General features: G+C 35.1%; 47 protein-coding genes and 3 tRNA genes (1 of these 50 running past the window's edge). 17 read left to right on the forward strand and 33 right to left on the reverse strand.

What is annotated here, in order from left to right:
* From GTR01_RS22715 to GTR01_RS22745, 7 genes are all read right to left on the reverse strand, one after another.
* Positions 1–524, reverse strand: a 524-nt coding sequence (locus tag GTR01_RS22715) for a DUF6443 domain-containing protein (RefSeq protein ID WP_228452327.1), incomplete at its 3' end; no start/stop codon positions are given.
* Between the two features lie 142 nt (positions 525–666).
* The gene (locus GTR01_RS22720; RefSeq protein WP_160140009.1) at positions 667–4,218 is read right to left on the reverse strand and encodes a DUF5977 domain-containing protein; all 3,552 of its coding nucleotides are present in this window, start codon (positions 4,216–4,218) and stop codon (positions 667–669) included.
* Between the two features lie 13 nt (positions 4,219–4,231).
* Complete coding sequence (locus GTR01_RS22725) at positions 4,232–5,899, reverse strand: T9SS type A sorting domain-containing protein (RefSeq protein WP_160140010.1); 1,668 nt, start codon at positions 5,897–5,899, stop codon at positions 4,232–4,234.
* A 281-nt stretch (positions 5,900–6,180) separates the two neighbouring features.
* Entirely contained in the window at positions 6,181–7,638 is a 1,458-nt protein-coding gene (locus tag GTR01_RS22730; RefSeq protein ID WP_160140011.1) for a TolC family protein, read from the reverse strand.
* Positions 7,610–10,801: an efflux RND transporter permease subunit gene (locus GTR01_RS22735; protein ID WP_160140012.1), complete on the reverse strand. Its 3,192-nt coding sequence runs from the start codon at positions 10,799–10,801 to the stop codon at positions 7,610–7,612. The genes GTR01_RS22730 and GTR01_RS22735 overlap by 29 nt, the downstream gene beginning before the upstream one ends.
* Positions 10,802–10,822: 21 nt before the next feature.
* Complete coding sequence (locus GTR01_RS22740; RefSeq protein WP_160140064.1) at positions 10,823–11,905, reverse strand: efflux RND transporter periplasmic adaptor subunit; 1,083 nt, start codon at positions 11,903–11,905, stop codon at positions 10,823–10,825.
* 149 nt (positions 11,906–12,054) lie between these two features.
* The gene (locus GTR01_RS22745) at positions 12,055–12,447 is read right to left on the reverse strand and encodes a hypothetical protein (protein ID WP_160140013.1); all 393 of its coding nucleotides are present in this window, start codon (positions 12,445–12,447) and stop codon (positions 12,055–12,057) included.
* A gap of 614 nt (positions 12,448–13,061) precedes the next feature.
* On the opposite strand from GTR01_RS22745, the gene GTR01_RS22750 reads away from it, so the two are divergent.
* Together GTR01_RS22750 and GTR01_RS22755 are read left to right on the forward strand one after the other, a co-directional pair.
* Complete coding sequence (locus tag GTR01_RS22750; RefSeq protein ID WP_160140014.1) at positions 13,062–13,454, forward strand: hypothetical protein; 393 nt, start codon at positions 13,062–13,064, stop codon at positions 13,452–13,454.
* 36 nt (positions 13,455–13,490) lie between these two features.
* Positions 13,491–13,922: an META domain-containing protein gene (locus tag GTR01_RS22755; protein WP_160140015.1), complete on the forward strand. Its 432-nt coding sequence runs from the start codon at positions 13,491–13,493 to the stop codon at positions 13,920–13,922.
* Between the two features lie 55 nt (positions 13,923–13,977).
* Here GTR01_RS22755 and GTR01_RS22760 read toward each other — a convergent pair whose 3' ends face one another.
* The 9 genes from GTR01_RS22760 to GTR01_RS22800 form a co-directional block, all read right to left on the reverse strand.
* Positions 13,978–14,235: a SemiSWEET transporter gene (locus tag GTR01_RS22760; RefSeq protein WP_160140016.1), complete on the reverse strand. Its 258-nt coding sequence runs from the start codon at positions 14,233–14,235 to the stop codon at positions 13,978–13,980.
* Positions 14,236–14,271: 36 nt separating this feature from the next.
* The gene (locus tag GTR01_RS22765; protein ID WP_160140017.1) at positions 14,272–15,306 is read right to left on the reverse strand and encodes an NAD(P)/FAD-dependent oxidoreductase; all 1,035 of its coding nucleotides are present in this window, start codon (positions 15,304–15,306) and stop codon (positions 14,272–14,274) included.
* 138 nt (positions 15,307–15,444) lie between these two features.
* Complete coding sequence (gldN, locus tag GTR01_RS22770; RefSeq protein ID WP_160140018.1) at positions 15,445–16,383, reverse strand: gliding motility protein GldN; 939 nt, start codon at positions 16,381–16,383, stop codon at positions 15,445–15,447.
* A 20-nt stretch (positions 16,384–16,403) separates the two neighbouring features.
* Positions 16,404–17,996: a GldM family protein gene (locus GTR01_RS22775; protein WP_160140019.1), complete on the reverse strand. Its 1,593-nt coding sequence runs from the start codon at positions 17,994–17,996 to the stop codon at positions 16,404–16,406.
* Between the two features lie 55 nt (positions 17,997–18,051).
* Complete coding sequence (gene gldL / locus GTR01_RS22780) at positions 18,052–18,744, reverse strand: gliding motility protein GldL (RefSeq protein WP_065396532.1); 693 nt, start codon at positions 18,742–18,744, stop codon at positions 18,052–18,054.
* A gap of 59 nt (positions 18,745–18,803) precedes the next feature.
* Entirely contained in the window at positions 18,804–20,225 is a 1,422-nt protein-coding gene (gene gldK, locus GTR01_RS22785; protein ID WP_160140020.1) for a gliding motility lipoprotein GldK, read from the reverse strand.
* A 108-nt stretch (positions 20,226–20,333) separates the two neighbouring features.
* Positions 20,334–22,187, reverse strand: coding sequence for a glutamine--fructose-6-phosphate transaminase (isomerizing) (glmS, locus tag GTR01_RS22790; RefSeq protein ID WP_160140021.1), 1,854 nt, complete (start codon positions 22,185–22,187; stop codon positions 20,334–20,336).
* A 28-nt stretch (positions 22,188–22,215) separates the two neighbouring features.
* Positions 22,216–23,853 (reverse strand): DUF4270 family protein, encoded by a 1,638-nt coding sequence (locus tag GTR01_RS22795; protein WP_160140022.1) that lies wholly within the window; start codon positions 23,851–23,853, stop codon positions 22,216–22,218.
* 14 nt (positions 23,854–23,867) lie between these two features.
* Complete coding sequence (locus tag GTR01_RS22800; protein WP_068939743.1) at positions 23,868–24,638, reverse strand: glycogen/starch synthase; 771 nt, start codon at positions 24,636–24,638, stop codon at positions 23,868–23,870.
* A gap of 171 nt (positions 24,639–24,809) precedes the next feature.
* Here GTR01_RS22800 and panC point away from each other — a divergent pair, with 171 nt between their 5' ends.
* Complete coding sequence (gene panC / locus GTR01_RS22805) at positions 24,810–25,658, forward strand: pantoate--beta-alanine ligase (RefSeq protein ID WP_160140023.1); 849 nt, start codon at positions 24,810–24,812, stop codon at positions 25,656–25,658.
* A 193-nt stretch (positions 25,659–25,851) separates the two neighbouring features.
* On the opposite strand, the gene GTR01_RS22810 is transcribed toward panC, so the two are convergent.
* The 3 genes from GTR01_RS22810 to GTR01_RS22820 form a co-directional block, all read right to left on the reverse strand.
* Positions 25,852–25,924, reverse strand: a tRNA-Lys gene (locus GTR01_RS22810).
* 58 nt (positions 25,925–25,982) lie between these two features.
* A tRNA-Leu gene (locus GTR01_RS22815) sits at positions 25,983–26,065 on the reverse strand.
* Between the two features lie 35 nt (positions 26,066–26,100).
* Positions 26,101–26,173, reverse strand: a tRNA-Lys gene (locus GTR01_RS22820).
* A gap of 116 nt (positions 26,174–26,289) precedes the next feature.
* On the opposite strand from GTR01_RS22820, the gene GTR01_RS22825 reads away from it, so the two are divergent.
* Positions 26,290–26,805, forward strand: a complete 516-nt coding sequence (locus GTR01_RS22825) for a shikimate kinase (RefSeq protein ID WP_160140024.1) — start codon at positions 26,290–26,292, stop codon at positions 26,803–26,805.
* 12 nt (positions 26,806–26,817) lie between these two features.
* Here GTR01_RS22825 and GTR01_RS22830 read toward each other — a convergent pair whose 3' ends face one another.
* Positions 26,818–27,255, reverse strand: coding sequence for an RNA-binding S4 domain-containing protein (locus GTR01_RS22830; protein WP_160140025.1), 438 nt, complete (start codon positions 27,253–27,255; stop codon positions 26,818–26,820).
* Positions 27,256–27,310: 55 nt separating this feature from the next.
* Between GTR01_RS22830 and GTR01_RS22835 the strand changes: the two genes are divergently transcribed.
* Positions 27,311–28,048: a hypothetical protein gene (locus tag GTR01_RS22835; protein ID WP_160140026.1), complete on the forward strand. Its 738-nt coding sequence runs from the start codon at positions 27,311–27,313 to the stop codon at positions 28,046–28,048.
* A 202-nt stretch (positions 28,049–28,250) separates the two neighbouring features.
* Here GTR01_RS22835 and GTR01_RS22840 read toward each other — a convergent pair whose 3' ends face one another.
* From GTR01_RS22840 to GTR01_RS22860, 5 genes are all read right to left on the reverse strand, one after another.
* Positions 28,251–29,768: an FMN-binding glutamate synthase family protein gene (locus tag GTR01_RS22840; RefSeq protein WP_160140027.1), complete on the reverse strand. Its 1,518-nt coding sequence runs from the start codon at positions 29,766–29,768 to the stop codon at positions 28,251–28,253.
* A gap of 54 nt (positions 29,769–29,822) precedes the next feature.
* On the reverse strand, positions 29,823–31,169 hold the full coding sequence (gene mtaB / locus GTR01_RS22845; RefSeq protein WP_160140028.1) for a tRNA (N(6)-L-threonylcarbamoyladenosine(37)-C(2))-methylthiotransferase MtaB: 1,347 nt from the start codon (positions 31,167–31,169) through the stop codon (positions 29,823–29,825).
* A 66-nt stretch (positions 31,170–31,235) separates the two neighbouring features.
* Positions 31,236–31,826 carry a DUF1572 family protein gene (locus GTR01_RS22850; RefSeq protein WP_160140029.1) on the reverse strand — a complete coding sequence of 197 codons (591 nt, stop codon included), beginning with the start codon at positions 31,824–31,826 and terminating at the stop codon, positions 31,236–31,238.
* Positions 31,827–31,921: 95 nt separating this feature from the next.
* Positions 31,922–34,021 (reverse strand): T9SS type B sorting domain-containing protein, encoded by a 2,100-nt coding sequence (locus GTR01_RS22855; protein WP_160140030.1) that lies wholly within the window; start codon positions 34,019–34,021, stop codon positions 31,922–31,924.
* Between the two features lie 160 nt (positions 34,022–34,181).
* Positions 34,182–34,979 (reverse strand): hypothetical protein, encoded by a 798-nt coding sequence (locus GTR01_RS22860; RefSeq protein ID WP_160140031.1) that lies wholly within the window; start codon positions 34,977–34,979, stop codon positions 34,182–34,184.
* Positions 34,980–35,180: 201 nt separating this feature from the next.
* On the opposite strand from GTR01_RS22860, the gene glgP reads away from it, so the two are divergent.
* On the forward strand, positions 35,181–36,848 hold the full coding sequence (gene glgP / locus GTR01_RS22865; RefSeq protein WP_160140032.1) for an alpha-glucan family phosphorylase: 1,668 nt from the start codon (positions 35,181–35,183) through the stop codon (positions 36,846–36,848).
* A gap of 55 nt (positions 36,849–36,903) precedes the next feature.
* On the opposite strand, the gene GTR01_RS22870 is transcribed toward glgP, so the two are convergent.
* Both GTR01_RS22870 and GTR01_RS22875 read right to left on the reverse strand, forming a co-directional pair.
* Complete coding sequence (locus GTR01_RS22870; RefSeq protein ID WP_160140033.1) at positions 36,904–37,092, reverse strand: DUF6496 domain-containing protein; 189 nt, start codon at positions 37,090–37,092, stop codon at positions 36,904–36,906.
* 12 nt (positions 37,093–37,104) lie between these two features.
* Positions 37,105–37,578, reverse strand: coding sequence for a hypothetical protein (locus GTR01_RS22875; RefSeq protein ID WP_160140034.1), 474 nt, complete (start codon positions 37,576–37,578; stop codon positions 37,105–37,107).
* 149 nt (positions 37,579–37,727) lie between these two features.
* On the opposite strand from GTR01_RS22875, the gene GTR01_RS22880 reads away from it, so the two are divergent.
* Positions 37,728–39,857: a S9 family peptidase gene (locus tag GTR01_RS22880; protein WP_160140035.1), complete on the forward strand. Its 2,130-nt coding sequence runs from the start codon at positions 37,728–37,730 to the stop codon at positions 39,855–39,857.
* 133 nt (positions 39,858–39,990) lie between these two features.
* On the opposite strand, the gene GTR01_RS22885 is transcribed toward GTR01_RS22880, so the two are convergent.
* Both GTR01_RS22885 and GTR01_RS22890 read right to left on the reverse strand, forming a co-directional pair.
* On the reverse strand, positions 39,991–40,824 hold the full coding sequence (locus tag GTR01_RS22885) for a GLPGLI family protein (RefSeq protein WP_160140036.1): 834 nt from the start codon (positions 40,822–40,824) through the stop codon (positions 39,991–39,993).
* A 43-nt stretch (positions 40,825–40,867) separates the two neighbouring features.
* Positions 40,868–41,089 carry a hypothetical protein gene (locus tag GTR01_RS22890; protein ID WP_160140037.1) on the reverse strand — a complete coding sequence of 74 codons (222 nt, stop codon included), beginning with the start codon at positions 41,087–41,089 and terminating at the stop codon, positions 40,868–40,870.
* A gap of 148 nt (positions 41,090–41,237) precedes the next feature.
* Between GTR01_RS22890 and GTR01_RS22895 the strand changes: the two genes are divergently transcribed.
* From GTR01_RS22895 to recG, 7 genes are all read left to right on the forward strand, one after another.
* Positions 41,238–41,603, forward strand: coding sequence for a helix-turn-helix transcriptional regulator (locus tag GTR01_RS22895; protein WP_317167607.1), 366 nt, complete (start codon positions 41,238–41,240; stop codon positions 41,601–41,603).
* A 151-nt stretch (positions 41,604–41,754) separates the two neighbouring features.
* Positions 41,755–43,410, forward strand: a complete 1,656-nt coding sequence (locus GTR01_RS22900) for a peptide MFS transporter (protein ID WP_160140038.1) — start codon at positions 41,755–41,757, stop codon at positions 43,408–43,410.
* A 137-nt stretch (positions 43,411–43,547) separates the two neighbouring features.
* A complete protein-coding gene (locus tag GTR01_RS22905; RefSeq protein ID WP_160140039.1) occupies positions 43,548–45,302 on the forward strand; it encodes a peptide MFS transporter in 1,755 nt (584 codons plus the stop codon).
* 62 nt (positions 45,303–45,364) lie between these two features.
* Positions 45,365–46,354 carry a YhcG family protein gene (locus tag GTR01_RS22910; RefSeq protein ID WP_317167608.1) on the forward strand — a complete coding sequence of 330 codons (990 nt, stop codon included), beginning with the start codon at positions 45,365–45,367 and terminating at the stop codon, positions 46,352–46,354.
* Between the two features lie 21 nt (positions 46,355–46,375).
* Complete coding sequence (locus tag GTR01_RS22915; RefSeq protein ID WP_160140041.1) at positions 46,376–47,851, forward strand: peptide MFS transporter; 1,476 nt, start codon at positions 46,376–46,378, stop codon at positions 47,849–47,851.
* Between the two features lie 42 nt (positions 47,852–47,893).
* Positions 47,894–48,427, forward strand: coding sequence for a thioredoxin family protein (locus GTR01_RS22920; protein ID WP_160140042.1), 534 nt, complete (start codon positions 47,894–47,896; stop codon positions 48,425–48,427).
* A gap of 25 nt (positions 48,428–48,452) precedes the next feature.
* Positions 48,453–50,654 (forward strand): ATP-dependent DNA helicase RecG, encoded by a 2,202-nt coding sequence (recG, locus tag GTR01_RS22925; RefSeq protein ID WP_262885762.1) that lies wholly within the window; start codon positions 48,453–48,455, stop codon positions 50,652–50,654.
* 595 nt (positions 50,655–51,249) lie between these two features.
* Here recG and GTR01_RS22930 read toward each other — a convergent pair.
* From GTR01_RS22930 to dapA, 4 genes are all read right to left on the reverse strand, one after another.
* On the reverse strand, positions 51,250–51,696 hold the full coding sequence (locus GTR01_RS22930) for a response regulator (protein ID WP_160140044.1): 447 nt from the start codon (positions 51,694–51,696) through the stop codon (positions 51,250–51,252).
* Positions 51,689–52,270: a helix-turn-helix domain-containing protein gene (locus tag GTR01_RS22935; RefSeq protein WP_160140045.1), complete on the reverse strand. Its 582-nt coding sequence runs from the start codon at positions 52,268–52,270 to the stop codon at positions 51,689–51,691. The genes GTR01_RS22930 and GTR01_RS22935 overlap by 8 nt, the downstream gene beginning before the upstream one ends.
* 295 nt (positions 52,271–52,565) lie before the next feature.
* The gene (locus tag GTR01_RS22940; protein ID WP_160140046.1) at positions 52,566–53,069 is read right to left on the reverse strand and encodes a GNAT family N-acetyltransferase; all 504 of its coding nucleotides are present in this window, start codon (positions 53,067–53,069) and stop codon (positions 52,566–52,568) included.
* A 122-nt stretch (positions 53,070–53,191) separates the two neighbouring features.
* Positions 53,192–54,064 carry a 4-hydroxy-tetrahydrodipicolinate synthase gene (gene dapA / locus GTR01_RS22945; RefSeq protein ID WP_160140047.1) on the reverse strand — a complete coding sequence of 291 codons (873 nt, stop codon included), beginning with the start codon at positions 54,062–54,064 and terminating at the stop codon, positions 53,192–53,194.
* Between the two features lie 195 nt (positions 54,065–54,259).
* Here dapA and GTR01_RS22950 point away from each other — a divergent pair, with 195 nt between their 5' ends.
* The 3 genes in view from GTR01_RS22950 to GTR01_RS22960 are tightly spaced (at most 1 nt apart) and all read left to right on the forward strand, a layout consistent with a single transcriptional unit that may run on beyond the window.
* Positions 54,260–55,018, forward strand: a complete 759-nt coding sequence (locus GTR01_RS22950; RefSeq protein ID WP_160140048.1) for a 5'-nucleotidase C-terminal domain-containing protein — start codon at positions 54,260–54,262, stop codon at positions 55,016–55,018.
* Positions 55,018–55,968 carry a bifunctional metallophosphatase/5'-nucleotidase gene (locus GTR01_RS22955; protein WP_160140049.1) on the forward strand — a complete coding sequence of 317 codons (951 nt, stop codon included), beginning with the start codon at positions 55,018–55,020 and terminating at the stop codon, positions 55,966–55,968. Before GTR01_RS22950 ends, GTR01_RS22955 begins: the two co-directional genes overlap by 1 nt.
* Position 55,969: 1 nt before the next feature.
* Positions 55,970–57,671, forward strand: the 5' portion of a protein-coding gene (locus GTR01_RS22960; RefSeq protein ID WP_185155158.1) for a T9SS type A sorting domain-containing protein. 554 nt of this gene lie beyond the right edge of the window; 1,702 of the gene's 2,256 nt are visible here — the first part of the coding sequence; it begins with the start codon at positions 55,970–55,972; its stop codon lies beyond the right edge, outside the window.

Genomic DNA, 57,671 nt, shown 5'->3' on the forward strand with positions numbered 1-57,671 from the left:
TTGGTGGTATATTGGTATACTTCATTAGCCAGATTGACTTCATATCCAAAGCCTACAGGTTTATTGGCCCAGTCGTTACCGGGCTGAACTTGTTGTAAGATTCTGTCCAAGGGAGATTTTTCCAATACTTTCTCAGAATAGATCTTTTCGGAGCCATAAGAGTTTGTAGCACTGGATAACGGATCTGGAATGATCGCTCCATTCAGAGTTCCTGACTGAGGAATGGGTAAATAGTCTTTGACCTGTCTACCAAACGGATCGTATTCAATAGGGATAACCACATCTTTTCCTTGGGGAGAGGCTTTTACATTCACCAACTGCTTGGGTCTTCCCAGACCATCAAAATACTGAACAGTTTGGGCTTGTTTAGCCGCAGGATCACTTTGAGATTTTTCTTCTAGATAGGTTCTGGTATAAACATAATTTTCAGTGGAGGATCCGGCTAAACCATTAGGCAGCTGAACCTGGGCTTTTATAGTACCCATCAAAAGGATGGCACTTATGGGGATTATTATTTTTTTCATCGATTTTAGTTTTTATAATTTTTGATTCCTTTTTCACCTTGATCACAGGTATATTGTAACGCAGTTATTACCATTACCCATTTACTTTTTAACGATTTCATTTTCATGATAGAAAATCTTTTGAGATTAAACATAGAGCTCATTATTCTGCATAAAAAATAAACGACAACTGGTAATGCGGGATTAGTTGTTCATTTGAAGTATATTTTACAAAAACTTGCCCCATAGTATCTACATACACCGTCCAGATGGCATTGGGGTTATCTACTCCTATATCATATCTAAACATTTTGTAAATAGGAGAACATGACAATTGGATATCGGCAATCTTTACTCCTTTCTTCCAGTCATAATAAGATAAATTATTAAAATAAAGATCAATATTGACTTTCACTTTTCTATAGCCTATTTTCTCAATGCTCAATCCGTTCCAGAAATTACTAAACTCTATACATTGGGTCACCTCACAGCTTTCATATAAATTAGCTTCTGCCTGTCCTTGGGTCATCATATCCTGGTGCGCTTTACTATCTGCCTCCTGCTGGCTTGTAAAGGAAACATACCTTCCGAACGGAACGATATATTCATAATCTCCTCCTTCGGCTCCATTGGGACAATCATTTTTGGTAACATTCCTTTTCTTTTCATTACTATAGTAAATATCTTTTACAGGATCTATACTTGAATAATTATACGTAAACTCTTTGATGATCTTTTGATTGGAATCTTTAATATTCTGTAATCGATACAAATTATCATAACTATAATATTCTGTAACTCCTGTGGAAGGAGAAATAGTTTCTACACCGATGTTGGGCAAATAAGTATAAGCAGTTACCTGATGTTCAGGCAGCAACATTCTGATTTCTTTTTGAGCATTGATGATAGAACTATTGATCGTCGCATTATTTTCGCAAAGGCTGATCAGGTTCTCTATCTTAGAGTCTAATGCAGTATTACTTATGACACCGCCTTCTATTTTTAGAATAGGATATTTCCCATTGTACCCATAATAGTAATAATGATAGGTTCCGCCTTTGGTATGCCCCATCAGGATATTCCCATATTTGTCATATTTATCAATTGTCAGTTCATTTTCAACAGGGCTTCCATTCGTTGATTTATTATACATAGTAGGGAAAATATTCTGCGTATTGGTAGCTATTCCTTTATTGTTAAATACCGGAACCTTAGCATATTCAATTTCAGAGGTAATAATAGGTATTGCATCCAATTTATTTTCTTTTGAAATAATAGAATACTCCCTCTTACCAGAAAGCTCATTATATAAAGGTGTCGTTTTATCAAACGTATAGGTATAAAGTTCTTCTTCTTTCCTATTGTCAGGATAAGTAATCCATTTTCTTCTTAAAAACTGGTCTCCAAAATTGTCTTTTGGGTCATACGTATAAGATTCTTTGCTTTCAAGAACCTGTGCCCCTTCGTATGTCTTGGTAATTTTTTCCTTTAACGTAAAATCTGAATAATGGACTTCATAAGCATTGCCAGTTATAATATTACCGGTTTGACAAGCAGCCTGAACGCCATATTTAAATGCTTTGGCTTTTTGCGCCTGATTAAATGAATAAGTATACTTCTCTTCTTTCAGTAAAGCATTGTTTTCATTATAATAAGACCTTAATTGCAGTTTTCCTCGTTTGTATCCCATTTCATTTTGGGGATCCATAATGCTATATTCCTCAGCCAGTGTAGCTCCTTTTGTATTAGGATAATCTAAAGAACTGGTGAATTGATTAATCGTATATCCTTTGCCCGTTTCTTTTTCAATCACACTGCTATATTCAATAAAAGAACCCGAAAAATTAGATAAAGGAATGATAGAGTTGATACTAAAAGTCTTCCCGGTATACATTTGTCCAGAAGTACTTTTTACGCGCCAATCACTAAAGGAATACAAATTCTTTCTGGCTAATATTCCCGACGACAGGCCTGCATTAACGCCGGTGGTATATTGATAATCAACACTTTTCATTTCCTTAAAGTTGATATCATAATCTTTTTTTCTTTTGATCCTTAGCCCCCCAATATATCCATTCTCCGGAACAATCTGAAAACCTGTGCTTAACGCTTGTGCATACCGATGCGGTTCATATTCAAAAAAAGTTGATCCTTTTGTGGGGTAAATAATCCTGTTTAGGGCACCGTACTGAACTGCTGATGCATTTGTTTGCCTCATTCTGTAATGTATATTAGGGTCAAGAGAAAAGTCTTTCGCATTATAATACCCGAAATGATCGACCTGTGTAGATAAATACTTTGGCAATACATTTTCTTTTATATAAGAAAATTTGTACGATTCCTTATCGTTCAGATCCACTCTTTGCAGCATAAGCCTTGTAGTGGGGGAATCATCATAGTTAAAGCGGATCTGCTTTGAAAACCCTTTTCCGGCAATTGAAATATTGTCGAGTTTTCGCCACTTTAGCTTTTTAAGAATAACGTTTAGATTGAACCCATTATTAAAACCTTCAGCAGGATAATCAGGGGTTACCCCATCCATTTCATAGAAAATATAGAAAAGCTTCGATAAAACTTTATCACGGTTATAGGCTGTTGGCTGAAGCTGTTGCTCATAGGTAGTTTGTAAAGTAGGTTCAGAAGCCAAGTAATGAAGGGAATTGCTTTCTGATGAACTAAAGTCAAACGTGAGATCAGATTGTAGTGCCTTTATTTTTTTTAAATAAGAAGGAACAATAAGGCTTCCTGCCGCATACATCTGTCCCAGATAAGTAGTAGCGTTACACCCTGGGCTCAGCCCTCCTCCTCCGGGAACACGATAGTCAGCAATGGAGTAACTATTATAAAACGAGGCCTGATAACCGCCTCTTTCATACTCCAATGTGTACACTTCATTATTATATTTATCCAGAACCTTAGTCAGGTACCAGGCTGAAGAGAACATAATATTATTGGATTGGTTGAAAAAGTCAACAACATTAAACTCAATGGAATTCATATTACCTCCGAAAAAATACTGGTTACCCGCACCATCAGTAAGTTTAATCTTACCAATACTTTTGACCTGTGCCCGGCTTGGAGCAGCATAAGGATAGCCAACATAATCCAATCCCAAAGGCTTTATATTATCGGCAAGATCAATTTCTACTTTAAGATTACTATCCGAGGCTACTTTCCACTCACCATCTTCCCCCAGGAAAAATTTTCCACTCATTCCCAGAAAATTAAAAGTAAAAATATCCGGCTCAAGATCAGGGTCTCCGTTGTTAACCGAATTATTAGCAATATTTCTCAAATAGCTGTCATCTTTCCAGTATGGTACATTTAAAAGGGAGCGATTAAACAGATACCCTTGATAAACATATTTATCAGCTGATTCATTCTCAAATTCATCAAATTGTCTTCCCTTCATGTTTCGGGTGATCACGCCACCGGCATTTAATGACCAGTTCTGCCCTACCCAACCCGGATGGTCATTGACACGAACACCACCGGTATCATAATTCAGATTAATATCTAAAGGTATATTACCATCGTTTAAAGAATAAACCGGCACATTAATATCTGCTCTTCCTGTTGATAAATTCATAGGAATATCTCCATATTTCCCTAATGATGCAGCATTGGGAGACTGAATATTTTTAGGCAATTCCAGTGTTTGCCCCCACATCATTATCGCTGGCAATATTGCTGCCAGAGCTATTATTTTTTTCATGATTAATGTTTTTTTATTTCTTAATCAGCTTTGCATTCGCTGTTTTGTTATTATCCGTTTTTATCGTCACCAAATAAGCTCCCTGCACCAAAGCCTGGGTATTCATCTTAGTCACTCTGTTCTTTGTTTTAAAGCTCTGAAGCTGTCTTCCGCTCATATCATACAACATAATATCAGCATCCTTGAAGTCAAAGCCGATTTCTACATACGCATAATCGGATACCGGATTTGGATAGATCTTAATGTCATACTTCTCTATCAGCTCATTGACCTGCTTATCACCCAGTTTTACAATCTTCCAGTTTTCTTTACCCAATTCCTTGGCACTTGTTCCTGCTAAAACGATAGAGCCATCTCTGTTCAGTTTTAGATCAGAAAGTCTTTCTTCTTTTTGTCTGGACTCTCCACTCACATGTTTTCGCCATTGCTCGTTTCCATTTCCATCCAGGTAAAGCATCCAGAAGGTTTCGTCATTTTCTTGTATTCTTCCTTCTGCCTGGGTATAACCGCCTAATAGAATTCCCTTCGTGATATCTTGATTCTTGGTTCTTGGATCTTGGCTCTGTATCACACTCATTCCCATCAGGATATCACGGTTTTTGAAGTTGTAGGATTTTTGCCACTGTTCTTCGCCTCTTTCATTAAGAGCAATCAGCCATAGGTCTGTTCCTTCTTCAATCCCTACAGTTTTGTTCCCTGATCTTTCGGAACGAGATTCGCCGCCGATGATGTAACCATTTGAAGTTAAAGCCAACGTTCTGATATGATCGTCTCCTTTACCACCATAGTTCTTTTCCCATTCTACTTTTCCGTTTTTATCCAATTTAACGATCCAATAGTCGCCTTCACCGAAGTTTTCGCTTTGTTTCGAGGTGCGGGATACGGGGGTTGTGGTGTGGGGTTCGGGATTCGAGTTTTGAACGGTTGACACAGAACCCACATCTCGCATCCCGGAACCTTTCTCAGATCCCGAAGCACGAACCTCGGAACTCCTTGAATAAATTCCCAATAATGCTCCGCCGTCTTTCGTCGGAATTATTTTCTCTACTTCATCTAAGCCTTTTCCGCCTAATACAAGCTGGGAGAGTTCTTTGCCTTCTTTGTCCAGCCTGATGATCCAGACATCTTTAGAACCATAGCCTTTGGAAGAGTTTTGTACGTTTCCGGCAACGAAAAAGCCTAAATCTGTACTCTGAATTACTGCTTTGGCTTCTTCATCGGAAGCGCTTCCTAATGTTTTCTGCCAGATTTCATCGCCAAATTCATTGATTCGGATCAGCCAGATATCTGAACCGCCTTTGGAATCATCCTTCTTATCCAATCCTTTTCCAGAATACGATGTTCCAGCCAGAAGAAACCCTCCATCCTGAGTAGAGACTGTTGCAGATAAGTAATCATGATTATTTCCTGAGAAATGTTTTTCCCAGGCTTCTTCTCCTTGTTGGTTTAATTTAACCAAATGGAAATCGTAGCCGTTGTTTTGCTTACTGCCAGCCTCAAGCTTCCCGCTTCCTGACTGTATTGAACTTCCTGTAATAAGATATTGCTGATCGATTGTAGTGGTCACCTGGCTTAGAAAATCCTGAGTAGAGGATTGGATATCTTTTTGCCAGAGAACTTCCTGAGCTGAAAGCCCAAGAATGGTGCATACAGTACATGCACTGAGATAAATCTTTTTCATTCCCGTGTTATTTTGAGTTTAATGATTAGCTTTTCAAATTTGTGCAAATTTAACCCTTTTTATGCCTTAAAAATCACATTTATGCGATTTAATATGGAATATTTCCAAGTATAAGGATTTTTTGTTATGCTTCTACATCCTTCATTGATCCTACAAATCTACTACCGTATTGCGACAAAACACGTCGTAATAATTACCTTATTTCAATAAAAAAAGGGCCAGCTCCGAAGAGCCGACCCTCAAAACATTAACTGTTTATTGATTGAATTATGATGTTTTTTTTATTTCCATCCACCGCCAAGACTTTTATAGATGTCTACGACTGTACTCAGCTGTTTTTGTTTTGCCTCTATCAGTTCCATTTTAGCATCCAGTGCATCTCTTTGGTTCAAAAGAACTTCAAGATAATCCGCTCTTGAATTTCTAAATAACTGATTAGCGATATCAATAGACTGATCCAGAGCTTTCGTTTCCTGGGATTTCAATTGATAATACTGGTCTATATTTTTAACTTTTGACATCAGATTAGCAACATCCAGATAAGCATTTAAGATGGTTTTATCATATTCATATAATGCTTGGATCTGCTTGGCATCTGCAGTCTGAAAGTTAGCTTTAATGGCACTTTTATTAATTAACGGCCCGGCTAATTCTCCTACTAGATTATAAGCAATAGACTCAGGCATTTTAACCAGATAAGAAGGCTTAAATGCTTCTAATCCTAATGTCGCAGAAATTTCCAATGAAGGATAGAATTCTTTTCTTGCAGCTTCTACATCTAATTTTGAGGCTTTTAGTTCTAATTCTGCCTGTTTGATATCAGGACGGTTAGCCAGCAATTGTGATGGAATTCCGGTATACACTGTTGGTGGAATCGTAGACATAAAGTTTTCCTTTGTTCTGACAATCGGTTGTGGATACCTTCCCAACAGAGCATTGATCTCATTTTCTTTTTCAGTAATTTGCTGACGAATGGTGTATTCTGAAGCTTTGGACTTAGCCAATTCTGCCTCAAATTTCTTCACCGCCAGTTCAGTTGCTGCTGCCGCTTCTTTCTGAATTTTGGAAATTTCCAACGCTCTTTGCTGAAGTTTGATATACTGCTGTATAATATCCAATTGATTATCTAAAGCCAATAGTTCATAATAACTATCAGCGACTTCTTCAATAAGGTTAGACAGAACAAAATTTTTCCCTTCTACCGTAGAAAGATAATGAGCCACCGCTGATTCTTTTTCTGTTCTCAGCTTTTTCCAGATATCAACTTCCCAGCTTGCATTTAAACCTGCTTCAAAATTCCCTAATGGATCAGGTATAGGTTTCCCAGGTTCCATTTCTGTACTTGCATCTCCGGCTCCTTCACTTGTATAACGGCCTGCTTTTTTCAATCCGGCTCCTATTCCGGCAGAAACAGTAGGTGTCAACCTTCCTTTTTTAGCTAAAACGCCACTTTTAGCAATTTCAATTTCCTGAAGAGTGATCAGAAGCTCCTGATTATTCTTCAAAGCTGTTTCAATAAGCGTTACCAGATTAGGATCTGTAAAAAATTGTCTCCAAGGTGTTGTTCCGCTATTGTTATTAGCATCTTGTTGTTCTTCCTGATTGAAGTTTTGAGGGATATTTGTCTTTACCTCGTCTTTTATGACAGTCGCCATTGGTGCCTTACAACTTGCTAGAACAAGAGATAAGGCAATGGCAGTTATTATATTTTTAGTCTTCGAATTTTCCATCGTGTTCATAAGGTTCAGTTTGTTCTGTTAAAGGATTTTCTTCTTCATATCTCGCCAATTTGGATTTTTCTGCAATCGTTCCGAAGATATAGTACAACCCTGGAATAATCATTAACCCAAAGATGGTTCCTATCAGCATCCCTCCAGCCGCAGCAGTTCCGATGGTACGGTTTCCAATAGCTCCAGGCCCTGTTGCAATTACCAACGGAATCAATCCGGCAATAAACGCAAATGAAGTCATCAAAATAGGACGGAAACGAATCGCAGCTCCTTCAATCGCAGCCTGCATCACAGGAATTCCTTCTTCTGCCTTTTTCTGTACCGCAAATTCTACAATCAATACGGCATTTTTACCTAAAAGCCCGATAAGCATTACCATGGCTACCTGAGCATAGATATTATTCTCTAATCCTAAAAGTTTTAAGCAAAGGAATGCTCCAAAAATCCCCACTGGTAATGATAAGATCACTGGCAATGGAAGAATAAAACTTTCATACTGTGCAGAAAGAATCAAATACACAAATCCTAAACAAACCAGAAATACAAACACGGCTTCATTTCCACGGCTTACTTCATCTTTTGAAATCCCAGCCCAGTCAATACCAAAGCCTCTCGGAAGTGTTTTATCTGCAACTTCCTGAATCGCTTTAATAGCCTGTCCACTACTGTATCCCGGTGCCGGAGTACCACTCACCTGGGCAGAGTTATACATATTATGTCTTGTCATTTCAGATAGTCCATATACTTTTTCCAATCTCATGAAATCGGAATAAGGAACCATTTGGTCTTTATCATTTTTAACATACAGTTTCAATAGATCTGTTGGCAAAGCACGATATTGAGGCCCCGCCTGAACAATAACTTTATAAGGTCTGTCAAAACGGATAAAACTAGTCTCATAATTGGATCCAATTAGCGTAGATAAGTTATCCATTGCTTTCTCAATAGTTACTCCTTTCTGTTCAGCAAGATCATTATCTATCCTAAGCATGTATTGTGGAAAACTTGCAGAATAGAAAGTAAAGGCAGATCCCAGCTCAGGACGTTTCTTTAATTCTTTTACAAAATCATTACTTACCTGCTCCATTTTATGATAATCGCCACTTCCAGCTTTATCAAGCAATCGAAGCTCAAAACCTCCGGCTGCTCCATAACCCGGAACGGAAGGTGGTTGGAAAAACTCAATATTAGCTCCCGGAATATTCTTCGCTTTTTCTTCCAGCTTTTCTATAATTTCAGTAGCAGATTCTTTACGTTCATCCCAGCTTTTAAGATTAATAAGACAAGTCCCTGAGTTTGACCCGGTACCTTCCGTCAAAATTTCATATCCAGCCAATGAAGAAACAGACTGTACTCCATCGATATCCTCTGATTCTTTTAGAAGCTCTCTTGCAATCTGATTCGTTCTCTCTAAAGTAGATCCTGGCGGAGTCTGAATAATTGCATAGATCATCCCCTGATCCTCTGCCGGGATAAATCCGGATGGAAGTGAATTACTCAGGAAATAAGTTGCAGCGCAGAAAACTAATAACAGAGGTAATGTGAACATCTTTTTAGTTACTGTTTTGTTCAGCATCTTCTCGTACTTACCCGCTCCTTTTGTAAATAAGTTATTGAATTTATCAAGGAAGATGGTAATGGGTGTTTTCTTTTTCGCTTTTCCGTGGTTATTTTTCAGGATTAAAGCACACAAAGCTGGTGTTAAAGTTAAAGCCACAACCCCCGATAAGATAATAGACGAAGCCATTGTAATCGAGAACTGACGATAGAATACTCCAACAGGCCCTGACATAAACGCAATAGGAATAAATACCGATGCCATCACCAGAGTAATAGCGATAATCGCTCCACTAATCTCATGCATTGCTTCTTCTGTCGCTTTTAGAGGAGAAAGATTTTTCTCTTCCATCTTGGCATGAACGGCTTCTATCACTACAATAGCATCATCCACCACGACTCCAATCGCCATTACCAATGCAAAGAGGGAAATCATATTCAGTGTAATTCCAAATGCTGACATCACTGCAAAAGTTCCAACCAATGAAACCGGTACAGCTAATGCAGGAATCAACGTTGAACGCCAGTCACCAAGGAAAAGAAATACTACAATTGCTACCAATACAAAGGCTTCAAATAAAGTATGAACTACTTTTTCCATAGAGGCATCCAGGAATCTTGAAACATCATAACTGATCTCATAATGCATTCCTTTAGGGAAGGAAGTCTTTTCAAGATCCGACATCAAGGCTTTAACATTTTTGATAACATCACTTGCATTGGAGCCATAAGACTGTTTTACTGTAATCGCAGCAGAAGGTTTTCCATTCAATGTAGAATAGATATCATACATTGAGCTTCCGAATTCAATATCAGCGACATCTTTTAATCTTACAGATTCACCATTAGGTTTAGCTTTTAAAATAATATTTCCATAATCCTTTTCATTATTAAAACGACCTGGATATTTTAATACATATTCAAAAGACTGTGAGCGCTTACCTGAACTTTCTCCTGTTTTTCCCGGAGAAGCTTCCAAACTCTGCTCATTCAAAGCTTCCATCACTTCATCTGCTGAAATGTTATAAGCAGTTAATCTATCAGGTTTAAGCCAGATACGCATTGCATATTCACGGGTACCCAAAATATCTGCAAAACCAACACCGCCTATCCTTCTCAATTCAGACATAACGTTGATATCTGCATAGTTGAACAAGAATTTCTGGTCAGCCTTCGGATCATCACTATACAAGTTGATGTACATCAACATATTTGGTTCTTCACGGGTAATTTTAACCCCTTCACGAACTACCAAAGGAGGTAATTTATTAACTACGGAAGATACACGGTTTTGAACATTTACTGCTGCAACATTGGGATCTGTTCCCAGATCAAATACCACCTGAATGGAAGCTTCTCCATCATTTCCGGCATCTGAGGTCATATACTTCATACCCGGAACTCCGTTTAATCCTCTTTCTAATGGGATCACAACAGATTTAATCAACAACTCGTTGTTGGCACCGGGATATTCTGCGGTAATATTTACTTTGGGCGGAGAAATAGAAGGAAACTGAGTCACCGGAAGTTTTACCAACGACAGTATTCCTAAAAACACAATAATCAATGAGATTACAATAGACAGAACGGGTCTGCGGATGAATTTCTTAAACATACTACTTCATTTTAGAGACCACTACTCTGCTTTTAATTTCAATGACTTAAGAACCTTTTGAGGATCCTGGAATTTTGTTTTTACTTTTTGGTCATCCTTCACCTTCTGAACGCCCTCCAAAAGAATCTGATCTCCTTTTGAAATTCCCGAGCTTACAACATACAGATCCGGAAGTTCATAAGCCACTTTAATGTTTCTGGATTTTGCAGTACCATTTTTATCAATTACGAATACATATTTCTGATCCTGAATTTCATAGGTAGCTTTCTGAGGAATGATCAATGCATTGTGTACCGGCATCGTCATCTGTACTTTTCCGGTTTCTCCATTTCTCAAAAGTTTATCAGGATTGGGAAATTTAGCACGAAACGCAATATTTCCGGTTTCATTATCAAATTCCCCTTCAATAGTTTGAATTTCTCCTTTCTGTGTATACATTTCTCCATTTGCAGTAATCAGGGATACCTGGTTGCTTCCTCTGTCTGCAGCATGAGTCTGATAGCTCAGATATTCCGGCTCCGAAACATTGAAATAAGTGTAGATACTTGTATTATCTGATAATGAAGTTAGCAAATCTCCTTCATCTACAAGACTTCCCAATTTCAAAGGAATTCTGTTGATAATCCCTGAAAACGGAGCTTTAATATCCGTAAAAGACAGGTGAATCTGTGCCAGTTTCATTTCTGCATTGGCTGCATCCAGTTTAGCTTTAGCCATTGCTTTTTCATTTTTAGAAACAATATTGTTTCCGGCTAAAGTACTTGCATTTTTCAGTTCAATACTAGCTTGTTCTACTTCTGCTTTTGCTTTTAATAATTCTGCCTGGTACAGTTTAGGCATAATACGAAATAGCGTTTGTCCTGCATGTACATATTGCCCTTCATCTACAAAAATTTTCTCAAGGAATCCTTTTTCCTGAGCCCGAACCTCAATGTTCTTTACAGATTGAATCTGAGCTACATATTCCTTATTAATCACAGTATCCATTACTACCGGTGATGTTACCGGGTAAGTAGTTACTTCTTCTTTCTCCTCTTTTTTCTTATTGCAGCTTACAGCCAGTAAAAGAACGCTAAGCGCAATACCTGAGGCAACTCTTTTCATCATAATTCTAGAGTTTTATAAATCGTTAATGTTTTGAATAGAAATAAAATGGTAATAGAGAGATACTGCAATGTGATGATTACCAACATACACAACGCAAAGCTTTCCCACCTGAAATCAGGCAGAAGATCATTGGAAAAAATGAATTTTTAAATTCTAATAGAACGAATCAGAATAAACTTCTTGGCAGTGAGCCCAAAAATTAAACCGTGAATATCTGGTTTAAACTGTTTTTTACTTTTGAGTCCAAAAATATAAACAAGACTGAAAATTCCAGCAAAAACAATAATCGTCTGAAATATATCAGACAGCTGAAAACTATTTTCGGTGAGTTCTAAAGTTGAATTATCATCTATGGTATCTGAGGTCATCTGCTGAATAGATAATTTTTCATACGTCTGATTCAGTCGATTCGCTCTTTTAGGGAGATGATGAGAAACATGACCTGAATAGTCATTTCGAAGTGTTTTAACATTGAGCTTGCTCTCTACTACAAAGAGCAGAAATAGACTCGTTAAAAAAAATACTATAAAGTTTCTCATTTTGAAGTGGCAAATGTACACTTAGATTATCATATCTTCATAATAGATTAACAAAATTTAACTCTCCTTTAAATAACCTGAATTAGAAACCTTATTAAACATCAAATCATTTGAAAAATAAATATTTATAAATAAAAAATGTTCCTTACCACGACCATAATACTTTTTGATTCTTTATTTTTTCATGGGCTTATGTCCTGTTTTTTGACATTTTATTTCGAATCTTCTTATTATTTAGGGAAAACATCAACCTAAAAAACTAAACTTTATCATGATTTCAAATTATTAGTATAAGCTTATTGTTATTCTCTTAATTTTGAATTATTTTTGCCGAAAATTTACACAACAAATGAACAAAGAAAAAACACCCTCTATTCTCCTGAATATAAATCGGTTAAAAAAACAGTATAAATTCCCTCAATCCTAAATTTCTTACTCTAAATAGTCAGTTTCTGTTTCGTTGAAGAATGTGTTAAAACAGGATGAACAAAATTCATTAAATAAAAACACAATGTCAGTTTATGTAAAATTAACATATAATTACCAAAAATATTTGTATTTTTATATAGTATTAACACCATAATTCATGAAACACTTTAAAATCACTTATCATTATGAAAAAATTATTTACATCCCTCCTTTTTGGACTTGCAATTCTTTCCTCAACAGCGTGTAAACATCCCGGAAAAGAAGCAGAAACGGTTACCGCTGTTACTCCTGAAAATACTGATAACATTTCAAAAGATGTATATGTTGACAGCTATGGAGAAAAGATAGAAGTCACTATAAATCGTACTAAAAATACAGCATCGGTACATTTAAACGGTAAAACTTATGACCTGAAAAAAAGTGATGCTTTACCTGAGTATACAGCCTCCAATGAAGAGTATCAATACTCTGATATTAAAGGAAATATCACTTTCTTAAAGAAAAACGTAGACATGGTGCTTTTCCATCTTAAACAGGCTAAAAAAGAATCAGGCCCGGCAAAAATGGCATCGTATTAGCATATACACAAACAGTAAAATTAAAATTTAAAATTTATGAAAAGCTTGTATTACTATTTATCCGCTCTTTTTCTAGCTGTATTTCTTGTTTCTTGCCAGACACAGACTGCTCAGAAACCAACAACAGATATTACAGGAAAGACTTGGAAATTAACGGAGCTTAATGGTCAGCCGATCAAATTAAAAAATCCAAAGAACAATCCTTATTTCAAGCTTGACATGAATGGAATGAGATATGAAGGTCATGCAGGATGTAATGGATTAGGAGGTACTTTTGAGATCAAGCAGGATGTTATGAGAATCAAATTTAACCAAGGAATGTCTACAATGATGGCTTGTGAAGATCTTGATATCGAAAATCAGTTTACAAAGGCTATCCTTGCAGCTGATAACTATTCTGTAAACGGGAATACATTAACTTTAAACAAAGCAAGAATGGCTCCTTTAGCGAAGTTCGTTCTTGAATAAGAAAACAATAATTAGATTTAATATAAAAAGATGTCCTTGTATGGGGACATCTTTTTTACTTTTTATCATACTTTATATAGCAAATCAAAAGGCTTATATTTACCAACACGGCAAATGCGTTTGACAAAATAATAGGAAATTCATCTTTTTTAAAACCATACCATACCCATAAAGACAACCCTGAAATAAGTACCAAAAGCATAAGCAGGGAAATGTCTTCTACATTTTTCTCCCGGATTACTTTTACAAGTTGTGGTATCATGGATACGGAAGTCAGTACTCCTGCAATAATCCCTAATAGGTTTTCATTCATAAAATACTGTTGTTAAAATGGCTTTCTGATGAAGAATTACTTAAATCTATTTAATGAAACTTCCTCATGCAATGGAATCTCTTCTTCAATAAAACGGAATAAATCTCTTGCAAAGTAGCAACCATTCAAAATTCCTCTTGCTCCAAGCCCATTGAAAACATATAAATTATGATGAGTTTCATGTCTTCCAATAATAGGTCGTCGATCTTTTACTGTTGGTCTGAAACCAAAATTAACTTCCTTCACCTCAAAGTCGTAAGGGTAGAATTCTGATAGTCCATTGACGAGCTGATTAACCGCCGATTCATCAATATGATGATGAAGCTGCTCGCGATCGTATGTTCCCCCGTAAAAATAAAGGCCATTACCTGTCGGGAAAAGAAAATGTTTCTTTTTAATGGTTATGTCTTCCGGAATTGGTTGTGAAAGTTCAACTTTTATATGATGTCCTTTATTCGGGTTCACAGTAATTTCTGAAAAGTAAGGATTGTCTTTCACTCCCATTCCTTCACAGAAAATAATATGTTTGAAATTAAAATCTTTATAAGTGGATTCTGATGGATTCAATTTAGTATATTCAAACTTTTCACTGATAAGAAAACCGTTTTTTTCAAAATAACTGAATAAACCCGTGAAAAATCCATTAACATTTAGTCTGGCAGACTGATTGACCTTTCCTGTGAGAAAATCGTTTTTTACTACATTTAAAGACTCAAAATTTTCTTCCAAAAAGTTCACTAATTCTTCATTTTTCGATTTTTTAAGCCAAAGCTTCTGTTCATTTTCATCATGAAAAATTCTGTGAATAGGCGCACTGATCAAATAGTTTTCGCCGGTATATGATTCTATTTCCTTCAAGCTGCTCTTCAGAAAATCAATTTGCTCCTGAGCTTTCCAGAAGGTGGTGAACTTTTTAAGTACAACAGGATTAATAATACCCGCCGAAACTTGTGAAGCGCTTTTTCTTCCTTCAGAAAAAATCACGAAGGATTTGTTGTTCTTCACCAGCTGATGCGCTAAAAAAAGCCCGGCATATCCGTCTCCTACAATAATATAATCTACATTTTTCATAGAGCAATTTCATTTATTTAAAGGTCATCTACAATCGCCTATATCATTGATTATTGATTAACAATAAACAAAGGGCGACTTATAATAAAAAAAACCTGAGTAAAAATACTCAGGTTTTGTATAAATATCAAGTGAAATTTAGTAATTCCACATATCATTTTCCATTTCTAGAATCTGCGACTTGATTCTGTCGCTTTCTTCTAACTGATCATCAGCATCTTTAGGAATGTAATCTTTGATTGTACCATCTCCTAAACCGGTTGAAGATTTATAGATAACAGAAGAGAATCTTCTTGCATTGATAATATCATCAAAAGACAAATCTGCAGAAGAGTTTTTTCTATTGTAAACATAATTGTTGGCTAGAACATCTCTTGCATTTGGATAGAAAATCCAGAATAGGTCAATAAGATCATCATTGCTTGCAATTGGTTTACCATCTGGGCCTATAACTCCTTGTACTGCAGGATCCGGGCCCATTGCAGCAATACCAAGAGGTCTGTATTTCATCTGCCCGTCTCTCTTATCTACAAACCACATTCCCATAATTTTAAGCACTTTTACTTTGTCAGTAGTTGTCTTAAATACGTCGGTATATTCTTTCTTCTCCTGTTCAGTTAATTGTCTTCCTGAGTTTAGGATATCGATTGCAGCATCGTTAATTCTAACATTCTCCAATCTTTTTTGGATTCCTTCCGGTGAAAGCTTTAAAGTAAAGTTTTCATCATCATACACCTGCTCAATTTTACCAGTTAAAGCTGCATCTAACAGTAATTGGTATAGAGACCTTGTAGGGGTAGAAAGAAGACCATCCGGATTATCATAGTAAAATGGTTGATTGATCTTATCATTCATATCGATGATTTCCCAAACAAACATACTCTTAAGGATGTCTTTATCTTCCACAAATCCATATTCAAGAGGCTTTACCGTTTTATCAATAATAGTATCACCAACTTTTTGTTTGTTCTCCGCTCTCATCTGTCTAAACTCTTCTGGTGAAGAAGCGTTCAGAATAGTCTGGGAAAATGCAAATCCCGAGACTAATACTAAAAGGGTGCTAATATATTTTTTCATAATAAATTACAATTTTAGTCCTATTGAACATTAATAATTATAGGAGTGATGTTTTTAATCTGTTGACCTTCCAGTCCTTGAGCTGTCGCTTTAATATCAAATACAGATACTACATCTCCTGTTCTCAGATTTTTCATTAATCCTGCAGCTTCACTTAATGTGCTTCCGTGGATTAATAATGCTGCTCTACCAGGTACTCTTACCATGAATTGTGTTACGGTGAACGAAACAGGGAAGTCGAAATCAGGAATAGCAGCCTGTACAGATTGATTCGGAATAGAAGTTGCCGGCATCGACAATACATTCTGTCCTCTCATCTGACCTTGCGGTGGCGGAACATTCTTGATTCTATATTCAAATACCTGAGAAACAGATTTTCCGAAAGGATCTACTCCAGATAATGTCAATTTCACTGTAGTACCTGTTGAAGGTTTTACAATCCATTTACCAGGACCTGTATTTCTTACAGTAGCTCCCGGAGCTGATAATGAAAGCTTAGAGTTATCTGCACCTAAGATAGATCCTGATACAGGGTTCTCAAGTCCTCTATACATTACATTCATTTTATCAGCAGAAAGTAATAATCCTTTTTCAAGTTTTACTTCTCTTGGCCCTGCAATTACATTATAAGTATGAGTCCAAGGGAAAGATTGTGGTTTCCCAGAAGCATCTGTTAATGTAATCGTTCCAGACAATTTATGTTCTCCGATACCAGCTCCTGAAATAGGAATGATACCTTTACCATTTTCTTGCTTGCTTACTCCAGAGATACTGATCTTATTACTGTTAGAATAAGTACCCAACATTACTTTTACTTCTGCTTGTTTACCAGCCTGAATATCTGTAGGTCCAGAAACAATTGGTTCATAGCTTGTAAATTTGATGCTGGCATCCACTTTTTCCTGAAGCATTAATGCTAATGCATCAGATTGTACGTTTCTGGCATCATTTTGGATAATTTCCAAATTAGATATAGCGGCAATTAATGGCTGATGATAAAATTTATTCTGGAACCAAGTCTTTTCGTTTGGAGATTTCCCTTTAGGATATTCCGCGATAAGAGATTTGTTCGCTCTATCTACTAAATCTTTAAGCTGATCATTATTACCAAACGTTTTATTGATGTAATCTCTTACGTCATCTATTTTACGTTTTAGTTCTAATGCATTAGGAGAGGGTGTATTTTCGTCTCCTTCCTTAAAGAAATATTCTGTAGTAGCTTCATTATTATTTAATGCAGCAAAATTTTCACTTACATCAATTTCTTTTCCTGTATTAGGATCTTTATCATGAAACTCAGATTGTTTTTTTAACAGATCTTTGATTTTTTGAGCATGTTCTACCAATGCATCAATCTTACCTTTCAAAGTTTTATAATCTTGCCAAGGTTTTGCATAGGTATCCGGAACCTGTTGTGCTTTAGCTTCCAGCGTTTTTTCAAAAATCTTTTCGTTCTTTCTTTCTGTTAAAGTTCTGGTTTCGTTTAATGCTCTGGTAGAGTCATAGTATGATCTGATGATTTCTGCATCAATGTTTAGGGCCATCATCGCGATGAACACCAGATACATCAGGTTGATCATCTTCTGACGAGGGGTCTGTTTTCCTTGTGCCATTCTCTTTTCTTTGTTTTTTGATTAAATAGTTTATAAGTTCAGAAATGGTTAGGAATTAAGACTTCATAGCAGTTAGCATACCACCATAAACTCTATTTAAATTATTAAGATTAGAAGTTAAACCTTGTAGCTCTTGGTTGAATTTTTCAGAATGTTCAACAGATTTCTGCATGTCAGAAACATATTTAGTAGCAAATTCTGCTTGTTTCTTACCGCTTTCCAACTGCATAGCATATAATGCATTCATACTTTCCATATGCTGAGCAGCCTTGTTCAACTGATCGTTATATTTATGAGTAGAAGCAGAAACGTCAACAGTTTGATTGATTTGATCTACAGAACTTGAAAACTTGTCAATTCCAGTTCTTAGTCTCTCAAATAATTGAACATCCAGTCTAGCGTCTTCAAGCATTTTATCCAATTTAGTAGAAAGAGAGTTTTCTAATTCTGCGAATTGGTTACCTGTATTTCTCGTAGTTACATTTGAGTGTAATGGGTTTGGGTTTGCATGTTTGTCTAATAATTCAGGGTAAACATTTTCCCAAGCATAAGACTCTTCAGTTTTTGGAGGGTCGAAAGCGAAGATAATAAAGATAATCGCCTCTGTAATAAGCCCTACAGTAAGCGCTATATTACCGTTAATTGGTCCCAGGGTTATGTGAGTAATTTTAAGCCAAGCTCCAAGAATTACAATTGCAGCACCGAATGAATAGAAGAAATTCATCCAAGCATCTTTCGTCTTAAACATATTGAGTTAGTTTTTTTAATGTTAAATAAAATTGTATTGAAAAATAATTGTTTTGATGATTATCTGTTAACTCTTCTTGGCTTAACAGCTGCTTCAGGAATATCCTGTACAGTTCTAAATCCGATATAGCTTCTTGCTGAATCTTTTCTTTCCCAATCTCTTGCCCCCGTCATTAGTGCATATCCTATATCTTTCCAAGATCCACCTCTTACAGATCTTTTAGTATCCTTTTTATCTTTAGTAGAAGGATTTAATGTAGAAGAGAACCCATAAGATGAGTTGTTATAAGCAGATTCTGTCCACTCAGAAACGTTTCCAGCCATATCAAATAACCCAAATCCATTTTTCTTAAATTTCTTAACTGGAGCTGTATATGTATAAGTACCTTTTTTCTCGTCTTCCATATAATTACCTCTCTTAGGTTTGAAGTTGGCTAAGTAGCAACCTCTGTCGTCCATTAAATATGGTCCACCCCAAGGGTAAGTGGCATTTTGCATACCTCCTCTTGCAGCATATTCCCATTCGATCTCTGTTGGAAGACGGAACTGCAATGGTCTTTGTTTTTTTCTTTTTAAACTTTCGTTATAGTCAGTTTTCAATTTAGATCTAAAGTTACAATAAGCTCTTGCCTGATCCCAGGTAACCCCCACTACTGGATAGTTTTTGTAAGCTTTGTGCCAAAAATATTGTTCAAATAATGGCTCATTGTAAGCAAAATGGAAATCTTTTACCCAAACCGTAGTATCGGGATAAATCGCGATACTTTGGCTTTTCAGGTAATTGGCTCCTCTTTCGTTATCTGCAAGTGCTGCATCCATATCTCCCCAACGGTAAGTATATTTCAGTTTACTTACATCTAAAATTCTTTCGTTTCCAATTCTTGAAGAAGCAGGCAGATACATAGATTCCAGAACTTCTGCGTATTCTACATCCGGGTATTTTGAAGTACTCCAGTGTAAAGGAATTTTCCAGTCTAATCTTTTGCTTGCGTCATAGGTTCCGTCTTCACGGCCACCCTGACCTTCCATATATTCCTGATAAGGTGTTAAATTTTCTTCTTTTTTAGCAAGGTATGCATAATCTCCTATGCTTGCCCCTCTACGACCACCTTCATCACCACCTTCTCCGGCAGCTTCAGCGAGTAGAGTTCTTGCGATAGAATCTCTTACATAGTTGATAAATACCCTGTATTCTGAGTTGGTAGTTTCTGCTTCATCCATGAAGAAAGAAGAAACAGTAACTGTCTTCAATGATGCTTTTTCAGGTGTGTTTGTTGGATCCTGGTCTGCTAAACCAGCAACAAATGAACCTGCAGGAATTGCAACCATTCCGTATGGTCTTTCCGCAACAAATGATTTAGTTTTTTCTCTTGGTATCAATTCTCCTTTTGTTCCTGGCTTCCCTACAGAAGAGCTGCCACCACCTGAACAAGATACCGATGCTACCGACGCAGACAATAATAAAAGAAATATCCTTTTCATGTTAATTTTTATAATTAAGCCGTAAATATATAATTTTTTTAAGAAACTTTTAAGATTTATTTTGAAATAACGAAAGAAATCTAAATTTATTTTATTTACAACTAATTTTTATTCCACAGTTACAGATTTTGCCAAATTTCTTGGCTGATCTACGTTCGCTCCTCTGTATACTGCAATGTAATAAGCAAGCAACTGTAACGGCACTGACGCTACGATTGGAGAGAAACATTCTGAGGTCTCAGGGATTTCAATCACATAGTCTGCCATTTCGCTAACCTGGTGGTCGCCTTTGTTAACAACAGCTATAACTTTCCCTTTTCTGGCTTTGATTTCCTGAACATTACTTACAATCTTATCATAGTGTCCTTTTTTAGGTGCTATAATAACAATTGGCATATTCTCATCAATCAAAGCGATAGGCCCATGTTTCATTTCTGCAGCCGGATACCCTTCTGCATGGATATAAGAAATTTCTTTTAATTTCAATGCTCCTTCAAGGGCAGCAGGATAGTTGTATCCTCTTCCCAAATAAAGGAAATTAGTAGCTTTCACAAAATCTTTTGCAATATTTTGAGTCAGCTCGTGAGTAGCATTTAGTACTTCTTCAATCTTCTTAGGAATAGCATCAAGCTCAGATATTAAGCTCATAAATTCAGCGTTCCCTAAGTTTCCGTTATGTTTTCCTAATTTAAATGCAATTAAGGTAAGAATAGTAAGCTGTGCTGTAAATGCTTTTGTAGAAGCTACTCCAATTTCAGGCCCTGCATGGGTGTATGAACCTGCATCTGTAATTCTAGCAATAGATGAATCTACTACATTACAGATACCATATATAAATGCTCCTTTTTCTTTTGCTAATTTTAAAGCAGCCATTGTATCCGCTGTTTCTCCTGATTGAGAAATAGCAATTACAACATCTTTATCTGTAATAATAGGGTTTCTGTATCTAAATTCTGATGCATATTCTACCTCTACCGGAATTCTTGCATATTCTTCAATAAGGTATTCTCCGATAAGACCTGCATGCCATGAAGTACCACAAGCTATAATGATAATTCTATTTGCATTTTTGAATTTTTCTACATGATCCCAGATTCCTGCCATTTTGATCACTCCTTCATCTACAAGAAGTCTCCCTCTCATCGTATCATGAATAGATTTAGGCTGTTCAAAGATTTCTTTCAGCATGAAGTGCTCATATCCACCTTTTTCAATCTGTTCTAAGCTTAATTTCAGTTCTTGAATTTCAGGCTCAATTTTAGAGTTATCATTAATTGTTCTGATATCTACACCAGTCTCTAAAGAGATGGTAGCCATATGTCCTTCTTCAAGATAAATAGCTTCTTTTGTAAATTCTACAAATGGAGAGGCATCAGATGCGATAAAATATTCTTTTTCACCAATCCCAATTGCCAATGGAGAACCTAATCTTCCCACTACCAATACTCCAGGATGATCCTCATGAAGCACTGTAATAGCGTACGCTCCATATACTTCATTCAAGGCATATCTCACTGCTGTAGGGAAATCAATCTCCGGATTAAGATCCATAAAATATTGAATAAGATTTACCAATACTTCAGTATCTGTTTCTGATTGGAAAGTAAATCCTTTTTCAGTAAGCATTGTTTTAATAGTATCATAATTTTCAATGATTCCATTATGTACAAGTGCTATTTTTCCATTATTTGACAAATGTGGGTGCGAATTTCTGTCACTTGGAACCCCATGGGTAGCCCAACGAGTATGTCCCATACCAATATTGGCAGTTCCTTTTAATTGCTTCGAAATATTCACCAAATCCTCTACTTTACCTTTTGTTTTTTCAACTTCAAGCTTATTGTTTGAACCTTCTAAAACAATCCCGGCACTATCATACCCTCTGTATTCCAGTCTTCTAAGACCGTTGATTACGATCTCATAAGCATCCTGAAAACCTGTATATCCTACTATTCCGCACATATTTATTTTATCTTGTGTTTATTGTGTTTTATTTATTATTTGCTGTTGAGTAAGTAACTCTCAGCTGAATTCTCTTATCACTTTTATCGGATCCAATCATAACTATTCTGTTCATATCAATAGCTCTGGTTGTAAATCTTGGCCCATAAGCAGATCCTTTAGAATCTCTTAGGAATGATCCTGCGTTAATTAACAGTGGATCATTTGAAGCAAATGTTTTTTCAGTTTGACCTGCAACAGTTTTCCCTTCAACAATATCCTTAAGTGTCTGAGTGACTACAAAATCATAGTAATCAGATGAAGTTACGTGGTAATATATTGGGAATCCTTTATTGGTATCTGCAGAGAAACTCCATTTTGAGTAATCGATTGTATTATCTGCTTTATAGGTGAATGGAGTAAGTATAAACTTGCGGTCAGCATCTACAGCATGAGGTTTAGTCCATGTTTTATCTTTATCCATATACACTCTGATTGTAGCTCCTACAATACCAGCTTTATTATTAGCGAATCGTTCTTTCAATTCTTTAATGGTATTATCAGAAATTTTAATTCCTACAGAAGGGCCACCCATTCCTTGAAGATAAAGCAACTTATCACCATCAGTTTTATTGATACTTGCTAACGCTGAAGAAACAGCAGAATTACTTCTATCGTATTCATATTGTCCGATATGAGCATTTAAACTTCCCAAATTAAATTTAACAGTAGTCTGTGGTCTTGTCACTTTACCATTATCTGTTAAATCATATTTGTAATACATGATAAGTTCCATATCATTCGCTGAAATCGGGAAAAGATAACCGTCTGTATTTTCAACTGAAAGTCTGATTCCTTTAAAATATCTTGTAAAGTTAGCAGCATCCTGAAGTTCTGGTTTTCCTTTTTTATCCACAATACGAGTCTGGAAAAAATCTTTATCTAATGGTATTCTGAATCCTAGATTCCCTGAGAATACATTTGAATTATCAGATTTTTTGGTCACTGTTACTGTGCTTACATTTCCATCAAAATTAGCAGACCCTAGCAATGCACCTGTATTTACATTTACATTGGAACGTGTGAAAACATCGATGTTATTGATATCCAAAAATGTGGTAACTTCTTGAACATTAATTTTCATTGATTTAACCGCTTTACCATACTTACGAATCGGGTATGATTTTTTCTCTATGGAAACAGGTACTTTCTCCCCATCTATCATAAAATCATTATTATCGTAAGCACCTGGTGCTTTTAATGAATCTGCAATATAATAAGTATTATTTGCAGTATTTGCAGGTGTTCTTAAAACTAAGACTACTGAATCCACCTGTGGTTTTGGACCGCTAAAATCGAAATTATCCACTGGCATTCTCAATTGTGTAATATAAGAAGCTCTCTGCATTCCAAATTGTCCTTCATTAAAGGCTCCCAAAACAGCGGCAAGAGTAGATCCTGCATCAGTAACTTCACTTACCAATCTTGAAGCATCACTTCTGATAGAATCATTATTACTGATATTATAAGCTACAACATCATATAGGGTTTCTGTACCTACTGCTGCATCTTTATCAAAGAGTTGCTGACCAAGGGAATCCGGATCCGGTTCACAGTTATAAAGAATTGCACTTCCGAAAACCGCCAATAAAAGCATGGCGAATGTCCTTTTAAGAGTATGAGTCATTAAAAATGTGTTTTTTAATAAAGTTGATTTATAGAATCTACATCAAGATACTCCGACTTTTGAGTCGCTGTTTCATTGAAAGCCTTATCCAGGTCTTCATCCAGGAATTCATCTCCTTTTACAACAGTATCTACATAGTTCATACTTTCGATAACGAAACTTTTGATCGTTGGGTTATCTAACGCTTTTAATCCTGAAATATTATCAAACTTCAGTTTTTCATCGATCTTTTTATCAAGTTCAGCTTCTTTCTCATTGTATAGAGAAAGAACAATTTTCGCATCCTTGAAGTAAGTATCTGATTCATAATAAGTCTTCAGATAAATTGGAACAAAAGAAGACATCCATCCATTCAAATGAATAACATCCGGAACCCAGTTCAGTTTCTTGATGGTTTCAATTACTCCTCTTGCAAAGAAAATAGCTCTTTCGTCGTTATCGTCGAAAGGGTTTCCTTCATCATCGAAATAGTATTGTTTTCTTTTGAAATATTCTTCATTGTCAATAAAGTAAACCTGAAGTCTTTCCCCCGGAAGAGACGCTACTTTAATGATAAGTGGCTGATCCAGGTCATTGATAATAATATTCATCCCTGAAAGACGGATCACCTCATGAAGTTGGAATTTTCTCTCACTGATTTGTCCAAATCTTGGCATAAAAACTCTTACATCATTGCCTTCATTGTGCATCTTAAGTGCCATTTTGTTTACCACAGCGGCCATATTTGTATCTTCTTGGTATGGATACATCTCTGTAGTAATGTACAGTATTTTTTGATTCGGCATAAACTTTCTATCTAATTTTTGTAAAAATGCTTTAATGTGCAAAATTACAAAAAAACATCCAACATTATTTTAATTAACATTTTTTTACGAAAATTCCCATTCCCAAATTGGTAAAAACACATTTTATTATATGATATTTTTAGTATTTTTGAATAAGTATTAAAATAAACTATGGAAGTTATAAAAAACAGGAAAACTCTTCAGGATTTCATTGAAAGACAGAAAGAAATGGGAAAAAGAATTGGCTTTGCCCCTACAATGGGAGCTCTGCATAAAGGACATCTTTCCCTGTACGAAGAAGCAAAAAAGGAGAATGACCTTGTTATTTCTTCAATTTTTGTAAATCCAACCCAATTTAACAACCCTGAAGATCTTGAAAAATACCCTAGAGATGTTAACAGAGATATTCTCATTCTGGAAAAATCCGGACTTGTAGATGCTGTTTATATTCCCGAGGTTTCTGATATTTATCCTGAAAAAGCAGAAAGCCAACACTATGATTTTGACGGATTGGAAAATGAAATGGAAGGAAAGTCTAGACCCGGCCATTTTGATGGTGTAGGAACTGTGGTAGAAGAGCTATTCAGACAGGTACAGCCGGACAATGCTTATTTTGGAGAAAAAGATTTCCAGCAATTGGCAATTATCAGAAAAATGGTTGATAAAAAACATCTTCCTGTTAAAATAAAAGGAGTTCCTATTTACAGAGCAGATAACGGATTGGCATTAAGTTCAAGAAACCAAAGACTGCATGAAGACCGAAAAGATGCATCGAAAGTTATTTATGAAACATTGAATAAAGTAAATGACTGGTTCAGAACTGTGAGTATTCCTGAAATTAAAGAGAGAGTAACTGACATTTTCGACAACCAACAAGGGATGCAGTTAGAGTATTTTCTGATTGCAGATGAAAACACTTTACAGGAAACAGATTTCTTCTATAAAGACCGAAATTTCAGAGCTTTTATCGTAGTGGTTGTAGATGGAGTCAGATTAATTGACAATATGCACCTGGATTAGCATTTACTTTTAATAAATATTATATCTTAGAAATATACCCTGATCATTTATGGTTGGGGTTTTTAATTGATCAGTTTCTAATACTAAACATCGTTATAGATATATAAAAAATCAAAGGCCTCCGGAAGGAAGCCTTTGAAACACCAAATCACAAAATATTAATATGAAAAAAATTTACTTTTCAGTAAACTTGTGACCCGGCTGGGATTCGAACCCAGGACCCATACATTAAAAGTGTATTGCTCTACCAGCTGAGCTACCGAGTCGGCCACAATTAGGAATAAATATAAATAAATATTCCTAATTATAAAATTTTCTTTGCAGTGCCTGCGACTGGACTCGAACCAGCACATCCTTAGGAAACCACCCCCTCAAGATGGCGTGTCTACCAATTTCACCACGCAGGCAATAAAATTACAAGTTTCGTAATTTTTATTGCTAGTGACCCGGCTGGGATTCGAACCCAGGACCCATACATTAAAAGTGTATTGCTCTACCAGCTGAGCTACCGAGTCGGCCACTTATTATAACAAGTTTTCATTTAAGTAATGTCCCTTGTTTTAAGTGGTGCAAAGATATAACTTTTTTCTTTATCTCAAAACTTTTTCGCAAATTTGTTTAAAAAAAATTCATGATAATTTCACTAATTGGATACATGGGCAGTGGCAAATCCCACATTTCCAAAATATTAAGCGATAAAATAGATTTTAAACTCATTGATCTCGATAAAGAGATCACCAGGAAAAATAAATTAACCATTCCTGAAATTTTTGAAAAAAATGGAGAAATTTATTTTAGAAAACTGGAAAGAGAGGCTCTTGAAGAAATATTAGCTTCTGAGGAAAACGTTGTATTAAGCCTTGGAGGCGGTACTCCTGTTTACTATAATAATATGGAGATCATTAATCATAACTCCAGAAGTGTCTTTTTAAGAACTTCCGTGGGAACATTGGTGGAGAGACTTTCTAAACAAAAGGAGAAAAGACCTTTAATTGCTAATATCTCCGATGAGGATCTTCCTGAATTCATTGCCAAGCATCTATTTGAAAGAAACCAGTTTTATAGTAAAGCTCAATTCACCGTAGGTACTGATGCCAGAGAACCTGAGGATATTGTTCAGGAAATAATAGAAAAGCTCTATCTCTAGAGCTTTTTTATTTTAATTGTCTTCTTCGGATTCATTATCAGTTTCTCCAAAGAAATCATCCCAGTCTGTAAAGTCAGCATCAATATCGTTACCTACATAATCATCCATATCCCTTCTGTCTTTCTTCGTAGGTCTACCTTCTCCTTTATTTCTATAATAGTCCTGAGACATTTTACGAAGTTTTAGAAGCTCATACTGCTCCTTATCTGTGACATCCTGTATATGAAGCGGAACCAATTTTGCTCCAATTCTGCTTTTAGGAATCTGAAGTACTTTTATTTTATAATCAATTTGATTCTTACGAACCTTAATGATATCCCCTTCTTTTACCTCCTTAGATGACTTTACGGCAGACGTTCCAATAGAAACTCTATTCTTTTTAATCTCCTCAGCTGCAATACTTCTCGTCTTATAAAAACGAATGCTCCACAAAAATTTATCTATTCTCATATTTTTTTATACTTTTGCCGTTATATTATTTGTAAAGTAATTAAAGTTTTTTGAAATGAAAAAAATATTTTTATATATCCTTGCAGGATCTTTGAGTTTTACTGCTTGTAAAAAAGATGATGATTATGTAGTGTACAGGGAGCCGTCGGATGTCAATGTGCAGAACAACTATGATGATCAGGCCATTAAAAAGTTTATGGACGAAAATTATCTTGATGCACAAGGAAATATAAAAACTTTTAGTGCAACAGATACTGCTGATGACCACCAAAAGAAATTATCACAATTAAAACCTCAAACACTTCCATCCGGAACAATCTACATCATGAGAGATGGAGCGCAGCCTGCTCCTGGTAAAGGAAAACCAATAAATGACAATAGTGTTATCAAAATAATGGGTAAAATTAATGCTTTTGAAGCAAGGGATAACAATGGAGTTTCACAATTTGTTTCCATCACTCCATTTTTAAATACTATAGATGGAAGTACACTTCCATCAGTTGATCCTATGTATTATTATTCAAAGGCAAGTGTAAGAGCAAAATCTGGTAAAGATAGAAGCTATTATGAAATTGCAGGTTTCAGAGAAGCATTACAAAAATTCACTGCTTTTAGCAATATGCAAAGTGAGGATCCTTATAACCTACAAGGAGTTATTATTGTTCCATCGAGAGCAGCATTTGCAAGAAATCCTTTCTATCCTTATTTAGGAGGAGATTACAGAAACAAAACATTTGTTATCAATTTCCAGATATACGATAGCCGAGACAGATTAATTCCTAGTGAAGATTAAATATACACCGCCTACAACAGGCGGTTTTTTTTATTTATAGTCTAACTATTCTCTTACGATCACAGTTTTCATATTGTCCTTTTCAAAAGTATTCAAAAATCAGATCATCGTATTATTTCAGGAATAAATATCAACTATAAAAAAATCAGATTAGAAAGGTGTTCTAATCTGATTTTTTTATAATAATAGCTTTAAAAGCAGCTTATGATCTTGCTTTTTGCTTTACATTTCCTAAAATATCCGGGAAGTAAAGGTCTGCAAGATGGTCAAATTCATCTCCTCTCATGAACATTGTAGCATCTACTTCTTCATAAGAAGTTCTTCCTGCTGCTGCAATCAGTTCATTACAAGTATGAAGGGTATTTTTGTGGAAATGATATACTCTTTCTGCCTTATCCGTTACATCAAGCCCTTTAATAAGCATTTTGTCTTGTGTAGCGACTCCGGTAGGGCAGTTATTTGAATTACATCTTAGAGCCTGAATACAACCAAGAGAGAACATAAATCCTCTTGCATTGTTACACATATCTGCTCCCATTGCTACAGCTCTTAAAATATCTAAACTGGTAAGTACTTTACCACTGGCAATAACTCTTAATTTGTTTCTTAGGTTATAATTATTAAGGGTTCTATTAACAAATATCAAAGCCGGTTCTAAAGGCATCCCTACTCCATCTGAGAATTCCGGTGGTGCAGCACCTGTTCCTCCTTCTGCCCCATCAATAGTGATAAAGTCAGGATAGATTTTCAGTACATTCATTTGTACGCAAATATCTTCAAATTCTTTAGTATCCCCAATACACAGTTTAAACCCTACTGGTTTTCCACCTGAAAGCTCTCTTAATTCCTGTACAAACCTCAACAATCCGGCAGCATTGGAAAAAGCGGTGTGTGATGGTGGAGAAATAATGGTCATTCCTGGTTTTACGTGACGGATTGCAGCAATTTCCGGTGTATTTTTCACTCCCGGAAGTACTCCTCCGTGTCCTGGTTTTGCACCCTGAGATAGTTTGATCTCAACCATTTTCACATTAGGGAGTGTTGCATATTTTGTGAATAATTCCGGGTTAAATTTCCCTTCTTCATCTCGGCATCCAAAATATCCGGTACCAATCTGCCAACATAAGTCTCCTCCTTCTAAGTGGTGAGGAGAAATACCTCCTTCTCCTGTATTATGGAAGAAATTTCCTTTTTTCGCACCTCTGTTCAGTGAAATCTGTGCTCTGTCACTTAATGCTCCAAAACTCATTGCTGAAATATTAAACAAGGAAGCATGGTATGGTTGTGTACACTGCTCCCCTCCTACCCAAACTCTTGGAAGTTCTTCTGATGGAGATTTTGCATAAATAGAATGTTTAATTCCTTCATATTTTCTGTGATTAACTTCCAGTTGTGTTCCAAAAGCTACAGTATCACTAAGATTTTTGGCACGTCTGTATACTGCAGAACGCTGATTTCTTGGGAAAGGTTTCCCGTCGGTTTCCCTTTCGATGAAATACTGCTGCATTTCGGGTGAAATACTCTCAAAAAAGTACCTGAAGTATCCTAATACCGGAAAGTTCCTCAGAATAGCATGTTTTGATTGATAAGCATTGTAAACACCCAATGCATAAATAGCGGATAACAATGTTGGTATCCAATAGTGCGCTCTGATCAGAAGTGCTACAATCCAGGTAGCAGCTACTAATACAATTCCCCAAGATAAAAACTTATCTCTCATGAATGTAGTATTTAAAAGTTTAAAAATAAATTTAGTGGAAATTTTGCAAAGAGCCTATGCTTTTGCTAAAAAATTTTGGTAGGAAGATTGCACTGAGACCGTGCCATCTGACAGGATTTTTTCTAAATTTAGAAATTCGATTTGATTTACTGATGCAGGATCAAAGTCTTTCTGGACTCTCACATAGTTTTCTGTGAAGCCAAACATTTTCCCGTCTTTATTTTCATGCTCCCAAAGTACAGGAAGCGTTTTTCCAAGTTGAGTCTGATAAAATGCCATCTTTTTCTTTTCAGAAAGGATTCTAAGCATTTTATTACGTTTTTTTCTTTCCGCTACCGGAACTACTCCGTCCATTCCTGCAGCTTCTGTATTTTCTCTTTCAGAATAAGTAAATACGTGAAGATAAGTAATGGGAAGTTCGTTAAGGAAATTATAGGTTTCCATAAATAACTCCTCTGTTTCACCCGGGAATCCTACAATTACATCTACACCAATAGCAGCGTCAGGCATTACCTCACGGATTTTGTTGACTCTGTCGTTGTATAATTTGGTCAGATAACGACGCTTCATTTTTTTCAACAAATCATCACTTCCTGATTGTAACGGAATATGGAAATGCGGAACAAAGCTTCTGCTTTTAGAAACCAATTCTATACTTTCATCCTTTAACAGGTTAGGTTCAATAGAAGAAATACGAATTCTTTCAATTCCTTCTACTTTATCCAATTCTGAAATAAGATCCAGGAAAGTATGTTCATGTCTTTTGTTTCCAAATTCACCTTTACCATAATCCCCGATATTTACTCCGGTAAGAACAATTTCTTTAATGTCTTTTCCTGCAATTTCAGTAGCATTTCTAAGAACATTTTCGATAGTGTCCGAACGAGAGATTCCTCTTGCCAATGGAATAGTACAGTAAGTACATTTGTAATCACATCCATCCTGAACTTTCAGGAATGCTCTTGTTCTGTCACCAATTGAATAACTTCCGATAAAGAAATCGGTTTCTTCAATCTCACATGAATGAACGATTCCTTCATTGTCTGATTTCTCTAAATCATCGAGGTAGCTTAGAATATTAAATTTTTCTTTAGCTCCTAAAACAAGATCTACTCCTTCAATCTGGGAAATTTCTTCAGGCTTCAATTGTGCATAACAGCCAACAATAACTACCAATCCATCAGGATTAGCTTTCATTGCTCTCTTTACGTGAAGTTTACATTCACGATCTGCATTTTCAGTAACTGAACAGGTGTTGATTACATACACATTAGCCTTCTCATCAAAGCTCACCTTATCATAACCTGCATCTGTTAATTGACGGGCAATAGTAGATGTTTCTGCAAAATTTAATTTGCAGCCAAGTGTATGATACGCGGCAGTTCTTTGAAAAGTAGACATGTGTTACTTCTGATTTTTATGGGTGCAAAGATAGTAATTTTAATAATAATCCAAGATTGATTCAGTCTATTGTTTATATTCGTCTCTTACTTCAGGGCTGTTTTGAAAGCATACAGGTGATGAATTAGCATCTTGATCTGCTCCTGAAAACTTGTTTTTCATTTCAGTATTAAATTCCTGAGATTTGTTTCTGGCAATAGAAAGGGTGTTCCAATCTTGATTTTTGATCATTTTAGCGATATACACAATCTGTCCGATATGATATGGATAATGGGCCAGTTGCCTGAAAATAGCATCCATTACAGTATGTCCTTCTCCTCTGATATAGATTGTAGAATAAAGATTTTCTTCATTCACCTGATCTAAGGCTTCAAAAAAACATTTCCAGCCTTTTTCCCAAAATTCAAGAACTTCCTCTTTGGTTTTAAAAGTATTTACAAATTCTTCATCTCGGTGTCGCCAGGATTTTTCACCATCTTCGGTAAGAAAATTAGTCCATCTTGACAACATATTTCCTGCAAGATGATGCACAATAACTGCAATAGAATTACTTTCTTCATTATACTGCCAGAAAATCTGCTCATCAGATAACTGTTTAAATGATTTATCCCCAAGAGATTTATAGTACTCAAAGCGCTTTACAAACAGTTCTTTCATTCTTTCTATTTTAATGACTAATGTAAAAAAATCAAAAGGAAAAACCACCTCATCCGAAGTGGTTTTATCTATCTATTTTATTTATAATACTAAGATTATTCCCGATTTTTAACCAGGACCCAACCTGTAAACTTAACAGGGGTATTTTTTTTGTCATTCTCATTCCACAAGACAGAATACCAATAGGTTCCGCTAGGTACTTTTCTTCCTGCTATTGTTCCATCCCATTTATATCCATTGAGTTGATCAGCCTGATGAATTTTGGTTCCGTATCGGTCAAAAATATTAATAACGAGATTTTTCTTACCGGCTAATGCTGAATAATCAATCACATCATTCACTCCATCAGCATTTGGTGTGATTACATTGATCAAATTGGGAACTACAACTTCCACAACTATTGGGTCACAATTATAAGTATCTTTTACAAATATCTTGTATACTCCTCTTGAAAGATTGGTAAAGGTATTAGAGTCTTGCCATACCAGCTTATCCAATGAGTATTGATAAGACGGGTTACCTCCTATTACGGATACAGCTACAGTAGTATTGGTAATCTCAATATCAGAAATAACAGGCTGTTCAGCTGGTATTACTTTTACCGTTTGTTTGGTAAAACAATCTCCGGTTTTAAGCTTCACCCAATATTCCCCCACTCCAACATTTACAGTTCGGGTAGTTGCTCCTGTACTCCATTGATAACTTTTGAATCCCGGCCCTGCGTCTAAAGTAGTTTTGTTTTCTACACAAATGGTTTTATCTTTAAGTACATCAGAATACGTTGGAGGAGTCACTATTAAAGTTACTTTTACCACAGCATAGCAGCCTCTGGCATTGGTAACCCTTACATACACCACTCCATTAGGTGCAATATAAGTCATCGGATTCAGGATTTCATTAGTCAGATGAATTGCATCAGTTTCAGACGGATAATATTTTTTAGTATTGTCTGGAGTGGTTACCGGAGCGTTTGCAAGGTTAAAAGATCCTGTACTTGGATTAGATTCTATGAAACATTCGGTAAGCGGAGTATCTTTGGCAATAACTACCGGATGAAATTTTAAGGTAATCTTTGCAATTCCCATACAACCGTATTCAGAAATCACTTTTACATACACACTTCCTTCCGCAGAGGTAAATGCATTCGGGTTGGTGATTTCATTAATTCCTGCATTAAGATCGAACATACTGCTATAGTATTTTTTCGAAACATTAGTAGCTGCTATGATATCAGCTGTTGTCAGATCAAAAAGGGCTACTCCTGCATTATTATTGTTACACTCTGTTAATGTTACATCTTTTACAGTAATGGCACCATTTCTAAATTTAAATTTTCCCGTTTGTTTACATTTATTGAGTGGGCTGTTTGGATTGGTAGGGTCTGTATAACTTATACTATAATAATAAACGGTTGTAGTATTTACTGATAAAGGAGTCGTGATAGGATTATTTACCGTTAATGCATCATTGGCATTGGTATGATAACTTACACTAAAACCAGGATTTCCATTAACAATTCCTGCTGATAATGTTGTAAAGTTAAAAACAACAGGACTTCCACAAATAATAACTTCTCTTGGATCAGCAGGGTTAGCCGCCTGAACCCCTGGCGGAATGAAAGGATTAGGCTGAATAGCCGGATCTGTAAATGGTGATGCTAAGGTTGCAGTTCCACCCCATGTTAATGAAAAAGGAGCAGTTGTACTACTTGTACTACTCACCCAGTTATCAATAAACAGGTAATAGGTTTGCCCTGGCAAAACATCCAAATACCGACAATAAGGAGTTGATGACCCTCCTATTGCATTGGTAATGGTACTCGTCATATTTAATCCGGTAGCAGCTCCAACTCCAACAACCGTTGCAGCATTACAACGTATAGCAGAGCCCAGGCTTCCGCAATTCACGTTAGGGCCAAATATAGCCCAGTCATAATCAGCATCGGGATTAGTAGGAACAAGATTAAATGTAAGAGTACCTCCTGTGGCTATGGTAATCTTATACCAAATCGAATTATGTTCTCCTGAATCATCTATACAGTTTCCGGAATTTACCATTTCTTTGACATTACCATATCCTGTAGGGCTGTAAGTAATATCTGAATTTCCGCAAACAGCCAATGCCGTTGCACAATCTGCCTGAGAGTATAAAAAATGGGAAATGTATAAAAAAGTAAATAGTAAAATTTTTCTCATAGATATATTTGTTTTTATGGTTAAGTCATTTTGAGTCAGACAAATACTCAAACCCAATCAAATATACCTATTATTTAATTACAAATAAACAAAATCAAATAATTTTTACGATATCTAAAACAAATGACGTAATAGATTAAAAAATCAATATAAAAATCTATTATTTAATACTTGTAATATTTCCACAAAGATTTTCAAGATGAAAAATTTTATGGAAAGGACTTTTTACTTCTTTCAAGTGTTCTTTATCCTGAATAAATGTATATCGTGATGCGATAGAATTCATATCAGAAACAATCACCAGCCAGCATTCGTCTACAGAACTATCATAATAAGGGAATTTTTCATTTTTCTTTTCGATGAGCTCAAGAATTTTATCAGAGCACAGCTCATCAAAAAGATTCATACTATATTCATGAGTAATAAAAACATTTCTTCGGTGAAAAGATTTCCTCAAGCTTTTCACGCAGCCTATTCCTTTATTCTTCTTAATGCTTTTATAAATATTAATAATATTTTCCTCCTGTTCTTCCAGGTTATCAAACTTTATATTAGGGTGAAATTCTAAAAAATAAACACCACGATATTTCGTAGTGTCTTCTTGTTCTAATAATATTTCTGCTTGACGGAACATTTTATTCAATGTACTTTCTACTTTTTTCATTTCAAGATGATTGATCACCTCGGTCAATTCTATTCCGATTTTTTTGTCGTTCAGTTTTGCGATAAAGTCGGGACTTTCGCAGGTAAGGTTTTCAAATTTCACATCGGGAAAATGATGCATAAAAGAATTGAGTAGAAGGATCTCGGACTTCTTTCGGTATTTTTCACGGTCGTGAAGCGGAGATTCATCTATGGTACGGTGATACTTTTCTATGGGCTTTTTTTTCAAATGCCGATTCAGATAATACAAACTCAGATTCTTAATCAAATCTTCATCAGAAAACGTCTTTTTCATGTGTGATTTTTTTATTTAATTAGACACATGTAGCCATTGGCTTTCATCATTAAAAGTTTTTGATAATCAAAAATTTACACTCTTAAAGATAAGTAAAAAAACTATTCAATGCTTACTTTTAAAATTAATTTATCGATTAATTAATGTAAAGTTTATTTTCATTATTAATACCTTTGTCTTTTCAAACACAAACAGCATTCTATGGATTTTAGGAATTTTAAAATACCCTACAACATCAATCCCCAATATTCAAAAAAAACCGCGTATTTCTCAATGGAGTTTGCCCTTGAGCAGGTACTGAAAATATACTCCGGAGGTCTTGGTTTTTTAGCAGGATCTCACATGAGAAGTGCTTATAATCTAAAGCAGGATCTTATTGGAATTGGTATTCTTTGGAAATTCGGATATTATGACCAGGCAAGAAATCACGATCAGACTTTGCAGCCTGTATGGACAAGAAAAATGTACAGTTTCCTTGAAGATACGGGAATAAGGTTTCAAATTGAAATTCACAGTGCTCCTGTTTGGGTAAAGGTATGGTACCTTGATCCTGAGATTTTCAATACAGCACCTATGTTTTTCCTGTCTACAGATGTTCCTGAAAACGATCATGTTTCAAAAACAATCTGTCACAAACTATATGATGCCAATGAATCTACTAAACTGGCTCAATACATCTTATTAGGAAAAGGAGGTGCCAAATTATTAGATGAAATGAACATCGAAAGGGATGTTTACCATCTAAATGAAGCTCATGGACTTCCTGCAGCATTTTATTTATTAAGAAAATACAATGGTGACCTTAATAAGGTTAAAGAAAAACTGGTTTTCACTACACATACTCCTGAAGAAGCCGGAAATGAAAAACATAATTTCAGACTGTGTTATGATATGTCTTATTTCTCCAGCTATAGTATGGAAGAAGTAAAGGCTATTGAAGGAACAGACGATGACCGTTTCAACCATTCCCTTTGTGCTCTGAAAATGGCAAGAATCGCTAATGGGGTTTCTCAGCTTCATGGAGTTGTTTCCCGTACGATGTGGAATAAGTATCCGGGAATTTGTGAAATTACTTCTATTACCAATGCTCAAGACTTTAAGTATTGGGCAGACAAACCGCTTTACAACGCCAAAGATGAAAATGATGAAACCGTTTTTGATTATCGTAAAAAGCACCTGAAGAAAGAACTATTCAGTATTGTAGCAGACCAAACCGGAAATCTTTTTAATCCGAATGTTTTTACCATTGTATGGGCGAGAAGATTCGCAGGCTATAAACGAGCTGAGTTACTTTTACATGATAAGGACAGATTTTACAGACTTCTGAACAATCCAAAATATCCGGTACAGATTATCTGGGCAGGAAAACCTTACCCTATGGATTATTCGGCTATTTCAACGTTTAACACATTGGTTGAAGAGAGCAAAAATCATAAAAACATGGCTGTTCTCACCGGATACGAACTTTCTTTAAGCAAATCATTAAAGCAAGGATCAGATCTTTGGCTCAATAATCCAAGAGTTCCAAGAGAAGCTTCAGGAACTTCAGGAATGACGGCTGCTATGAACGGATCAGTCAACTTATCCACAGACGACGGATGGATTCCGGAATTCGCTAAGCACGGAGAAAATTCTTTTGTAGTTCCCAAAGCAGACTACCTGAATATGAGTATTTACGAACAGGACAATTATGATTTAAACAAATTATATGAGATCCTTGAAAACGAAATCATTCCTATGTATTATGATCAGCCAGATCAATGGAGAAAGATCCAACATAATGCAATGAACGATGTAAAAGATCAATTCAATAGTGATAGAATGGCGGATGAATATTACAAAGTCCTGTATAATCAGAACAATAATTAATTTGCATTAACATACAAAATGCCTGGAAGTTTTCCAGGCATTTTTTTATTATATATTATTTGCTTTTCTTTTTGGGTGGCACTTTCAAACCTTCTTCTCTTGCTTCAGAAATACCAATGGCCACCGCCTGTTTTCTGCTTGTCACTTTCTTTCCGGAAGAAGATTTTAATTTCCCTTCCTTGAACTCGTGCATTACTTTTCCTATTTTGTCCTGAGCTTTGTCTGAATATTTGGTCTTGCTCATGATGCTATTTTTTTAAGATTTTGGCAGGGATACCCCTAGTTCATAAACTCTGGCATGTTTCAAATACTTTGAACGTTCTCTTGATGTTACCGATTGGAACTGATCATTTTTGATCACAATGATTGGATCTTCTATATTTTCTATCTCAAAATTGGCAAAATATCTTTCATCCGGACTTGTTTTATCGTTCTTAGCCTTAATTTTCTGCAGTTCTTCTGCATATTTTCTAAATCCGGGATCAGAGGAATGGATAAATTTATACTCATCGCCTGCATACACATAGTAATGAAGTTTTTTCTCTATCAATCCAGCTTCATCTGTGATTTCGGGATTATCATTTCCATCTTTAAATCCTACTTCCACTAATATTCCGCCTTTTTTGTTGGCGCATTGCTGAGCGTCATCAAAACTGGAAAAACCTGTATAAACAATTCGGTCGTTCAACACATAACGGTTCAGTTTCTGGTTGTATGCATTCGTTTCCATAATTATTCTTTTTGATTGATTGGTAGTTATATATATTCAATTTTTTTGCCAAATTGCCTTTTTTAGAAAAATTATCCATCATCTTCTGATTTTGTTTTCTATGGTTATGTAAGCAAGATTCATTAAATTTGGAATCATTAAAATTAAAAATGAAAAAACTACTCTTAACTCTTACTATAGCAGCGGCATTTCATCATGTGTCTGCACAGGAAATCACTTTAGATAAAATATATTCAGGATACTACCGTGGTAAAGGTATTGCGGGGATTACTTCCATGAAAAACGGAGAAAATTATTTGGTAATTGAACCGTCAGGAATTGCAAAATATTCTTATAAAACCTCCCAAAAAGAAGGAAATCTTGTAGATGGAAGCTTTGAAAGCTATATATTCTCAGATGATGAATCTAAAATTCTTTTGCAAACAGGAAGCCAGCCCATTTACAGGCACTCTTTCCTTGGAAAATTTGATGTAAAAGATTTAAAATCTGGAAAAGTAATGAGTTTAAATGAAGGAAAACCCGTTCAGGAGCCTAGCTTTTCACCAGATGCCACAAAAGTAGCCTTCATTGTTGATAATAATTTATTCTATCAGGATCTAAGTTCTGGTAAAATTACTCAGATTACTACCGATGGTAAGAAAAATGCTATCCTTAATGGTTTGGCAGACTGGGTATATGAAGAAGAATTCGGGCATGCAAAACAATATGAATGGACGAAAAACTCTGATGCTATTGTATTTGTAAAATCAGATGAAAGCCAAGTTCCGGAAATTTATATTCCTATTTATGGAAAGAGTCTTTACCCTACTGAAATGCGTTATAAATATCCAAAAGCAGGTGAGAAAAACTCTATAGTTTCAGCACAGTTATATCGTCTTGATACTGGAAAAGTAATGCCATTAAACTTAGGTTCTTTCAAAAATTATTATATCCAGAATGTTTTTCAGACCGCAAAAGCGGATGAAATGGTTCTGATCACATCTGAAAGAATTCAAAATGCTTCAGATGTATTAAAAGTAAATACTAAAACAGGAGCTGTACAAAAATTATTCACAGAAACTGATGATAAGTGGATTGAAACAGACAGTCCAACTATTGAATTCCTTGATGATGATTCTTTTCTTTGGGCATCAGAAAGAGATGGAAACCGTCACTTATACTGGTATGACAAGGATGGAAAACTAAAAAAACAAGTTACAAAAGGAAATTGGGAGGTGACAGACTACTATGGTTTCAATCCAAAATCTAAGGAAATCTATGTTCAGACAACCGAAAAAGGAAGTATCAATAAAGTAGTTTCTAAAGTCAATATTGAAAACGGAAAATCTCAGCTAATCTCCAATACAGAAGGAAATAACTCTGCAAACTTCAGCAAAAATTACAATTATTTCATCGAAACATCTTCTTCGGCAGCAAAACCTCATACTTATGTTTTGAAAGACGGAAATGGTAAAGCAGTCAAAGAACTTCAAAATAATAATGATCAGCTTCAGAAATTAAAAGCAGATAACTTTGTTGAAAAAGAATTCATCACCATTCCTAATGCAGTAGGTGATCAAATGAATGCATGGGTAATGAAGCCTAAAAACTTTGATCCTAATAAAAAATATCCATTGTTCATGTTCCAATATTCAGGGCCAGGTTCTCAACAAGTGGCTAATTCTTGGGACAATGGAAATACAATGTGGTTCAATCATCTTGTACAAAAAGGATATATTGTAGCTTGCGTAGATGGACGCGGAACAGGTTACAAAGGGGCAAAATATAAGAAAGTAACTTATATGAACCTTGGAAAATATGAGATCGAAGACCAGATTACAGCAGCAAAATGGTTCGGAAATCAATCCTATGTTGATAAGAGCAGAATCGGAATGTTTGGATGGAGCTTCGGAGGATATATGACCAGCTTAGCTATGACAAAAGGGGCTGATGTTTTCAAAATGGGAATTGCAGTAGCACCGGTAACCAACTGGAGATATTATGATTCTGTATATACGGAAAGATTTATGAGAACGCCTCAGGAAAATCCTGATGGATATGATAAAAACTCTCCTACTGAATATGCAAAACTGTTGAAAGGAAAATTCCTTTTAATTCACGGAACAGCTGATGATAATGTGCATTTCCAAAACTCTATGGAGTTATCTGAAGCTTTGATCCAGAATAAAAAACAGTTTGATTTCATGGCTTATCCGGACAAAAACCATGGAATTTATGGTGGCCAGACAAGACCGCAGCTATATCAGAAAATGACAGATTTTATTTTAAATAACTTATAATCTTATATAAAATAAATAAAAGCCGTTTCACAAATCGTGAAAACGGCTTTTATTATTTTTTCCCAAACTCCCTCATACAGAAGAGTTTCAACTACATTGTTTAGCTGTAATACATCTTCTTTTTCAGATCAACTCATTTTTTCAATAGATCAATCTCAATGATATTATTATCTTTTTTAATTCTTTCTTTTCTAAGGTTTTCTATTAATTTCATATGTTCCTGTCTTTTTTCTTCGGATTCATAATATATATCCCCACTCAATACTTTCTGCCTAAATTCTTTAGCAGGATCATTACGGTATTCTCTATAAAATTTAACGAAATCATTGAAAATAAAATTCCGAGATTTTTTTTGTTCATCAACTATGTTAGGTATATAGCTATCTTTTATTTTTATCATTCCCTGAAGTTGAAAACTATGAGAGTTTGATTCATCTTTGATTTCTACAATTAACCCCGGTAAACCTCTGAATTTATATGGTCCATCATTAAACGGAATTTCTCCAGTAAACCAAGCCGTCCACTTTCTTCCAGCAAAATCAAGTTTTGCTTTCTGGCATTTATAATTTCCTATAATTCTTTTTTCAGGAAAAATCACCCAATTTAATGATCTATCATCAGAAATAATAAATTTATAAGTAGTTGAAAATTCATCCGTAATTAAACTAGTTTTAAAATCAGGATATTTTTTTATAATAATAAATCTACTATTAATATTATCATCTGGCATCGTCATAATTCCTTTTTTGACATCTTCCATCATAATAGAATCGGAAATCACTTTTTTCTGACTAATAAAAATCGATTTATCCTTTGTAACTTCTAAAACCATATTCTCATTTATGATGTTATTTTTATTGAGAGAGTCGGGCATAGATTGATAGTTATATACAAAGCGATATCTCTGGGCAGGAAAAAAAGAAATTGCAAAAAAGATAAGAAATAAAATATACCTTAAATTATACATATGATTCTAATTTAATAAACACCCTAAGATAGGGTGTTTTTTTTTAACAAGATACAGGATAAGAGCCAGTACTACATACAGGATTCGTTTTTATATAAACACACCTACTACATGCATCACTATTATTAGAGCAGCACTTATAATACCCTCCGCTACCTCCTCCCTGTCCTTCCTTTATCTGAATGTTTGCGTCAGGGTCGATAAGCCCTCCTGCAATTATTCTAAGATCATTCCTTGATAGTTTTTTTAAATTGATTTTTTTCATAATAAAAAGTTTTAAAATTGTATGTCATCATTGACATTTTCAAAACTAAAAATAAAAGTCAAATATTAGTGAAAAATAAGTATGTAATTTTCAGGTATTTTTTTGCAAAACAGGTACATATTTTTGCATATTTGCAAGAAACAAAAAAATGATAGTACAAGAAAAACTTAGAAATCTACGAAAACAAAAAGGCATATCCCAAGAAAAAATGGCTAAAATACTATCTACAGATCCGTCTAATTATTCCCGCAAAGAGCGTGGAGAAGTAAAAATTCATGATGAAGAATGGCAAAAACTAGCACAGGCTCTTGAAGTTCCTATTGAAGATATTAAAGAGAATGAAAGCAAATTTTCTATTAATAATGACAATTCCACTTTTCATGATAATTCTGGTAACTACAATCAATATTTCAGCATTCCTAATTCTATAGTAGAAAATCTCCAAGATTATATTGCTATTTTAAAACAAAGAATTAACGAATTAGAGGAAGAAATTAAAAGTTTAAAATCTTAGACAGAAATTTTATACTTTAAACAATATTTCAAACCTTCCCATTTAATTTGGATTGTTTCTATATTTATTTCATTAATCATTTAGGCCTATATTATTTATTTTATCAATTGGAATTAAAAACCTATTTTTGGGGCAATTGAAATTTGAATATATGAAGACAAAACATCCTAAAGGGCTGCCTTATCTTTTCTTTACAGAAATGTGGGAGCGTTTCGGGTACTACCTGATTCTTGGAATCTTTGTTCTGTATGTTATTGAACCTACCGGTATGAAAGGAGGTTTAGGACTGCCTGACAAAACTGCTGATGACATTTTCGGAACTTATATTGCATTAACCTATCTTACTCCTTTTATTGGAGGATTTTTAGCGGATAGGGTGTTAGGATATATCAAGTCTATTTATCTTGGTGGATTCTTAATGGCTGCCGGATATATCGGAATGGGTGTTTTCAAGGATTTACCTTTATTTTACTCTTCCCTTGCGTTAATTATTATTGGAAATGGTTTCTTTAAGCCTACTATTTCTACCCTTTTAGGAAATCTTTACTCTGAAGAGCCTTATAAGGCCAACAAAGATTCCGGATACAATATTTTCTACATGGGAATCAACATCGGAGCGTTTATCTGTAACATTATTGCGGCATTTATGCGTAATAAATTCGGTTGGGGTGAAGCTTTCATTACTGCCGGAGTTGGGATGCTTATTGGTATGGTTATTTTTACCATTGGAAGAAAACACTATATCCATGCAGCACAGATGAAACCTGTGCAGGAAGGAGATACCAAACTTTCTGAGATTCTAATCAAAGTATTTGTTCCTGCTATTGCTGCCGGAGCCATCGGATGGTTTATCCCTAATAATATTTTTGGAAGTGATAGTACGGATGCTTTTATTTTTGCATGTATTCCTGTTATTTACTTCTATGCTTCTCTTTACTTTAAAGCTAAGCCTGATGAAAAAGCCTCAATTGGAGCGTTACTTTCTGTATTCCTAATCAGTATGTTCTTCTGGGCAGTTTTCAAACAAAATGGGACTGCTTTAACAAGATGGGCTAACTACTATACAGACAGAAGTGTTCCTGCTTCTTTGGAAAAGCCATTAGAAGGCATTTATATGGTTGATGGAAAAAGCTACGAAAACAAGGAGGTTCCTGTTTATGATAACCAATTCCGTTCTCAAAAAGATGACAACGGAGATACTAAAAAAGAAACAGGAAAAGATGTTTACTTTAAAAATATCTCTCCGGAACAGCGTGCTGCTCTTGAGAAAAATCCTGAAAATAAGGTTTATTTATACAATACAGAATTATTCCAGTCGATCAATCCATTCTGGGTAATTGCATTAACTCCGGTTGTGGTAGGATTCTGGGCATTGCTAAGAAGAAAAGGAAAAGAACCTTTAACTCCTACGAAGATCGTTCTGGGGCTATTTATTTCAGGACTATCATGTCTTGTAATGGTTTTAGCAGTAATGGCTGGAGATAATGGGGCTGTAAAAGTTTCTCCTTTATGGCTGGTAGCGAGTTATGGAGTCATTACGATTGGAGAGCTATGTCTTTCGCCTATGGGACTTTCATTCGTATCCAAACTTTCTCCTGCGAGAATTACCGCTTTAATGATGGGTGGATTCTTCCTTGCGAATTCTGTAGGGAACAAACTTTCCGGTATTCTGGCGAGTACATGGTATAATTATGAAAACAAGACGAATTATTTCCTTGTGAATTTCGCTTTGTTAATATTTGCTACACTTTTAGGCCTTTCCATGTTAAAAAGATTGAATAAAATCATGAAGGAAAAAGGGCATTAATCCTTGATCTTATACAGAATAGCAAGCTGCGGACTACGTCCGCAGCTTTTTTATTTAAAAATAAAATTAAAACCTTGCCAAAAACCTAAAATAAACTATATTTGTCAGTCTTAACAAAAATTAACAATAGAATAAAAATGGATAATATTGAAGCAATAAGTCCGAAACCGGATGAATTGGTAGAGAATAAGAGCTCCAGACATCCAAAAGGATTATGGGTTCTATTCGGAACGGAAATGTGGGAGCGTTTCAACTTTTACGGAATGAGAGCACTTTTGACGCTCTTTATGGTAAATTCCTTATTGATAAAAGAAGCTGATGCAGCGATTATCTATGGTGGATTTTTAGCTTTATGTTATTTAACACCGCTTTTAGGAGGGTTTATTGCTGATAAATATATCGGAAACAGATTTGCAATTATTGTAGGTGGATCTTTAATGGCAATTGGTCAGTTCTTATTGTTCATTAGTGCCTCAACGTTCTCTGCGGACATTGGAAGTGCCAAAATGATCATGTGGTTGGCATTATTTGTTATCATCTTTGGTAATGGATTCTTCAAACCGAACATTTCCTCAATGGTAGGAAGCCTTTATCCAAAACAAGAAAAATCGAAATTAGACTCAGCATTCACCATTTTCTATATGGGGATCAACATTGGAGCATTCTTAGGACAGTTTATTTGTCCTTACGTAGGAGATGTAAAAGATGCTACCACTGGGGTAAGAGATATTTTTGCTTTCAAATGGGGATTCTTAGCAGCTTCTATTGCGATGTTAATCGGAACTGTAACATTCTTTATCCTTAAAAATAAATACGTTGTAACTCCGGAAGGAAGACCTATCGGAGGATTACCAAAAAATAACAGTACTGCAGATTTCGAAGAGGGAGAATCTCAGACAGCAAAATTCTCAGGAGCATCTTTAGGAATTACTGTAGGGATCTTTGCCGTTCTTTTCTTTGTATTCAGATACTTATTGGTAGGAGAACTTGGGTTTAACTCAATGGAAATGGGACAATTAATCAAAGGAATTATTTACCCATTCATCTATGCAGCAGGTATTTCTCTTGCATTCCTTATTATGACTTCTGCTGAAAATAAAGTAGAAAGACAGAGAATCTGGGTAATTTATATCGTTTCATTCTTTATTATCTTCTTCTGGGCCGCTTTCGAGCAGGCAGGTTCTTCATTAACGTTTATTGCAGACAACCAAACAGACAGAAACATTTTTGGATGGAATATGCCGCCTTCCATGGTTCAGATCTTCAACGGAATTTTCGTTGTTTTACTAGCTTTCCCTTTCAGTTTAATGTGGGATAAATTAAGAGCTAACGGAAAAGAACCTGTATCTCCGCTGAAACAAGCTATTGGTCTTGCTGTAATTGCGCTTTCTTATTTCATCATTGCACACAATGTAAAAGATCTAGGAAACTCAGGTTTATTAGCGATCAAATGGTTGATGCTTCTATACTTCATTCAAACTTGTGGTGAGCTTTGTTTATCTCCAATCGGACTTTCTTTGGTAGGTAAATTAGCACCAAAAAGATTTGCTTCATTATTATATGGTGTATTCTTTATTTCCAATGCTGCCGGATATGCTTTAGCAGGTTCATTAGGAGCGCTTATTCCAGCAACAGGAGATAAGTTTAAAAAAGCTCAGGAAATTGGAGTTAATCTACAAGATGTTTTAGATAAAAAAGTAACTTTAACTACAGAGCAGGTTGCTGCATTTGAAAAAGCTCAATTACCATTACACAACCCTACTTTCGTAGGATTTGAGATTCACAATTTATTTGAATTCTTCATGGTGTTCGTTGTACTTTGTGGTATTGCTTCTGTAATTTTAGGTCTACTTTCACCTATCTTAAAGAAAATGATGCACGGTGTAAACTAATTGCATTAACAAAATATGAATAAAACCTCTGCTAAGTCAGAGGTTTTTTTTATTTTCGTATGATGGAAATTTCCGAAGATTCTTTATTCCAGTCCGTAAAGGAAATCATTAGACAGTCGCGCGAAAAGGTTTTTCGGATAGCGAATTCTACATTACTGCTTACCTATTGGCAGATTGGAAAACTTATTGTTGAAGATGAACAACAAGGAAAAGAACGTGCTGAATACGGAAAATATACATTAAAGAATCTTTCTCAGAAACTTACTTTAGAGTTTGGAAAAGGGTTTGACTATACCAATCTCTCCAATATGCGTAAGTTTTACATTGCTTTTCCAATTGTTGACACATTGTCTCAACAATTGAGTTGGTCTCATTACCGATTACTTTCCAGCCAGGATGATAAGAATAAAAGACAATACTATCTGAATGAAGCTGTACAAAACAACTGGAATGTAAGAGACTTGAAAAGACAAATCAATTCTCTGGCCTACGAGAGAGTTTTAGAACATAAAAAATCTTCTACTGAAAGCATTCACAGTGTTTTAAAGGATCCTTATATTTTTGAATTCCTTGGACTAAAAGCTGATGAACAGTTTTCAGAGAAAGAAATTGAAACCGCCATCATAGATCATATCCAGAAATTCTTACTGGAATTTGGAAAAGGATTTGCTTTTGTAGCCAGACAACAACATATTTCCACCGATACTTCAGACTTTTATATTGACCTTGTATTTTACAATTACATTCTTAAATGTTTTGTCATTATCGATTTAAAAACCGGGGAACTTTCCCATCAGGATATCGGGCAAATCGACATGTATGTAAGAATGTATGATGATATGAAACGTGGTGAAGGAGATAACCCAACCATCGGTATTTTACTTTGTTCCGAAAAGGATGAAACTATTGTAAAATATTCAGTACTCAATGATAAAAATAATTTATTTGCCAGCAAATACCTGCTGTACCTCCCAAAAGAAGAAGAATTAAAACAAATTATTGACCAGGACAGAATCCGTTTTGAACTGGATCAGGATAATAAAAACCCTTAATTAAAACAATCATATATCGTTATGAGCTTAACTCTAGAAGAAATCCAAGATTTCAAAGGAAAATATCCAAAACAGCTTTGGACCTTATTCACTGTAGAAATGTGGGAACGTTTCTGTTTTTATGGTATGCGCGGTGTTCTTACCATTTTCATGGTAGATCAATTAGGACTGCTTGAAGACAAGGCTAATTTACAATATGGGGCTATACAGGCTTTTATTTATGCATTTACTTTTATCGGAGGTATTTTTGCTGATAAAATCTTAGGTTTCAAAAAATCTCTTGTTTTTGGAGGTCTTATCATGTCCATTGGAAATCTTATTATTGCTCTTTCTCCACATGACTTCTTTTATTTTGGGATCACCTGTTCTATTATAGGAACCGGATTTTTCAAACCTAACATATCTTCTATGGTGGGAGAACTTTATAAAGAGGATGACCCAAGGAGGGATGCCGGATACGGACTTTTCTATGCAGGGATCAACATTGGTGGTCTTTTAGGTGGAGCGCTGTGTGTCTATCTTGGAAAGTATCACTCCTGGTCATGGTGCTTCCTGGCAGCTGCTATTGTGATGATTCTAGGACTTATTACTTTTTTTGCTACCAGAAAAACTTTAGGACCTATTGGTGATTCTCCATTACAATTTATCCCTAAATCGAAGAGAACATTACGTGAAGTATTAGTATATATTGGTGCATTACTAAGCATGCCGCTTATTTTTATCATGGTTAAAAATACAAGCTTTACAGATTATTTCATGTATCTGATCGGTATTGCGGCTGTAGGTTATTTCATTATGGAAACTTTAAAACAGACTTCTTCTTACCAGAAAAAACTGATTGCTGCTTTTGTATTTATATTCATGTATTTTGTTTTTAATTCTATTTATGAACAAAGTGGAGGCTCTCTATCTTTATTTGCCAAAGATAACCTTGTACACAGTTTACTAGGATTTGGTATGGATCCTAATGTAATTAACAACAGTGCCAATTCTTTCTTTATCATTATTTTCAGCCCACTTATCGGTTTAGCTTGGGTTGGTTTAAACAAAAAGAAACTGGAACCTAATACAATTAATAAGTTTGGAATTGGATTTTTATTTCTGGCAGCCGGGTTCTTCTTATTTTACAGTTTAAGATACTTTGCAGGGACAGACGGAAAATCTTCCCTTAACTTATTTACTTTTACCTGGCTTGTCATTACTTTCGGAGAATTATGTTTAGGGCCAATCGGAATGTCTATCATCACCAAATTATCTCCTAAGAAAATGTTCGGAATGATGATGGGATTATGGTTCTTAGCAAGTGCATTCGGACAGTTCGCTGCCGGAAAAATCGGTGCCAGCCTATCTGAATCCAACACAGGAAATACCAATATGAGTAAGCTATTAGCCTACACAGACGGATATAAAACACTGGGTATTTATGCATTAGTTGCAGGAGTGGTATTAATATTGCTTTCTTCACTCGTGAAAAAATTAATGCAGGATGTAAAATAAAAAAATAAGTAATTATGCTTATTTTTACGTAAATATCAAATTATGAAGAAAATTTTAAGCATAGTTCTCTTATTATTATTAAATTTTAGTTTTGCCCAGACTAAATGGATGACCATTGAAGAGGCTTTAAAAGCACAAAAGGAGAATCCAAAAAAAATTCTTATTGATTTTTATGCTGACTGGTGTGGCCCATGTAAAATCATGGACAAGAAAACGTATGGTCATCCTGTTCTTGCTCAAATTTTAAATGAAAATTTTTATCCTGTAAAATTTAACGCAGAAGAAAAAAAGAGTATTGAAATTTTTGGAAGAACATTTTCCAATCATAATACAGAACAGAAGAAAGGAAGAAACTCTCTACACGAGTTTACTCAATATATGAATGTAGGTGCTGTTCCAAGTACTGTATTTTTGGATGAGCACGGTGATCCGATTACTATTCTTCAGGGCGAATTATCTGCTAAGGAATTGGAACCTTACTTGGAATTAATTTCAAAGGATCTCTTTAAAAAGATCCGCACCAGAGAACAATGGGAAGATTACCAGAAAAAGTTCAAATCTAAAATCAAAGAATAATAAACAAGTAAAGTTTTACACTTTAATGGTCTCATATAAATTAAGACTTTCAATTTTTTTTGGAAGTCTTTTTTATTTTACCGAAATTCGAACCTTTATTTTTCGTACAATATTCGATTCCCGAATCTCAGATAAGAAAATGACTTTAGAAACTTCCATAGAATATGTAAAAGGAATAGGTCCGGAAAGAGCCAAACTCATCAAAAGTGTGTTGGGACTATCCACTGTAGAAGATATGCTCAACTTCTATCCTCTCCGATATCTGGATAAAAGTAAAGTGTATAAAATTTCTCAGCTTCATGAGGAAACCAGTCAGGAAATTCAATTTAAGGGAAGAATTACCCAGGTTCAGGAAATTCAGACTGGAAAAACTAAAAGGCTAACAGCTAAATTCAATGATGATACAGGAAGTATGGATCTTGTATGGTTTCAGTATTCAAAATGGCTGAAAGAGCAGCTTCCTATTAATCGGGAGGTATATATTTTCGGGAAAATCAATGTTTTTAACCGTCAGTTTTCCATGCCCCATCCCGAGATTGAGGTTGAGGAAAAGAAAGAAGGTGAAATCCGACTAAAACCTATTTATCCAAGTTCTGAGAAACTGACTAAAAGAGGGCTCAACCAAAGGTTTTTTCAAAATGCTTTAAGAAATATCTGCAAAGAGATTCCTAATCTTATTGAAGAGAATTTTCCGGAATATCTGATGAAAACTTTCAAATTTATGTCCAGGCAGCATGCTTTCCTTAATGTTCACTTTCCTAAGGATCAGGAACATTTTGACAAGGCAGATTTCAGACTAAAATTTGAAGAATCCTTCTTTTTTCAACTGGGATATGGCTTAAAGAAACTTCATCATAAAACACAGTCTTATGGTAATCCTTTCCCTATTATAGGTGACCACTTTAATGATTTCTATGAAAATCATCTTCCATTTGAACTTACGGGTGCTCAAAAAAGGGTTTTAAAGGAGATCCGAATGGATATGAAAAGACCGATTCAGATGAACAGGCTTTTACAAGGAGATGTAGGTTCTGGAAAAACAATGGTGGCTTTACTTACCATGCTTATTGCTATGGACAATGGCTTCCAAAGCTGTATAATGGCTCCTACTGAAATTCTCGCCCAGCAGCATTATAATGGAATAAAAGAGTTATTAGAAAAAACAGGAATCAATATCCGGTTGTTGACAGGATCTACCAAAGTAAAAGAAAGAAGAATTATTCATGAAGAACTGGAAAACGGTACACTTTCTATTCTTGTAGGAACCCATGCGATTCTGGAAGATAAGGTTAAATTCAAAAATCTTGGTTTAGCTATCATTGATGAGCAGCACCGATTCGGAGTGGCACAAAGAGCTAAACTTTGGGCTAAAAATAAAATTCCGCCTCATATTCTGGTAATGACGGCAACACCTATTCCGAGGACATTGGCCATGAGCTTTTATTCTGATCTTGATGTTTCTGTGATTGACGAAATGCCTGTTGGAAGAAAACCGATTATTACAGCTCATAGACGAGAGAAAGACAGATTGTATGTGTATAATTTCTGTAAAGATGAAATCAAAAAAGGAAGACAAGTTTATTTTGTATATCCCTTGATTGAAGAGTCTGAAAAGTTGGATTATAAAAATCTTATGGAAGGATTGGAGCACGTGATGGATTTCTTCTCTGATTATAATGTCACCATGCTGCACGGGAAAATGAAACCGGATGAAAAAGATGCTGCTATGACCTATTTTGCATCAGGAAAGGCAGAAATTATGGTCGCAACAACTGTAATAGAAGTGGGGGTAAATGTTCCCAATGCTTCCGTAATGGTCATTGAAAGTTCTGAAAGGTTTGGGCTTTCACAGCTTCATCAGCTTAGAGGACGGGTAGGAAGAGGAGCTGAGCAAAGCTATTGTATACTCATGACTTCTGATAAACTATCTAAAGAAAGCAGAACCCGTGTTAAAACGATGACAGAAACCAATGATGGCTTTAAAATCTCTGAAGTAGATATGCAGCTTCGTGGCCCCGGCGATATTCTGGGAACTCAGCAAAGTGGTGTTGTAGATTTTAAAAGGCTGGATTTAGTGAATGATTCGGCAATTATAAAAACCACCAAAAATACAGTCGACAGAATACTGGAAGCAGATCCTATGCTCACAAGACAGGACAATCTGATTATAAAAAATTACTATATAAAGTATTACAAAGGGAAAAATAAATGGAGTAAGATTTCATAAAAAAAACCACAGAAAAAATATTCCTGTGGTTCCCTTATAAAACTGTTATTTAGAAGAAATTACTTTTGGTCTGCTTTAAAAATTTATTTTAATAGCTTATGCTTAATATTTTGTGATGTGGTGTGAAAATATCTATATATTATTTGAAGATAAGCCTCCACTATTAAAATAAATTATAAAAAAACAAAATGAATTATTTTTCCAACTTGCTTATTATAAAAACTAACTGTGTCTAGCTGGAGATGAGGGAATGAAACGAATAAAAATATCTCCAACTGCTTCAAGTTTTCATGATTGTACCGTTTTGTTTAAAGATCTTCTATGCTTTAAAATTGGAAATGAATATAACTCATTTTGTTTACATCGTGATTTTATATATTTTCTGTAGAAACAATTACTTTTCATTCATCTGTATCTTCATCTATATATTTAAATTTGTGTCACTGAGTTTACATTTACAAATGTCCGAATATTAACGCTCTTCTTTTTTATATTATTTCAATTATTAGTTATAAAATTTTCACTTTAAAGTGAATATTATACATTAAATAACTTTTGCTTTTCTAAAACAGAAAGGCAAGAAACTACCTATTCATCATAATTTTAGAATAAAATTATCTTTATTTAGACCTGAAGTATGGTACTGCCAGTTTATCGTAATAACTTCTGTAAGCACCTTCTTTAAAGTTTCAAAATCAGAAGGCTTTCTCATACAGATATTATTTCCTTTTACGAAAGCTTCTTCAATTTCATTTTCAGAAATTTCATCATCATAAATAGCGGTCACCATGTTACTGAACTTTGAGTTCGTTTTCACCTCATCAATACATTCCATACTGTTTTTCCCTGGAATAGTATATTTAATAAAGGTGATCTCAGGAACTACAGCATCTTTATTATTCAGATATTCCATGAGGTCAATTCCGTTATGGAAACATTGAACTTTTATAGAGATCTTCAGCTCTTTAAATATATTTTTAAAAAAAATTAATGTGTTTTCATCGTTATCTGTTACAATTACGTTCAGAAATTCTTTATTCATACTGCATTTTAGGGTTTGTTACCGTGCTTTGGGCTCTTCTTCTTTTCCCAATGATCTTTTGAAACTGTGAAGGTGTAATTCCTGTCGTATTCTTAAACTGAGTACTTAAATGCGCCACACTGGAATAATTCAACTTATGGGCAATTTCAGTCAGGCTTTGCTTATTTCTTATAATCAGAGCTTTTGCATGTTCTATTTTCTGGAGAATAATAAAATTCTCGATGGAAGTGTACGCCACTTCTGAAAACAGATTGGAAAGATATCCATAACTGTGATTCAGTTTTTCAGCAATATAAATAGATGCTTTCACTGGAATAATTTCTTCAGAAAAGACAAGTTCCACAATGGCATCTTTTATTTTCTGTACCAAAGCCGTTTTCTGGCTTTCAATGATCTCAATACCATAATCACCAAGATTTTTCTTGAAAAGATTATGTTGCTCTTGCGTAAAGGGTTCATAGAACTCCACCTCGCCGAAGTTCAGCAACCGGTATTTCAACCCGTGCTCCTTCAGTTTTTCGTCCAATACCTTTTTACAAAGGGCATTGAAATCAAATTTAACGTACATTTTCATCCTGGTATAAGTAAGCCTATTTTTTTAGTAAATATAACAATTTATTTCAATTAAATGTGAAATAGGAAATATTTTTTTAACATAATATAAATACGCAAAAACTCCTGTATCCGAAAATACAGGAATTTAAACACTAAGGATGAAAAAAATATACTGATAAAAAGCTATGTCAGCTCAAAACCAAGCATATGAATGTATTATTTAATAAGTGATTTGGTTCTGAAACAAAGATGATTCAAAAAAAGAAATCACCCGTTATAGAATTACAGGATAAAGTTACAAAATTTTAAGTCAATTATTCGTGAATTAGGAATTCCATTAAGAAATCATCCATTACAAATCCGTTACCAATATCGAATACACCCTCCCCATAAACCTTGTAGCCTTGGGATTCATAGAAATTTCTGGCAGCATTATTTTTATTTACGTTCAGGATAATTCTTTGATTACCCTTTTCAGAAACTTTCTTATTTAAAAACTGAAGTGCATCTTTTCCAAATCCTTTTCCTTTACTTTCCGGAACCAGATAAATCCGGTGAAGTTTTGTGGTTTTATCCTCATAATTATGCTCATATCCAATAAATCCTTCATAAGAATCGTTATGTTCATCAAAAATCAGATAATAATGATAATCGGGATTCTGAAGATGGACTCCAATCTCGTGTTCTGAATACATTTCAGAAAGCATATACTCCATTTGTTCTACTGAAAGGATCTCTGCATAGGCATTTTCCCATGATCTTCTTGCCAGATCCTGAATCAAGGGAATATCTTTCCCTGTTGCTTGTATTAATTTCATATTTTAAGGATTATGATTAAAAAAAGTGAAAAGCCTGAACTTTTCACTTTTATATTTGATTAATAAATGGTTGTTAACGTTATATCATTGAATTTAATCTCAAGTCATAACGTTCCCATACATTAAATGTTGGCCATTTCAGCTTTAATTTTAGCATAAAGTCCTTCTGAAGCCTGTACTAATGGAAGTCTCAAATAATTCTTGATAATTCCTTTTTCAGCTAATACTACTTTAATTCCACAAGGGTTTCCTTCTGCGAAAATAAGACGTGTAATTTCAACCAGCTTGTTATGGATCTCATAAGCTTCTTTTACCTTTCCTTCAAATGCTAATTGTACCATCGTAGAGAATTCTTTTGGATATCCTTGTCCAATTACAGAAATTACCCCGTTTCCACCAGCTAATGTTACAGGAAGAGTAAACTCATCATCTCCGGAAACCAAAGAGAATCCTTCTGGTTTCTTTCTAAGGATATCAAAATACTGTAAGATATTAGGTGCTGCTTCTTTAATCATTAATAGATTTGGAAATTCTTTTGCAAGACGAATTGTAGTATCCGCTTCAACGTTTTGTCCTGTTCTGGATGGAACATTATAAATGATAATATTTTTTCCAGTAGAAGCTAACGCTTTATAATGCTGGTAAAGACCTTCTTGGTTTGGTTTATTATAATATGGAGATACAGAAAGTACGGCTTCAAATGCAGAAAGATCTGCTTCTTCAATCTGTTTCTTGACCTCAAGAGTATTGTTACCGCCAATTCCTAAAACTAAAGGAAGACGTTTATTATTCACCTTAATGATATGCTCAATTACCTGTTTCTTCTCATCATCAGAAAGCGTTGCGGCTTCAGCCGTAGTTCCCAATACCACCAAATAATTGGTTCCGTTATCAATGTTATAATCAATCAGTTTTGTTAAACTGTCGAAGTCAACGGATAAATCTTCATTAAAGGGTGTTACCAGCGCAACACCTACTCCTTTTAAAATGCTCATCTGTTCGAATTATTTTTGCCAAATTTAATCATTTACAATAAGAATTTATAATAAATAATAATGTTTTATTATACATATAGTTATATTTGCATATACTAAAAGATATTATGGAATCGTTATGACCAAAATTGTTTAAAAAAACACTGAAATAACTAGCGATTGTATATAATCTTTATAAAAAATAATTTACAACATATGAAAAATAAATTCTTGTTACTAGGAATTGCTCTGGCATCTCTTACGGCATGCAAAACGGCTTCTACGCCGCAGCTTATGACTGTAAAGACCCAGAAAAATATTTCTATTAATAATGAGCTAAAGAATGATGATGAGTTTGTAAAATTTATAGAACCCTATAAGCTGAAACTGGATAAAGAGATGAACCAAAAAATCTCCCACACCAATACTGATCTTACCAAACAGGGAGATAACAGCAATCTGGGGAATCTTTTAGCTGATTATACCCTTGAAGGTGGAGATGAATGGACGAAAACTCATCTTAAAAAAAATGTAGATGCTGCTTTGATTAATATTGGGGGAATACGTACTACTATTGGAAAGGGTGACATTATGCTAAAAAACCTTTTTGAGGTAATGCCTTTCGAAAATGAGCTAATTATTGTAAAAATGAAAGGAGCAGATTTGCCCGGGCTTTTTCAATATTATGCCAAAACACAGGTCAATAACCCGGTTTCACACTTATATATTGAAACAAAAAACGGACAATTAACCCAATCTTTAATTAACGGAAAAGAAGTAGATCCAGGGAAAGACTACTATATTGCCACTTCAGACTATCTTGCGCTGGGAGGTGATAATATGAGTTTCTTTGCAAAAGGAGAATCAATTCCTACGGGAATCAAACTTAGAGATTTGTATATTGATTATTTCAAAAGAAATCCTGAAATCGTGTCTCCTACAGATGTACGTTTAAATTTTATCGGTAAAAAGTAATGGATAGAAAAAGTTTTTTAAAAGCAATAGGTGGCGGATCTTTAGCAATGGCTTTAGCTCCCAATATGATGATGGCGGAAGAGTTAAAAATTCTTGACTTAAAATCCGCAAATAAACTGACCATCCTTCATACTAATGACCAGCACAGCAGAATAGAGCCTTTTGATGCAAGCTATACAAAAAATCCTAATCAGGGAGGTTTTGCAAGAAGAGCCAGCTTAATTCAGCAAATCAGAAATCAGGAAAGCAATGTACTTCTTCTTGATTCAGGAGATATTTTCCAGGGAACTCCTTATTTTAACTTCTTTGGGGGTGAATTGGAGTTCAAATTAATGTCCATGATGAAGTATGATGCTTCTACCATGGGAAATCATGATTTTGATAATGGGCTTGAAGGGTTTTTAAAGGTTCTTCCCAACGCACAGTTTCCATTTATCTGTTCTAATTACGATTTTAAGAATACTATTCTGGACGGAAAAACATCTCCTTATAAGATTTTCAACAAAAACGGAATCAAAGTGGGGATTTTTGGAGTAGGTATCCAGCTAGATGGCCTTGTAGGTAAAAAGCAATATGCAGAAACCGTTTATTCTAATCCTATTGAGGTAGCACAACAGTATTCAAACTTTTTGAAAAAAGAACAGAAGTGTGATCTTGTCATTTGTCTTTCACATATTGGATACGATTACAAAGATGAACCGAATAAGATCAGTGATAAAATTTTAGCCGCCAACACAGAAAATATTGATATTATTCTGGGAGGTCATACGCATACATTCTTACCAGAACCTCAAACATTCACCAACAGACAAGGCAAAAACGTCCTTGTTAACCAGGTAGGATGGGCAGGACTTCTTTTGGGCAGAATAGATTTTTATTTTGACACAAACAAAAACATACAACATATTTCCTGGAATAACCAGGCAATAGACAGCAGCATAATAGCATAACATGAAAAAACTCTCTCTAATTTCTCTTGGTATTTTAGCCTCTCTGCAGTTTACAAAAGCGCAGATCATTTCGTCAAAAAAATGGGCAGATCTCTTTTCCTATAATAATGTCTTAGCAATGAAAGAAGACAATGGAAAAATAGTAGCTGCTACTGAAAACGGAATATTTTATTATACCATATCAACAGGAGAAATTACGAAGTTGTCTAAAGCAAACGGTCTTCATAATATAGGGATAACAGCCTTTGATTATGATCCTAAAAGTAAAACAGCGCTTATTGGTTATGAAAATGGTGCTATAGATGTAGTAACACCTAACGACGTAAAATATATTGTTGACATTCCTATTGCTGCCGGCTATAATGGAAACAAAAGAATAAACCATATTTCTATATCAGGAGATAAAGCAGCCGTTTCCGTAGGTTATGGAGTATCTATCTTTAATATAAAAAAGAAAGAATTTGGAGATACTGCATTTTTCCTGAGCGGAGGTGTATTTGAAGCCAGTAATGAAGCTACAATTTTCGGGAACAAGGTATTTTCCGTAACCAACTCTGGTTTGAAAAGCCATGAAATGAACAATACGTTTCCGGCATATTCTACATGGGTTACTGAAATCCCCGGAGCATTCAAACATATTGACTCCGAATCAGAATTAGCATTTTCTTCTGCTACCGTTGCTTACATCTATAATAATGGAACTCCTATACAATTACCAATCAACCTTTCGAATATTAAGGATGTGGTTGTAACAGATAATAATATAGTAGTTACAGACAGTAGAGTATATACTTTTGGACTTAACGGTACTTATTCTAATGCTGTAGATTTTGGGGAGCAATGTAATACTTCTATTGTAGCAGGGGGAAGATTATTTGGAGGAACTGTGCTATCAGGAATAAAAGATGAAAGTAATCATACTTATAAACCATCCGGGCCTCACTTTAATTTTGCTCATAAAATAAGTTTATATGAGAATAACCAAATCCTGGTTTCCAGCGGTGCAAGAGCCGGAAGATATAATTTCCCTGTAAATAATCCTAAAAGACCTGGTTTTTACTATTTTAATGGTACAGAATGGATCTACCCTTCTTATTTTAATACATTTACAGGAGAAATAGATATTTTAGATGTTATTTTAAATCCTCTTGATCATAGTGAAGTTCTTTTCACCAACTATACCATGCTGAATCAAGGAATTTATAAACTGAAATACAATACAGCCAATAAAGACTTTGATTTTGTAAAACGCTACAGTGTACAGGCTACGGACTATAGCCGACGAACTGTAGGTCTTGCTACCGATACAAAAAATAATATTTTTGCCACTTTTGCCTTTAATGATGGCGGCCCGGCGGTAGCCATGTATGATAAGGCTACCGATGATTTCATTCTTAAAGTTTTTGCTTTTAAAAGCCCGGCAGTACAAAAACCGGTAGCGTATGAAAATATGCTGTGGATTCCTTTACCAAGAGCAAACTCTTTTTGGGTATATGATTATAAAGATGCTGTCAACCTTTCTGATGATACAGATTATATATTAAAGGAGTCAAATGGATTTTCTGCTAATGCAGCAGGATCAATATGTGTCGCTTTTAGTAAATCAGGAGATGCTTGGATTGGTACAGACAGTGGTCTAAGAGTTTTACCTAATGCTGTTAAAGAAATAAAAACTCCGGAACCTAAAGTTGAGCCTATCATTA

This window comes from Chryseobacterium sp. c4a (assembly GCF_009900745.1).
In the GTDB taxonomy this organism is placed as follows: domain Bacteria; phylum Bacteroidota; class Bacteroidia; order Flavobacteriales; family Weeksellaceae; genus Chryseobacterium.

Coding starts and splice junctions, on each gene's coding strand:
- GTR01_RS22720 (WP_160140009.1), bottom strand. CDS start 4,218: ATGAAAAAAATAATAGCTCTGGCAGCAATATTGCCAGCGATAATGATG.
- GTR01_RS22725 (WP_160140010.1), bottom strand. CDS start 5,899: ATGAAAAAGATTTATCTCAGTGCATGTACTGTATGCACCATTCTTGGG.
- GTR01_RS22730 (WP_160140011.1), bottom strand. CDS start 7,638: ATGAACACGATGGAAAATTCGAAGACTAAAAATATAATAACTGCCATT.
- GTR01_RS22735 (WP_160140012.1), bottom strand. CDS start 10,801: ATGTTTAAGAAATTCATCCGCAGACCCGTTCTGTCTATTGTAATCTCA.
- GTR01_RS22740 (WP_160140064.1), bottom strand. CDS start 11,905: ATGAAAAGAGTTGCCTCAGGTATTGCGCTTAGCGTTCTTTTACTGGCT.
- GTR01_RS22745 (WP_160140013.1), bottom strand. CDS start 12,447: ATGAGAAACTTTATAGTATTTTTTTTAACGAGTCTATTTCTGCTCTTT.
- GTR01_RS22750 (WP_160140014.1), top strand. CDS start 13,062: ATGAAAAAATTATTTACATCCCTCCTTTTTGGACTTGCAATTCTTTCC.
- GTR01_RS22755 (WP_160140015.1), top strand. CDS start 13,491: ATGAAAAGCTTGTATTACTATTTATCCGCTCTTTTTCTAGCTGTATTT.
- GTR01_RS22760 (WP_160140016.1), bottom strand. CDS start 14,235: ATGAATGAAAACCTATTAGGGATTATTGCAGGAGTACTGACTTCCGTA.
- GTR01_RS22765 (WP_160140017.1), bottom strand. CDS start 15,306: ATGAAAAATGTAGATTATATTATTGTAGGAGACGGATATGCCGGGCTT.
- gldN (WP_160140018.1), bottom strand. CDS start 16,383: ATGAAAAAATATATTAGCACCCTTTTAGTATTAGTCTCGGGATTTGCA.
- GTR01_RS22775 (WP_160140019.1), bottom strand. CDS start 17,996: ATGGCACAAGGAAAACAGACCCCTCGTCAGAAGATGATCAACCTGATG.
- gldL (WP_065396532.1), bottom strand. CDS start 18,744: ATGTTTAAGACGAAAGATGCTTGGATGAATTTCTTCTATTCATTCGGT.
- gldK (WP_160140020.1), bottom strand. CDS start 20,225: ATGAAAAGGATATTTCTTTTATTATTGTCTGCGTCGGTAGCATCGGTA.
- glmS (WP_160140021.1), bottom strand. CDS start 22,187: ATGTGCGGAATAGTAGGATATACAGGTTTTCAGGATGCTTATGAGATC.
- GTR01_RS22795 (WP_160140022.1), bottom strand. CDS start 23,853: ATGACTCATACTCTTAAAAGGACATTCGCCATGCTTTTATTGGCGGTT.
- GTR01_RS22800 (WP_068939743.1), bottom strand. CDS start 24,638: ATGCCGAATCAAAAAATACTGTACATTACTACAGAGATGTATCCATAC.
- panC (WP_160140023.1), top strand. CDS start 24,810: ATGGAAGTTATAAAAAACAGGAAAACTCTTCAGGATTTCATTGAAAGA.
- GTR01_RS22825 (WP_160140024.1), top strand. CDS start 26,290: ATGATAATTTCACTAATTGGATACATGGGCAGTGGCAAATCCCACATT.
- GTR01_RS22830 (WP_160140025.1), bottom strand. CDS start 27,255: ATGAGAATAGATAAATTTTTGTGGAGCATTCGTTTTTATAAGACGAGA.
- GTR01_RS22835 (WP_160140026.1), top strand. CDS start 27,311: ATGAAAAAAATATTTTTATATATCCTTGCAGGATCTTTGAGTTTTACT.
- GTR01_RS22840 (WP_160140027.1), bottom strand. CDS start 29,768: ATGAGAGATAAGTTTTTATCTTGGGGAATTGTATTAGTAGCTGCTACC.
- mtaB (WP_160140028.1), bottom strand. CDS start 31,169: ATGTCTACTTTTCAAAGAACTGCCGCGTATCATACACTTGGCTGCAAA.
- GTR01_RS22850 (WP_160140029.1), bottom strand. CDS start 31,826: ATGAAAGAACTGTTTGTAAAGCGCTTTGAGTACTATAAATCTCTTGGG.
- GTR01_RS22855 (WP_160140030.1), bottom strand. CDS start 34,021: ATGAGAAAAATTTTACTATTTACTTTTTTATACATTTCCCATTTTTTA.
- GTR01_RS22860 (WP_160140031.1), bottom strand. CDS start 34,979: ATGAAAAAGACGTTTTCTGATGAAGATTTGATTAAGAATCTGAGTTTG.
- glgP (WP_160140032.1), top strand. CDS start 35,181: ATGGATTTTAGGAATTTTAAAATACCCTACAACATCAATCCCCAATAT.
- GTR01_RS22870 (WP_160140033.1), bottom strand. CDS start 37,092: ATGAGCAAGACCAAATATTCAGACAAAGCTCAGGACAAAATAGGAAAA.
- GTR01_RS22875 (WP_160140034.1), bottom strand. CDS start 37,578: ATGGAAACGAATGCATACAACCAGAAACTGAACCGTTATGTGTTGAAC.
- GTR01_RS22880 (WP_160140035.1), top strand. CDS start 37,728: ATGAAAAAACTACTCTTAACTCTTACTATAGCAGCGGCATTTCATCAT.
- GTR01_RS22885 (WP_160140036.1), bottom strand. CDS start 40,824: ATGTATAATTTAAGGTATATTTTATTTCTTATCTTTTTTGCAATTTCT.
- GTR01_RS22890 (WP_160140037.1), bottom strand. CDS start 41,089: ATGAAAAAAATCAATTTAAAAAAACTATCAAGGAATGATCTTAGAATA.
- GTR01_RS22895 (WP_317167607.1), top strand. CDS start 41,238: ATGATAGTACAAGAAAAACTTAGAAATCTACGAAAACAAAAAGGCATA.
- GTR01_RS22900 (WP_160140038.1), top strand. CDS start 41,755: ATGAAGACAAAACATCCTAAAGGGCTGCCTTATCTTTTCTTTACAGAA.
- GTR01_RS22905 (WP_160140039.1), top strand. CDS start 43,548: ATGGATAATATTGAAGCAATAAGTCCGAAACCGGATGAATTGGTAGAG.
- GTR01_RS22910 (WP_317167608.1), top strand. CDS start 45,365: ATGGAAATTTCCGAAGATTCTTTATTCCAGTCCGTAAAGGAAATCATT.
- GTR01_RS22915 (WP_160140041.1), top strand. CDS start 46,376: ATGAGCTTAACTCTAGAAGAAATCCAAGATTTCAAAGGAAAATATCCA.
- GTR01_RS22920 (WP_160140042.1), top strand. CDS start 47,894: ATGAAGAAAATTTTAAGCATAGTTCTCTTATTATTATTAAATTTTAGT.
- recG (WP_262885762.1), top strand. CDS start 48,453: ATGGTCTCATATAAATTAAGACTTTCAATTTTTTTTGGAAGTCTTTTT.
- GTR01_RS22930 (WP_160140044.1), bottom strand. CDS start 51,696: ATGAATAAAGAATTTCTGAACGTAATTGTAACAGATAACGATGAAAAC.
- GTR01_RS22935 (WP_160140045.1), bottom strand. CDS start 52,270: ATGAAAATGTACGTTAAATTTGATTTCAATGCCCTTTGTAAAAAGGTA.
- GTR01_RS22940 (WP_160140046.1), bottom strand. CDS start 53,069: ATGAAATTAATACAAGCAACAGGGAAAGATATTCCCTTGATTCAGGAT.
- dapA (WP_160140047.1), bottom strand. CDS start 54,064: ATGAGCATTTTAAAAGGAGTAGGTGTTGCGCTGGTAACACCCTTTAAT.
- GTR01_RS22950 (WP_160140048.1), top strand. CDS start 54,260: ATGAAAAATAAATTCTTGTTACTAGGAATTGCTCTGGCATCTCTTACG.
- GTR01_RS22955 (WP_160140049.1), top strand. CDS start 55,018: ATGGATAGAAAAAGTTTTTTAAAAGCAATAGGTGGCGGATCTTTAGCA.